At 51.7% G+C, this 57671-nt stretch carries 53 protein-coding genes, 1 other RNA gene and 1 pseudogene (2 of these 55 only partly in view); 14 read left to right on the top strand and 41 right to left on the bottom strand.

The genetic code is table 11. The annotated features are described in order from the left end of the window. From AC0YOA_RS07215 to AC0YOA_RS07180, 8 genes and pseudogenes are all read right to left on the bottom strand, one after another. Window positions 1–746, bottom strand: the 5' portion of a protein-coding gene (locus AC0YOA_RS07215) for a TIM barrel protein (protein ID WP_475786028.1). It extends 22 nt beyond the left edge of the window; 746 of the gene's 768 nt are visible here — the first part of the coding sequence; the start codon lies at window positions 744–746; its stop codon lies beyond the left edge, outside the window. A 189-nt stretch (window positions 747–935) separates the two neighbouring features. Further along, entirely contained in the window at window positions 936–1385 is a 450-nt protein-coding gene (locus tag AC0YOA_RS07210; RefSeq protein WP_475786027.1) for a MarR family winged helix-turn-helix transcriptional regulator, read from the bottom strand. Between the two features lie 148 nt (window positions 1386–1533). Next, on the bottom strand, window positions 1534–2412 hold the full coding sequence (locus AC0YOA_RS07205; protein WP_475786026.1) for an urease accessory protein UreD: 879 nt from the start codon (window positions 2410–2412) through the stop codon (window positions 1534–1536). A 166-nt stretch (window positions 2413–2578) separates the two neighbouring features. Continuing rightward, window positions 2579–3250, bottom strand: a pseudogene (ureG, locus tag AC0YOA_RS07200) (urease accessory protein UreG); the annotation flags it as partial. A 64-nt stretch (window positions 3251–3314) separates the two neighbouring features. After that, the gene (locus AC0YOA_RS07195; RefSeq protein WP_475786025.1) at window positions 3315–4037 is read right to left on the bottom strand and encodes an urease accessory protein UreF; all 723 of its coding nucleotides are present in this window, start codon (window positions 4035–4037) and stop codon (window positions 3315–3317) included. Window positions 4038–4049: 12 nt separating this feature from the next. Further along, window positions 4050–5768, bottom strand: coding sequence for an urease subunit alpha (gene ureC, locus AC0YOA_RS07190; protein ID WP_475786024.1), 1719 nt, complete (start codon window positions 5766–5768; stop codon window positions 4050–4052). Continuing rightward, window positions 5765–6133 carry an urease subunit beta gene (locus tag AC0YOA_RS07185; protein WP_475786023.1) on the bottom strand — a complete coding sequence of 123 codons (369 nt, stop codon included), beginning with the start codon at window positions 6131–6133 and terminating at the stop codon, window positions 5765–5767. Before AC0YOA_RS07185 ends, ureC begins: the two co-directional genes overlap by 4 nt. A gap of 107 nt (window positions 6134–6240) precedes the next feature. Further along, window positions 6241–6549: an urease subunit gamma gene (locus tag AC0YOA_RS07180; protein ID WP_210038055.1), complete on the bottom strand. Its 309-nt coding sequence runs from the start codon at window positions 6547–6549 to the stop codon at window positions 6241–6243. A gap of 333 nt (window positions 6550–6882) precedes the next feature. Here AC0YOA_RS07180 and ilvD point away from each other — a divergent pair, with 333 nt between their 5' ends. Then, window positions 6883–8568 carry a dihydroxy-acid dehydratase gene (gene ilvD, locus AC0YOA_RS07175; RefSeq protein ID WP_210038056.1) on the top strand — a complete coding sequence of 562 codons (1686 nt, stop codon included), beginning with the start codon at window positions 6883–6885 and terminating at the stop codon, window positions 8566–8568. A gap of 134 nt (window positions 8569–8702) precedes the next feature. On the opposite strand, the gene AC0YOA_RS07170 is transcribed toward ilvD, so the two are convergent. Further along, a complete protein-coding gene (locus tag AC0YOA_RS07170) occupies window positions 8703–10118 on the bottom strand; it encodes a polysaccharide deacetylase family protein (protein WP_475786022.1) in 1416 nt (471 codons plus the stop codon). A gap of 227 nt (window positions 10119–10345) precedes the next feature. Here AC0YOA_RS07170 and ytvI point away from each other — a divergent pair, with 227 nt between their 5' ends. Next, window positions 10346–11464, top strand: a complete 1119-nt coding sequence (gene ytvI / locus AC0YOA_RS07165) for a sporulation integral membrane protein YtvI (RefSeq protein ID WP_210038058.1) — start codon at window positions 10346–10348, stop codon at window positions 11462–11464. Window positions 11465–11611: 147 nt separating this feature from the next. On the opposite strand, the gene AC0YOA_RS07160 is transcribed toward ytvI, so the two are convergent. The 9 genes from AC0YOA_RS07160 to AC0YOA_RS07120 form a co-directional block, all read right to left on the bottom strand. Beyond that, entirely contained in the window at window positions 11612–13207 is a 1596-nt protein-coding gene (locus AC0YOA_RS07160) for a methyl-accepting chemotaxis protein (RefSeq protein ID WP_475786021.1), read from the bottom strand. 46 nt (window positions 13208–13253) lie between these two features. Beyond that, window positions 13254–15281: a chemotaxis protein CheA gene (locus AC0YOA_RS07155; protein ID WP_475786020.1), complete on the bottom strand. Its 2028-nt coding sequence runs from the start codon at window positions 15279–15281 to the stop codon at window positions 13254–13256. 37 nt (window positions 15282–15318) lie between these two features. Continuing rightward, window positions 15319–15747, bottom strand: a complete 429-nt coding sequence (locus tag AC0YOA_RS07150; protein WP_475786019.1) for a chemotaxis protein CheW — start codon at window positions 15745–15747, stop codon at window positions 15319–15321. Between the two features lie 28 nt (window positions 15748–15775). Further along, complete coding sequence (locus tag AC0YOA_RS07145; protein ID WP_475786624.1) at window positions 15776–16858, bottom strand: protein-glutamate methylesterase/protein-glutamine glutaminase; 1083 nt, start codon at window positions 16856–16858, stop codon at window positions 15776–15778. Between the two features lie 17 nt (window positions 16859–16875). Next, window positions 16876–17508 (bottom strand): HD-GYP domain-containing protein, encoded by a 633-nt coding sequence (locus AC0YOA_RS07140; RefSeq protein ID WP_475786018.1) that lies wholly within the window; start codon window positions 17506–17508, stop codon window positions 16876–16878. A gap of 256 nt (window positions 17509–17764) precedes the next feature. Further along, window positions 17765–18730 (bottom strand): tyrosine-type recombinase/integrase, encoded by a 966-nt coding sequence (locus tag AC0YOA_RS07135; RefSeq protein WP_475786017.1) that lies wholly within the window; start codon window positions 18728–18730, stop codon window positions 17765–17767. Window positions 18731–19681: 951 nt separating this feature from the next. Beyond that, entirely contained in the window at window positions 19682–21502 is a 1821-nt protein-coding gene (locus AC0YOA_RS07130; RefSeq protein WP_475786016.1) for a peptidoglycan D,D-transpeptidase FtsI family protein, read from the bottom strand. A gap of 172 nt (window positions 21503–21674) precedes the next feature. Then, window positions 21675–22574 (bottom strand): glutamate biosynthesis transcriptional regulator GltC, encoded by a 900-nt coding sequence (gltC, locus tag AC0YOA_RS07125; protein ID WP_475786015.1) that lies wholly within the window; start codon window positions 22572–22574, stop codon window positions 21675–21677. A 35-nt stretch (window positions 22575–22609) separates the two neighbouring features. Beyond that, window positions 22610–23221 (bottom strand): rhomboid family intramembrane serine protease, encoded by a 612-nt coding sequence (locus AC0YOA_RS07120; RefSeq protein ID WP_475786014.1) that lies wholly within the window; start codon window positions 23219–23221, stop codon window positions 22610–22612. Window positions 23222–23321: 100 nt separating this feature from the next. Between AC0YOA_RS07120 and tpx the strand changes: the two genes are divergently transcribed. After that, window positions 23322–23840, top strand: a complete 519-nt coding sequence (gene tpx, locus AC0YOA_RS07115) for a thiol peroxidase (protein WP_475786013.1) — start codon at window positions 23322–23324, stop codon at window positions 23838–23840. Window positions 23841–23925: 85 nt separating this feature from the next. Here tpx and AC0YOA_RS07110 read toward each other — a convergent pair whose 3' ends face one another. The 4 genes from AC0YOA_RS07110 to cshA all read right to left on the bottom strand — a co-directional run bounded on the left by AC0YOA_RS07110 (window position 23926) and on the right by cshA (window position 27401). Next, a complete protein-coding gene (locus tag AC0YOA_RS07110) occupies window positions 23926–24318 on the bottom strand; it encodes a DUF1499 domain-containing protein (protein ID WP_210046931.1) in 393 nt (130 codons plus the stop codon). A gap of 199 nt (window positions 24319–24517) precedes the next feature. After that, a non-coding RNA gene (gene ssrS / locus AC0YOA_RS07105) (6S RNA) lies at window positions 24518–24701 on the bottom strand. A 67-nt stretch (window positions 24702–24768) separates the two neighbouring features. Next, window positions 24769–25536: a YesL family protein gene (locus AC0YOA_RS07100; protein WP_475786012.1), complete on the bottom strand. Its 768-nt coding sequence runs from the start codon at window positions 25534–25536 to the stop codon at window positions 24769–24771. A gap of 251 nt (window positions 25537–25787) precedes the next feature. Next, window positions 25788–27401, bottom strand: coding sequence for a degradosome RNA helicase CshA (gene cshA, locus AC0YOA_RS07095; RefSeq protein WP_210046929.1), 1614 nt, complete (start codon window positions 27399–27401; stop codon window positions 25788–25790). A gap of 179 nt (window positions 27402–27580) precedes the next feature. On the opposite strand from cshA, the gene AC0YOA_RS07090 reads away from it, so the two are divergent. From AC0YOA_RS07090 to AC0YOA_RS07080, 3 genes are all read left to right on the top strand, one after another. Next, a complete protein-coding gene (locus AC0YOA_RS07090; protein WP_210046928.1) occupies window positions 27581–28399 on the top strand; it encodes a YitT family protein in 819 nt (272 codons plus the stop codon). 166 nt (window positions 28400–28565) lie between these two features. Beyond that, window positions 28566–28760 (top strand): hypothetical protein, encoded by a 195-nt coding sequence (locus AC0YOA_RS07085; RefSeq protein WP_210046927.1) that lies wholly within the window; start codon window positions 28566–28568, stop codon window positions 28758–28760. A gap of 160 nt (window positions 28761–28920) precedes the next feature. Further along, window positions 28921–30144, top strand: coding sequence for a putative glycoside hydrolase (locus tag AC0YOA_RS07080; protein WP_475786011.1), 1224 nt, complete (start codon window positions 28921–28923; stop codon window positions 30142–30144). A 188-nt stretch (window positions 30145–30332) separates the two neighbouring features. Here the strand turns inward: AC0YOA_RS07080 and AC0YOA_RS07075 are convergent, their stop codons facing one another. Genes AC0YOA_RS07075 through AC0YOA_RS07060 form a run of 4 tightly spaced genes read right to left on the bottom strand, consistent with a single transcriptional unit; the run spans window position 30333 to window position 33334 of the window. After that, window positions 30333–30869: an NADPH-dependent FMN reductase gene (locus AC0YOA_RS07075; RefSeq protein WP_475786010.1), complete on the bottom strand. Its 537-nt coding sequence runs from the start codon at window positions 30867–30869 to the stop codon at window positions 30333–30335. 41 nt (window positions 30870–30910) lie between these two features. Next, window positions 30911–31879, bottom strand: coding sequence for a 6-phosphofructokinase (pfkA, locus tag AC0YOA_RS07070; RefSeq protein WP_475786009.1), 969 nt, complete (start codon window positions 31877–31879; stop codon window positions 30911–30913). 31 nt (window positions 31880–31910) lie between these two features. Beyond that, the gene (locus tag AC0YOA_RS07065) at window positions 31911–32990 is read right to left on the bottom strand and encodes a tetraprenyl-beta-curcumene synthase family protein (protein WP_475786008.1); all 1080 of its coding nucleotides are present in this window, start codon (window positions 32988–32990) and stop codon (window positions 31911–31913) included. A 26-nt stretch (window positions 32991–33016) separates the two neighbouring features. Further along, complete coding sequence (locus tag AC0YOA_RS07060) at window positions 33017–33334, bottom strand: hypothetical protein (RefSeq protein WP_475786007.1); 318 nt, start codon at window positions 33332–33334, stop codon at window positions 33017–33019. A gap of 213 nt (window positions 33335–33547) precedes the next feature. Here AC0YOA_RS07060 and AC0YOA_RS07055 point away from each other — a divergent pair, with 213 nt between their 5' ends. Both AC0YOA_RS07055 and AC0YOA_RS07050 read left to right on the top strand, forming a co-directional pair. Further along, window positions 33548–34876: a multi antimicrobial extrusion protein MatE gene (locus AC0YOA_RS07055; protein ID WP_475786006.1), complete on the top strand. Its 1329-nt coding sequence runs from the start codon at window positions 33548–33550 to the stop codon at window positions 34874–34876. Between the two features lie 10 nt (window positions 34877–34886). Further along, the gene (locus tag AC0YOA_RS07050; RefSeq protein WP_475786005.1) at window positions 34887–36080 is read left to right on the top strand and encodes an MFS transporter; all 1194 of its coding nucleotides are present in this window, start codon (window positions 34887–34889) and stop codon (window positions 36078–36080) included. A gap of 85 nt (window positions 36081–36165) precedes the next feature. Here the strand turns inward: AC0YOA_RS07050 and AC0YOA_RS07045 are convergent, their stop codons facing one another. The 4 genes from AC0YOA_RS07045 to AC0YOA_RS07030 all read right to left on the bottom strand — a co-directional run bounded on the left by AC0YOA_RS07045 (window position 36166) and on the right by AC0YOA_RS07030 (window position 38782). Next, the gene (locus tag AC0YOA_RS07045; RefSeq protein WP_475786004.1) at window positions 36166–36672 is read right to left on the bottom strand and encodes a hypothetical protein; all 507 of its coding nucleotides are present in this window, start codon (window positions 36670–36672) and stop codon (window positions 36166–36168) included. Between the two features lie 220 nt (window positions 36673–36892). Beyond that, the gene (locus tag AC0YOA_RS07040) at window positions 36893–37618 is read right to left on the bottom strand and encodes a YebC/PmpR family DNA-binding transcriptional regulator (protein WP_475786003.1); all 726 of its coding nucleotides are present in this window, start codon (window positions 37616–37618) and stop codon (window positions 36893–36895) included. A gap of 190 nt (window positions 37619–37808) precedes the next feature. Further along, window positions 37809–38006 (bottom strand): cold shock domain-containing protein, encoded by a 198-nt coding sequence (locus AC0YOA_RS07035; protein ID WP_188993153.1) that lies wholly within the window; start codon window positions 38004–38006, stop codon window positions 37809–37811. Window positions 38007–38080: 74 nt separating this feature from the next. Next, window positions 38081–38782, bottom strand: coding sequence for a class I SAM-dependent methyltransferase (locus AC0YOA_RS07030; protein ID WP_475786002.1), 702 nt, complete (start codon window positions 38780–38782; stop codon window positions 38081–38083). A gap of 193 nt (window positions 38783–38975) precedes the next feature. On the opposite strand from AC0YOA_RS07030, the gene AC0YOA_RS07025 reads away from it, so the two are divergent. The 3 genes from AC0YOA_RS07025 to pepF all read left to right on the top strand — a co-directional run bounded on the left by AC0YOA_RS07025 (window position 38976) and on the right by pepF (window position 41489). After that, entirely contained in the window at window positions 38976–39209 is a 234-nt protein-coding gene (locus AC0YOA_RS07025; RefSeq protein ID WP_210046917.1) for a hypothetical protein, read from the top strand. Between the two features lie 130 nt (window positions 39210–39339). Next, on the top strand, window positions 39340–39519 hold the full coding sequence (locus AC0YOA_RS07020; RefSeq protein ID WP_210046916.1) for a hypothetical protein: 180 nt from the start codon (window positions 39340–39342) through the stop codon (window positions 39517–39519). Window positions 39520–39698: 179 nt separating this feature from the next. Further along, complete coding sequence (gene pepF / locus AC0YOA_RS07015) at window positions 39699–41489, top strand: oligoendopeptidase F (RefSeq protein WP_475786623.1); 1791 nt, start codon at window positions 39699–39701, stop codon at window positions 41487–41489. Between the two features lie 122 nt (window positions 41490–41611). On the opposite strand, the gene AC0YOA_RS07010 is transcribed toward pepF, so the two are convergent. The 5 genes from AC0YOA_RS07010 to AC0YOA_RS06990 all read right to left on the bottom strand — a co-directional run bounded on the left by AC0YOA_RS07010 (window position 41612) and on the right by AC0YOA_RS06990 (window position 48208). Continuing rightward, window positions 41612–42493 (bottom strand): ABC transporter ATP-binding protein, encoded by an 882-nt coding sequence (locus tag AC0YOA_RS07010; RefSeq protein ID WP_475786001.1) that lies wholly within the window; start codon window positions 42491–42493, stop codon window positions 41612–41614. A gap of 4 nt (window positions 42494–42497) precedes the next feature. After that, the gene (locus tag AC0YOA_RS07005) at window positions 42498–45383 is read right to left on the bottom strand and encodes an ABC transporter permease (RefSeq protein ID WP_475786000.1); all 2886 of its coding nucleotides are present in this window, start codon (window positions 45381–45383) and stop codon (window positions 42498–42500) included. Between the two features lie 45 nt (window positions 45384–45428). Next, window positions 45429–46472 (bottom strand): efflux RND transporter periplasmic adaptor subunit, encoded by a 1044-nt coding sequence (locus tag AC0YOA_RS07000; RefSeq protein WP_475785999.1) that lies wholly within the window; start codon window positions 46470–46472, stop codon window positions 45429–45431. Then, entirely contained in the window at window positions 46450–47172 is a 723-nt protein-coding gene (locus AC0YOA_RS06995; protein ID WP_210046940.1) for an ABC transporter ATP-binding protein, read from the bottom strand. The genes AC0YOA_RS07000 and AC0YOA_RS06995 overlap by 23 nt, the downstream gene beginning before the upstream one ends. A gap of 187 nt (window positions 47173–47359) precedes the next feature. Further along, window positions 47360–48208, bottom strand: a complete 849-nt coding sequence (locus AC0YOA_RS06990; protein ID WP_475785998.1) for a DUF92 domain-containing protein — start codon at window positions 48206–48208, stop codon at window positions 47360–47362. Window positions 48209–48342: 134 nt separating this feature from the next. On the opposite strand from AC0YOA_RS06990, the gene AC0YOA_RS06985 reads away from it, so the two are divergent. After that, window positions 48343–49524 carry an HD domain-containing phosphohydrolase gene (locus AC0YOA_RS06985; protein ID WP_475785997.1) on the top strand — a complete coding sequence of 394 codons (1182 nt, stop codon included), beginning with the start codon at window positions 48343–48345 and terminating at the stop codon, window positions 49522–49524. A gap of 30 nt (window positions 49525–49554) precedes the next feature. On the opposite strand, the gene AC0YOA_RS06980 is transcribed toward AC0YOA_RS06985, so the two are convergent. The 5 genes from AC0YOA_RS06980 to fni all read right to left on the bottom strand — a co-directional run bounded on the left by AC0YOA_RS06980 (window position 49555) and on the right by fni (window position 55163). Continuing rightward, complete coding sequence (locus tag AC0YOA_RS06980; protein WP_475768938.1) at window positions 49555–50277, bottom strand: glycerophosphodiester phosphodiesterase; 723 nt, start codon at window positions 50275–50277, stop codon at window positions 49555–49557. A 5-nt stretch (window positions 50278–50282) separates the two neighbouring features. Further along, complete coding sequence (locus tag AC0YOA_RS06975; RefSeq protein ID WP_475785996.1) at window positions 50283–51872, bottom strand: CapA family protein; 1590 nt, start codon at window positions 51870–51872, stop codon at window positions 50283–50285. A 135-nt stretch (window positions 51873–52007) separates the two neighbouring features. Continuing rightward, window positions 52008–52991 carry an MBL fold metallo-hydrolase gene (locus AC0YOA_RS06970; RefSeq protein WP_475785995.1) on the bottom strand — a complete coding sequence of 328 codons (984 nt, stop codon included), beginning with the start codon at window positions 52989–52991 and terminating at the stop codon, window positions 52008–52010. Next, window positions 52988–53740: a class I SAM-dependent methyltransferase gene (locus tag AC0YOA_RS06965; protein WP_475785994.1), complete on the bottom strand. Its 753-nt coding sequence runs from the start codon at window positions 53738–53740 to the stop codon at window positions 52988–52990. Before AC0YOA_RS06965 ends, AC0YOA_RS06970 begins: the two co-directional genes overlap by 4 nt. A 343-nt stretch (window positions 53741–54083) precedes the next feature. After that, on the bottom strand, window positions 54084–55163 hold the full coding sequence (gene fni / locus AC0YOA_RS06960; RefSeq protein ID WP_475785993.1) for a type 2 isopentenyl-diphosphate Delta-isomerase: 1080 nt from the start codon (window positions 55161–55163) through the stop codon (window positions 54084–54086). Between the two features lie 246 nt (window positions 55164–55409). Here fni and nagB point away from each other — a divergent pair, with 246 nt between their 5' ends. Beyond that, entirely contained in the window at window positions 55410–56135 is a 726-nt protein-coding gene (nagB, locus tag AC0YOA_RS06955; RefSeq protein ID WP_475785992.1) for a glucosamine-6-phosphate deaminase, read from the top strand. Continuing rightward, complete coding sequence (nagA, locus tag AC0YOA_RS06950) at window positions 56135–57328, top strand: N-acetylglucosamine-6-phosphate deacetylase (RefSeq protein WP_475785991.1); 1194 nt, start codon at window positions 56135–56137, stop codon at window positions 57326–57328. Before nagB ends, nagA begins: the two co-directional genes overlap by 1 nt. Window positions 57329–57397: 69 nt before the next feature. Here nagA and AC0YOA_RS06945 read toward each other — a convergent pair whose 3' ends face one another. Beyond that, window positions 57398–57671, bottom strand: the end of a protein-coding gene (locus AC0YOA_RS06945; protein ID WP_475785990.1) for an NHL repeat-containing protein. The gene runs 650 nt beyond the window's last position; the window shows 274 of its 924 coding nt (coding positions 651–924); its start codon lies off the right edge, out of view — the gene reads right to left on this strand; the stop codon is at window positions 57398–57400.

Here is a 57671-nt window from a genome sequence, read left to right as displayed (position 1 = left end):
TCCCGCTTGAACTGCAGCAGCGCCTCATCCGTATCGATCGTATAGCCGCATTCCAGCCCCACGATGCCTTCATAGCCGGTATTCTGAATGGCCTGCAGAATATTAAGGTAGTTCAATTCGCCAGTGCCCGGCTGATTGCGTCCCGGATTGTCGGCAATATGATAGTGGTTGATACGATCCTTGTAGCGAGTCGCGTTGGCAATGACGTGACCTTCGGTAATCTGCTGATGATACACATCGAACACAAGCTTGACATATGGACTGTCCACTTGATCGATAATATCCGCAGCCTCGTATGAATATTGGACAAAATGCCCCTGATGGTTCACGATCCCGTTCAGCGGCTCCACCTCGAGCACAATTCCAGCCTGTTCACAAAGCGGCGCACACCGTTTCAAAGTCTCAACCATTGCTTTACGCTGATATTCACGCGGCAGGCCGTCTATGACCTGGCCGGTTTGCGTAATGATGGATTTGGTCCCCAGCGTATGACAGGCTTCAATGGTCTGCTTCAGATCCTCGATATAAACATCCCGCTTGCGGTCATCGACCAGATTAAATGATTTTGTGCAGGTCGCCGTTATGCCGGAGCCGATCCGTTGCTGCTCTTTCGCAACCGCTTTCAAATCTTCGATGTTCCACCAGGCATAACACTCCAGGCCGGCAAATCCATGCTCGCTTACTTTCTCCAAATGATAAATAAGATCTTTTCCCGGGTACGCTCCAATGCATAATGAAAATTTCATATCCAAGGTTCCCTCCAGCTCATATCAAAATCAGACTTACTAACGAGTATGCCATATTTCCGCCAAAAGTCCAGGCATTCCCTTCTATTCTCCTCTTTAACCCGGCAAAAATAAAACAGCCGCTATCGCCAAAGGCAATAACGGTCTGTAGACGATCCTCATTCAAGGCTTCAGATTGCACAAATATTGTTATTCCCGCTCTCTCGCCTTATCCATATTGGTAATAACCTGATTAAACAGGCGGGTCAGCTCACGCACATCATCCTGCGACAGACCTGTGAACATCATTTCCGAAATTTCCGCGCGCTTGTCCTTCAGCTTCTGAACGACATCCTTTCCTTTATCCGTTATCACGAGATAAACGACGCGGCGGTCCTCCAGATCGCGTACTCTCTCCAGATATTCCATATCGATGAGCTTATCGGCGATGCCCGTAATCGCACCCGCCGTAATCAGCAGCTGCTCGGCAAGCGCCGAAGCCTTCTGGGATCCATCTTCATCAAGTCTGATGAGGATACGGGCCTGCATCGCATTTAAGCCGAAATTGCTCGTCTTAGTCCATTCTGAATCCATGCGCCGCTTCATTTGAATAAACGCATTCTCTAATGAAAGAAAATCCTTTTGACGCTGCTCCTTCATGGTGGCCCACATCCTTTATTCATTCTTTTATTATTTTAGAACAATATATTTTAGTTGTAAAGTATTTATATCTAAAAGAGATACCCTTTCTTACTATACCATAAATAAAAGGATGAAAGATAATCCGCAGTGGATCATCCGTCATCCTTTAGTTGTGAAGCCGCAGCGGCCCAATCCCCAGGAGAGCAGCGCGCGTCGCCTCCCAGGCAGCTGCCAACGCTTCCTGAAGCGGCCATGCTGCCGTGCTCGCCGCCATCACGGCAAAACCATACTTATGTGTTTCCGTTACACCGGCAATGACCGGGTGCTTTTCTCTGACACTCAGACCTGATACGGCATCGCGGACTGCCTCCATGTGCTTGGCCGTGATTTGATCGGAGAAGGCATAAAATGCACCTGTATGCGTCAAGCCGCCGAAGCAGCCCGGAGCGCTCAGCATATCCGATGCCGGATCGATCAATTGATGCTGGGCGAAAATAAGCTCACCCTCATAGCTGACCTTCAATCGGTTGCGGTAAACACGATAAGCGAATGTCTCGCCTCTGAGCGTCCTGCCGGGGCACAATACCTCAGCTTGCATCCAGACAGAAGCCTGCGAAAGATTGACCACTGTTTCACTTGAGAAAGCGGCATCCCGATACAGCATGACCGGCTCCGGCAAATTTTCCAAGATAGCCCCGGGCGAAAGCGCAAAGGTCTGCCTCATGGAGGAGCCGCTGGCAAGGTCCGGGCATGGATGCACCTTGGTGAAGGATTGATTGGTCAAATAAACGTGAGCATCTTCATGGGCCGTCCAGTCAAATTCATACCGGTCACCGGCCAAGAGACCCGGCGAGACGTCCATAACCATAACCCCCACAGGTCCTCCCATAGGGAAGGTCTTCGCAATTTTCACAGGAGCGGTGTGGTATTTCGACTCCACCTGCGTTTGACCGCCCCGGCGCTTGAAGGCGGCCCGCAGATGGGATACCCTCGCTGCCTGCGTATGATTAAACGTGATTATGGGTGTGTACGGTGCCCGGTTCATGCTTAAGCTCAGCCGCCGGTTCTGAAGCTTTCACATGCGCGTGTTCGTGGGTGTGATGGTTATGATCATGGTCGTGAGCTGCATTATGATGATTATGGCCATGAGTTTCATTATGATTGTGTGCCTGCGGCTCATCTGCATGCAGATGATCATGATCCACGCCTTGGGCATGAGCGAGCTCATGCTCAAGCCAACCAACAATTTGTTCCACGCCAACGCTTCCGAACAGATTGGAGAACACATAAGGGCGGTCTCCCCTCATTCGTTTTGTGTCGTCTTCCATAACCTGCAGACTGGCGCCAACATACGGAGCAAGGTCAATCTTGTTGACCACGAGCAAATCGGACCGCATGATGCCGGGACCGCCTTTACGCGGGATTTTCTCGCCTTGAGCCACATCAATAATATAAATAAAACGATCGACAAGCTCCGGACTGAAGGCAGCTGCCAGATTATCGCCGCCGCTCTCGATAAAAATCAGATCAAGCCCTTCGAACCGGCTGGTCAGCTCATCCACGGCTTCGAAATTCATCGAAGCGTCTTCGCGGATCGCCGTATGCGGGCAGCCCCCTGTCTCCACGCCGATAATGCGCTCTTCTGGCAGTACGCCGGTAGCCGCCAGAATGCGGGCGTCCTCTTTTGTATAGATATCGTTGGTTATAACGGCAACGCTGTATTTATCTTTAAGCGCTCCTGCCATCCGCTCTACAAGCGCTGTCTTTCCCGACCCTACCGGCCCGCCGATACCGATCCGTATGGGACGGGAACGATCGATCGCCGGCTGTTCCCATCCATGATGATGATGATGATGATGACTCTGACCTTGTGTTTGACACATTACACATACCTCCCAAAATGATTAGTAAATCCTGTTTGACTAAGCGTTCCTTGAGCTTACCCTGTTAAGACATGAACAATCGGGAATAGAGCGTCTCATGCCTGATCATGGCAATTTCAGCCATCGGCATATTGGTGTAGGCGTCCTCCGGCTCCATTCCCGCTACGACAGACCAGGCACGGGCGGTATGCGGCGCAAGGCGCGCGATTAGCTTCTGCCCTTCCGTCTGTCCGATGGACATCAGCCGAAGCGCGCTGTTGATGCAGGTCACCACACAGGCATACAGATAGCCCTGTACGGACTGCTCCAGCGTTATCCCAAGCTTGCTGCAGGCGTAGCCGAAAACAAGCGGGTGCGTAGCCAGACAGCGGCCCCCTCGCAGGCCTTCAGTAAGCGGCGACCAATCCAGCTGCGGATAGACCTGGGCTGTGAGCTGCAGCAGCCTGCGGCCCATCTTTTGCACGCCTGTGCGGGTTTCCTGCGCGGCACGCTGCACATGTACAAGATGTTCAACCGCCCATAGAGGCTCCCAGTCACCGACAGGCGCATAGCGGTAAACCGCCTTAATCACCATAGCATCTGCCGTCGACCAGCTTTGGTACAGCATCGCGGTCGCATAAGCCTCCAGCTGCGCGCCCGTGATCAGCTGCCCCTCTTGTACGAGGGTTTCAAGACCGAATGAATGGGAGAAGCCGCCAATGGGCAGCGCCGAATCCAGCAGCTGCTGAAGCGCCAGCCAGGGCAGAATTCCAGAACCGCCCCCGATCCGAGCTTCCTCAATATTCATGCCCTCACCTCATCAAAATAAGAAATACCGCTGCGCCATCGGCAGAACCTCTGCAGGCTCGCAAGTTGCGGGAACACCGTCCACCTTCACCTCATACGTCTCGGGATCCACCTCGATTTTCGGCGTCGCATCGTTATGGATCATGTCTTTCTTCGTCACGCTGCGGCAGCCCCGTACAGGTTCCACCCGCTTGGACAGGCCAAGCTCACGGGCAATTCCGCGGTCATAAGCGGCCTGCGAAACAAATGTGATGGAGCTGTTCGAATTGGCTTTGCCGAAAGCGCCAAACATCATTCGTCCGAAAACCGGCTGAGGTGTCGGGATGGAAGCATTGGGATCGCCCATCTGGGCAAAAGCAATCGTTCCGCCCTTGAGCACCATATCCGGCTTAACGCCGAAGAACATGGGACTCCAAACCACCAGATCGGCGAACTTCCCCGGTTCGATGGAGCCCACCAAATGTGAAACGCCATGCGTGATCGCCGGATTGATCGTATATTTGGCAATATACCGTTTGATGCGGAAGTTGTCCGCCTCGGCTGTTGTATCCGGCGCCAAAGGTCCGCGCTGCCGCTTCATTTTATCCGCTGTCTGCCATGTCCGGATGATAACCTCGCCTACCCGCCCCATGGCCTGGGAATCGGAGCTGATCATGCTGAACACGCCAATATCATGCAAAATATCCTCCGCGGCGATCGTCTCCGGACGAATCCGCGAATCGGCGAAGGCCACGTCCTCGGGGATGCTGCTGTCCAGATGATGACATACCATAAGCATGTCCAAATGCTCTTCAATGGTGTTGATTGTAAAAGGACGGGTTGGATTCGTCGAGGACGGGAGCACATTCAGCTCTCCCGCAGCACGGATAATATCCGGAGCATGGCCTCCTCCGGCGCCCTCCGTATGATAGGTATGAATCGTCCTTCCTTTGAACGCTCCAAGCGTATCCTCCAGGAAACCCGCCTCATTGAGCGTATCCGTATGAATGGCGACCTGGATATCATACTGTTCGGCTGCCGCAAGACAGGTATCAATCGCCGCCGGAGTCGTTCCCCAATCCTCATGCAGCTTAAGCCCGATCGCGCCCGCTTCAATCTGCTCGATCAGCGGACCGGTGAAGGATGCATTTCCCTTTCCGGTAAATCCCAGATTCATGGGGAACGCTTCTGCCGCTTCCAGCATGCGCCGCATATGCCAGGCTCCCGGCGTGCAGGTGGTGGCATTCGTCCCCGTAGCCGGTCCCGTCCCGCCGCCGATCATCGTTGTCACGCCGGAGGAAAGCGCCGTCTCAATCTGCTGCGGGCAAATAAAATGGATATGCGAGTCAATCCCGCCCGCCGTAACAATTTTGCCTTCGCCGGCGATCACTTCCGTGCTGGCGCCGACGATCATGTTCGGCATCACACCGTCCATAATATCCGGATTGCCCGCTTTGCCTATTCCGACAATCAGACCGTCGCGAATGCCGATATCGCCTTTTACGATGCCCCAGTGGTCGATGATGACCGCATTGGTGATCAGGGTATCCAATACGCCATCATCGCGGAGCGCCCCGCTGGATTGTCCCATTCCGTCACGAATGACCTTGCCTCCGCCGAATTTGCATTCATCTCCATAGACCGTATAATCCTGTTCAATCTGCGCCCACAGCTCCGTGTCTGCAAGCCGTACGGCATCGCCGGTGGTAGGTCCGAACATTTGCGCATAGCTTCTGCGATCCATCTGGGTCATGACGGCTCTCCCTTCCATGCGGCCAGCCTTGCCCGAACCTCGTCCGGCATTTCTCCCCGAACAGCAGGTCCGTGCGTCAGACCATTCAAGCCAAACGAGCGTTTCAGCCCACCGAGTTCCGCCAGGTGCACCGGCTTTTCCTCGCCAGGCTCGAATCGGACAGCCGTTCCTGCCGGAATATCTAGCCGCATGCCAAACGCCGCCTCGCGGTCGAACTCCAGCCCGCGGTTCACCTCAAAAAAATGAAAATGCGATCCGACCTGCACCGGTCTGTCGCCTGTATTTACAACTATAAGCTCCGCTCTTGCCCTGCCTGCATTCAATTCAATTTCGCCAGGCAGAGTACGGTATTCTCCAGGTATCATGACATCACCCTTCCTAGCTTGAGGTTTGCCGGGCAAACAACTCATGTTCATATACGATTACAAATATTGCTCTGTTAAAATTAATCTCTTCAGAAAAGGGAATGACTTCATGGATGGGCAATGGGATGGTGAATCGTCACAAGCTTCGTGCCGTCAGGAAAGGTAGCTTCCACCTGCACCTCATGAATCATTTCAGCCACGCCGCTCATGACTTGCTCGTGAGATAGGATGCGGGTGCCTTGTTCCATCAACTGGGCCACAGTCAGCCCGTCGCGGGCGCCTTCCATGATCTCGGAGGTGATGAGCGCCACGCTCTCCGGATAATTCAGCTTGACCCCTCTCCCGAGACGTCTGCGCGCCAAATCAGCAGCGATAGTGATGAGCAATTTTTCCTTCTCGCGTTCAGTCAACTGCATGGGTTCACCTCATAAATGTAGTATCTCTTCCTCAATCCATCAACAAGCAGTTAGGCTTTCTTACATTATAACGGCCGAATGGCATCAAGTAAACATTCGATGTTAGATTTAATGACATTAACTAACGGTTTACCCCCATGTTCCATTCTCAAAATTACACAGCTATCATAGCTTCCCTCTTTTTGCTGAAGCCTTGCCAATACTAGTCATAGCGCTTGCATTGTGATAAACTTAAAGGCATTGATCTTGTGCAAATTGGCCTTTACGGAAGAAGCTTTTGCTGGCTGAAACAGCCGCTAAACCGGCACTTACTTACACATTGGAGGGACATGCATGGCGACACAAAAAATGCGTTCAGATATGATCAAAAAGGGGTTCGACCGCGCTCCTCACCGCAGCTTGCTGCGCGCTGCCGGGGTTAAGGAAGAAGATTTCAACAAACCGTTTATTGCAGTATGCAACTCGTATATTGATATTATTCCAGGTCATATGCATCTTCAGGAATTCGGCAAGCTGGTAAAAGAAGCGATCCGCGAAGCAGGCGGAGTGCCGTTTGAGTTCAACACGATCGGCGTCGACGACGGCATCGCTATGGGCCATATCGGTATGCGCTATTCATTGGCAAGCCGCGAGATTATCGCCGATTCCGTAGAAACGGTCGTTAATGCCCACTGGTTCGACGGCATGGTCTGTATTCCCAACTGCGACAAAATCACGCCAGGCATGATCATGGGCGCCCTGCGCGTCAATATCCCGACTATGCTCGTCAGCGGCGGACCGATGAAAGCCGGTAAAACGGCGGACGGCCGTTCGATTTCACTCTCCAGCGTTTTTGAAGGCGTAGGCGCGCACCAAGCGGGTAAAATCGACGATGCCGCTCTGCAGGAGCTTGAGCAATACGGCTGTCCTACCTGCGGATCCTGTTCGGGCATGTTCACAGCCAATTCCATGAACTGTCTGGCCGAGGGTCTGGGACTTGCTCTTCCAGGCAACGGAACGATTCTGGCGGTCTCCCCTGAACGTAAAGAATTCGTCAAGCAAGCTGCCCGTCAGTTGATGAATCTTATCGAGCTTGATATCAAGCCGCGCGATATCGTAACCATCGAATCCATCGATAACGCTTTTGCGCTGGATATGGCGATGGGCGGATCCACCAATACCGTTCTCCATACTCTGGCTATCGCCCATGAAGCCGGAATCGAATATCCGATCGAACGTATCAACGAAGTGGCAAGCCGGGTTCCCCATCTGGCCAAGGTTGCTCCCGCATCCGATTACCATATTGAAGATGTGCATAATGCCGGCGGCGTAAGCGCCATTATCAACGAGCTGTTCAAGAAAGAAGGCGCCCTTACTGGCGACGTTATCACCGTTACCGGCAAAACCCTTCGCGAGAATGTAGCCGGAGCCGAGATTCTGGACAAGGACGTCATCCGCACCCTGGACAACCCGCATAGCGAACGCGGCGGACTGGCCGTTCTGTTCGGCAATCTTGCGCCAGGCGGCGCGATTATCAAAGTAGGAGCAGTCGACAAATCGGTTGGCGGTTATCTGAAGGGACCAGCCATCTGCTTTGATTCCCAGGACGAAGCACTCGCGGGCATTGCGGGCGGCAAAGTCAAGGAAGGCCATGTAGTCGTGATCCGTTATGAAGGTCCTAAAGGCGGACCGGGCATGCCTGAGATGCTGGCTCCAACCTCGCAAATCGTCGGTATGGGACTTGGCGCCAAAGTAGGTCTCGTAACGGACGGACGCTTCTCCGGCGCCTCGCGCGGCATCAGTATCGGCCATGTGTCACCGGAAGCTGCCGAAGGCGGCCCGATTGCTTTCGTCAACGACGGTGATCTCATTGAGCTGGATATGAACAACCGTACGATGAATCTGCTTATCAGCGATGAAGAGTTTGAGCAGCGCAAAGCCAACTGGAAAGGCTTCGAGCAAAAAATCAAAAGAGGTTACCTGGCCCGGTATTCCTACCTTGTAACCAATGCCAGCACCGGCGGCGTCATGAAAATGTAGCTTGCGCGCAGGAAGGCTCCAAAGCTTCCTCGCTATTGAAAAAACGCTTTGCCTCCGGCATTTAAATGCCGGAAGCAAAGCGTTTTTTTGTGCATACATGACTCTCTTGGCAGCAAAAACAAAAAGAAATGCCGTCAAGGAGTATATTCCCTGGCGGCATTTCCATTATCATAGACGGCATGCGATACTGCTGGCCGACCCGGCGTTTGCAGCTTGTCATCGAAGTCCGCTGCAGCAGTCCACTTGGGAGTAAAGTCATCCCCCTTGCCGTATCGATGCCAGAACTCCTCCATCGACATGGCAATAATTCGTGGTGTCAGCTTGCTGCCTTGCTCTTTAATTCTGCGTTTCCCTGAAGGATGCAGCACCCTCAGAAGAAGCTTTAAGTATATCCGTGTCATTTTATCGAATAAGCCCTTGGGCAGATCCAGGACGCTAAACCCGAACTGCTCTGCGCCCCGGTTAATCATGCTGATTCCATACAAGCCCTGAACATGCTCAAATTCCTGTCGTCCCGCAATTTGAGCGGCAAGCTTGGGCATTCCCTTCTCCACTTCACGGATAAGCCGAATGGCAACATGCATCATGGAGCGGGCTTCGGTCATCAATTGAAACAGCTTGTTGTTGTCAAAATGCAGCTCGATTACCTCATCCTTATCCTTGATGACCTGACCATCTGAAAGCATAAGCGGCTCTCCGCGGTAAGGAACAACCCGGATATGAAAGATGGAGTCTGCCCCGCCGGATTTTACCCGGAAAAGAAAATGGAAAATTTTCTCCCAGCCCATCCAGCAGGCAATGGAAGAACGCTTCAGCCATCCAAGAGCGCGGCGGCTTGTTTTGTGCCGGTCCGTAATGGCGATCATTTCGTTAATGGCCACGAACCTATAGCCCCGGTTCACGCCCTCTTCGAGATAAGTCTCCAAAGCCTCCAGCATATTGGCCGGAGCCTCAAGATCCGCGCCGAATGTTGCGCCGCAGTCATGCAGCAAGATGATCTCGCCAGGGCGGAGTTTTTTCATCAGCCGCTTCTTCAAGCGTCTGACACCAACTCTTTTGCGCCAATCGCCAAACAGGGATGACCATAATATAATCTGCAAATGTCCCATATTGGAGAAATCAAATAAATTCACGATTCCCCATGGAGGCCGATAATACGCGGAAGGAGCTCCCGTTGCCTGTTTGATCAGCTCCGACGTGCGGTGAATTTGTCTTGTAACCGTTCTTGGACGCATGAACCAGTTGGACTTATGAACATAATTATGAATTCCGATAATGTGACCTTCATCATGCATGCGTTTGAGCAGTTCTGGATGCTTCTCCGCATGAATGCCGACAACAAAAAATGTGGCTTTTGCATTGTAACGCTTTAACAAGTCAAGCAGTAAAGGGGTATATTTTGGATCCGGTCCATCATCGAATGTAAGAGCAATTTCATGACTGGCAAGTCCTTTCTTAAACACTCGAAAGCCGAAGGTTCGGCTTATAATACCCGGAAGAAAAGCATAAAACGTCAAAATATAAAAGCCCCATAGCAGGAAGTTTTCCATATCTCTATCCCCACCACCCTAGTTTATATCCCTGCTAATACTGGTAGACGGAGCACTAATGTTCCCTCGTTTCATTGTAACATAATGCTGACGAAAACGGCTATGGTTTGATGTTAAGCCTTTGTTTTTTCCTTGTGACTAATTGAAAGAAATATTGGGAAACTCTAGAAAATTAGTGTACAATCATGAGGGATATTCAAGCATCATATGTGTAAAGGAGTAAAAAAATGATTTCCTTCTACCAAAAATATTGGCGCACCGCTTTTGATATTGCGCTGATCGTGCTCACCGTATACCTGATCATGCTGGCCTTCAGTTATGTGTACCGCATTGCCACTCCGATATTCCTCTGCTTCGTTATCTTTATGTTTATTGAACCGCCAACCAGATGGATGACCAGAATCGGTATTCGAAGATCAATTGCAGCCGCCATATCCGTGCTTATTTTCACGCTTATTATTCTTGGAGCATTTGTAGGGGCAGGATTCATTATGACATCCCAAATTACCGGACTTGCTGAAAAGCTTCCTTATTATCAGCAATTATTCACGGATCAATTCCAGAAAAATTCGGCATTTTTTGCAGACAAAATGCAGGCGCTTCCGCCTGGCTTAACGGATAAAGCAACCGAGGTTGTAGGGTACATCACAAACTGGGGCCAAAAAATCGCCACTACTTTTCTGCTTTCCCTGGGCGGTTATCTGAAATCCGTCTCCACCTTCATTTTAAATTTTGCCATCGGCATCATTCTGGCTTATTTTCTCAGCCTCGAAATTGCCGATTGGAAAAAAATGGCCAGCGAGAAAACACCCCGAACGTTCAAAACCGCCTATTATTTTTTACGCAATAATGTATTTGCCGGAATAAGCGGTTATCTCAAGGCGCAGGGCAAGCTGATTTCCATCACCTTTTGCGTAATATTCGTTTGTCTCCTGCTGCTTGGCGTGGACAATGCGTTTTCTATCTCTTTGCTTTCCGCCGTGTTTGATGTTCTCCCTCTTCTCGGCGTGGGTACGGTCTTCATTCCCTGGATCATCTATTTGTTCATCGTTGGCCAAACGACTTTGGCCATATGGCTTACAGTATTATTCCTTGTCGTTGTGCTGACCAGACAGATCCTTGAGCCGAAAATCACCGGAGATACGCTTGGTGTTTCCGCCTTTACTATGCTCGCGTTCATGATCATTTCGCTCTCTTTGTTCGGCATTGCGGGCGTGATCCTGTCGCCGATTTTAATGATTTTAATCAAGGCCTTATACGATCAGGGATATTTTCACCGGTGGATTCATTTGCCCAAGGGAGAATATGATCAGACGTCTCAAGAACCGCCCCAAACGATGCCTTGACGAAAAACGTGCATAAGCAAAGGCCATGTCTCCTTCAAGATTGAAAGGGACATGGCCTTTGCTGTGAGGGCGAAGATTCATTGCAAAACGATTCAGATGCTTATAGCTCTGAACTTTATATCCGGCAGAGTTCATTCACATCCGCTATTATCTGCCATCCCATCGAAAGACTTCGACGGCTGCTTGCAATTCTTCAGCCAGCTGGGCGAGCGATTGAGCGGTAGCGGACGTTTCTTCGCTGCTTGCCGCCGCTTCCTCTGCTGCCGACGAGATGTTCTCCACAGCCGATAGCACCGTTGATGCCTGTGCCGCCTGTTCTTCGCTCGCCGCTGCAATCTCTGTTACCTTCTGTCCGGCTTGGTCCACCATTGCCGCGATTTTCCGGAAAGATTCTCCTGTCTGACGCGACAGGTCGGAGCTGGCCTGAACGGCCGTAACGCTTCGTTTCGTATTATCCTGCATGCCTTTTATGATACCCGCAATCTGTTTGGTCGCCTCTCCGCTGCGCTCCGCGAGCTTGCGGACTTCATCGGCAACCACCGCAAAGCCCCGTCCCTGCTCACCCGCGCGGGCAGCCTCGATAGCGGCATTAAGGGCAAGCAGATTCGTCTGATCCGCAATATCCTCAATGACCTCGATGATCTCGCCGATCTTCTGTGAATCATCCTCCAGCCGGGACATCTGGGAGCTGACAGCCTGCATGCTTTCGATGGAGGACGTGATCACTTCTCCTCCCTCTCTGGCAATATCGATGGTTTGATCCGAAAGCTCGGAGGCTTCTTCCGTATTCCGTGCGACCGAATGAATGGCCGCTGAAAGCTCGATAAACAATTCATTGATAGTCTGTGCAGCGGTCGCCTGATTAGTCGTTCCACCGGCAATTTCTTCAGTGCTGGCCGATATTTGCTGGGCTGCCGCCGCAACACTATGAGAGGAGGAGGTGATGCTTCTCACAATATTCCGCAAATTATCCACCATATTATTGACCGCCGCTGCAAGTCTGCCCACCTCATCCTTTGTTTGGATGTTATTCTTCTCGCGCAAATCGCCGACCGCCACCTTATCAACCAGCTGAACCAGCTTGTTTAATGGCCTTGAAATAATTTGCGCGATATAATATCCAAAGGCAATACAAAGCAGGATGGAAGCAATAATGATGCCGATTGTCAGATTACGCGACTGATTGAACATTTCGACGTTCTGATTGTTGGACTGGTCCGCATGGGCGATATTCAAATCGTTCAGCCTGTCCAATATCGCGCCAAGTGCTGTGCTTGATTCCAATAGCACTCCTTCTGTAAATTCAAGCATCTCATCATTCCGATCGGCGTCGGCAAGCTCAATCAGATGCGCGAATTTGTTTTGATAAGCGGCCCACGCACTTTCAAACGGGGCAAGCGCCGTCCTGGACTCATCGCTCATCATCGTATTTTTGAATAATTCCATTCGATCGGTAACCCTATCCTTGATGGCTTCGTAGCTATCCTGGTTTTGTTTCCGGTCGGCTGCAGTCTCATCGATGTACAAATCACGGGCAAGCTTGCGAATTTCCATCACATCCACCTCGGTTTGCGCCAAATAATTGACGGGCAGTAAATTATCCGAATACATGGCCTGGAGATTCGTGTTGAAGATGCCCAGATTGCTTAATCCATAAAGCCCTACAAAAGCGAGAATACACGCAATGACCAGAAATGAGGAGATCAGCTTTATGCTGGTTTTTAAGTTATAGAACCATTTCATACATGTCCACCCCGATGATTTTAATGGTTTCCGCTATTGATGTACGTCACGCGCTTCTTGTCACCAGCTTGATAATTCCGCCAATCTCCAGGATCAGGCCCACTCTGCCGTCCCCCAGAATCGTCCCGCCCGAAATCCCCTCAATATTCCCCATATAACGGCCCAGTGACTTGATGACTATCTCCTGGTTGCCGATCAATTCATCAACCGCCAGCGCGATCCTCTTGTCTCCGCGCCCAACAATAACAATTGGAATTTGCCTGCTTCGATGGTCCCTGCGCTCATAGTGAAAGTAATCATGCAACCAGCTGACAGGGATGACCTGATTGCGGATCGTCACTACGGGCATTCCTCCGACCGTACTGATATGCTCTGGGGCAATACGTACAATCTCCGATACACTGCTTATCGGAATAATGAAAATCCGGTCGCCGATATCGACCAGAAGGCCTGTAATGATAGCCAGCGTTAGCGGCAGCCGGATCCGGAACAATGTCCCCTTGCCGATATTCGTCTCAATCTGGATTAGTCCGTTCATTCGCTCAATTTCCGTCCGCACAATATCCATACCGACGCCGCGGCCCGATACATCGCTTATCTGTTGAGCGGTTGAAAATCCCGGATGAAAGATGAGATGTACCGCATCCTGATCCTTCAGCAGAGCTGCTTCCGCAGCCTGAATGATTCCTTTTGCCACAGCTGATTGCCGGATGCGTTCCGGATCAATGCCCGCTCCGTCATCCTGTATGGTTATGAGCACCTGATTATCCTCATGAGAAGCGCTGATCCGCAGCGTTCCCTTCGCCTGCTTGCCGGCGTCAAGACGCTTGTCTGGCTCCTCGATACCATGATCAATGGCATTGCGGATCAGGTGGATAAGCGGATCTCCAATATCTTCGATCAAGGTGCGGTCAAGCTCTGTTTCCTTTCCCTCAATGACGAGCTCCACTTCTTTATGCAGGATATGAGCCAAGTCCCGCACCATCCGGGGGAAGCGGTTGAACAGCTGCTCGATGGGAAGCATGCGGACCTTCATTACGCTTTCCTGCAGCTCGCCGATAGTCCTGGTCAGATGATCGGATAAATGCCCCAGCTCCTCCACTGCCTCATCAGGACCAAATTTCTGATAGAAGGCTTTCTCCATCTGCTGGATGCGCGTCTGTGCGATGACAAGCTCCCCTACCAGGTTCATCATATTTTCCAGCCGCTCCACATTGACGCGGATCGTCTGTCCCTTGGCTTTCTCAAAATGCCCCGGCGGAGCAATGCTTTCGGACTCGGCCCCGACCTGCTCGTCCTGCTCGTCTTGCTCGTCCAGTGATGCCGCCGCTTGCAGTTCTGTCCAATCGCAAGCATCAACGAGCACCTCATCCACATCCGTCATTTCTCCGATTATGTCCCCCAGCTCATCAAGCGGCAGCGCTGTGGACAGCAGCCATCGGTTCTGAATCACGTTTTCTTCCATATCGCGGCCTTTGAATGCCGTATCCGACCAATAGACGTTTTCGGTTTCCCGCAATCTGCAGTCGATCAGACTGAGCCTGGCCAGCTTCATTTCACAGCTCTGGCAGATGGTGACGCTCACCCATGCCGGTACGCGCCCAAGTTCAGCCTGCTCCTGTAAGGATTGCAATACCTCATGCGTAAAGATTGCAATTTGAGGCTGTACCCCGGATGCCTCCGCTGGATGGGATATGCCGCCGAACGACTGCAGCTCCCGAATCAGATGCTCCATATTCGAGCGCTCGCTATTCGTGTTTATAATTTCGGCCTGCAGCCTCTTCATGCCATCCGAGCATTTGAAGAACAAATTAGTCATCGCCTTATTAACGGCAAGCTTGCGGTTCCTCACATCATCCAGCAAATGCTCCATCTCATGCGTCAATATTTTCATTTTTTCATAGCCCATCGCCGCTGATGAACCTTTCAGAGTATGAGCTGCGCGGAACAACCGGCTGATCGCAGCATCGGATTGTCCTTCCTTCTCGAGGCGCAGCACCTCTTCGTCCATACACTGGAGCTGTTCCTCGAGCTCTTCCAAATAAACGGCCCGAAATTCTGACAAATCGTCCATCGCCGCTCCTCCTCAGGGGTTTTCCATTTCGGGAGCCTTAACTATCCTGGATCAATACCTCATCCATTTTCAGAATGCCGACCAAGCCTGCAGTTGAAATGCCGATACCGGCAAAATAACTGCCGTTGATTCCCCCTATCCGCTCGGGAGGAGGTTGAATGTCGGTGAAGGTGGTCACCTGATTGACCCGATCCACAATAAGGCCTATATACTCCAGCGTGTGATTGACGACCACAATTCGGGTTGATTTCCTTGCCGGCGTTTCCTGAAGCTCGAACAACCGGCTTAAATGGATAATCGGAACGATTTTCCCCCTTAAATTGATTACGCCTTTCACATAAGTGCGGCCGTTCGGGATTTCTGTAATATCCTGCATACGAATAATTTCATGAATAGCTGAGATTGGAATCGCATAATTCTCTTGGCCCAGCTCAAATTCGACAAACTGCTCATCTGAAACTCGCATCGCATAGCTCCGATCCGTAGGATGTGGGTTATTCTCTTGATAACGATAAAGATGGCAGTCCTGTCACCTCCCTCAGCTTCGCTGCGATATCTTCCAGGTCTACGATGTAATCCACCGCCCCCGTTTCAATTGCTGCTCGCGGCATCCCGAATACAACCGAGGATTCTTTCGATTGGGCAATCGTTGTGGCTGCTCCTGCCGCCTTGCCCTCAGCCAATGCTTCAGCTCCGTCGCTCCCCATCCCCGTCAGCATGACCAAATGCCGTTTCAGACCCTGCAGCGCCGAGACCGAAGTGAATAATTCATGCACGGACGGCATATGCAGCCCTTTGCTTGGCCGCTGGTGAAGCTTAATCCGGCAGACACCTCCCGTTTCCGCAATATTCATATGCCGGTCGCCCGGGGCAATATAGACACACCCGCCCTCCAGCCTGGCATCATGCTCCGCTTCCCTTACCGTGAGGGAACAGTTGTGATTCAAACGCTCCGCCAGCGACGCTGTGAACGGCGACGGCATATGTTGGACAATGACAATGGCATGGGGGAAATCGGGAGACAAGCCCTGGAGTACCGTTAATAAAGCCTGCGGACCGCCGGTGGATGCACCAATTGCAATAAGATGCCTGGGCGGCAAACCTCGTTTAGAAGGCGGGATCTGGTTTTTGGGGAGGGGGGAGTACTTAAGCTTAAGCAAATTCGGCAACGAAACCTGTGCGGCCGTTTTGATTTTTTCAGCCAATTCCTGCTTGACCTTGTACAGATCGATTGATAATGCGCCCGAGGGCTTATGTATAAAATCAACTGCCCCATACTGAAGCGCTCTGATGGTGGCCGCTGCTCCGGTCTCCGTCAGCGAGCTCAGCATGAGAACAGGTGTAGGCTTCTCCGCCATAATTCGTTTCAATGCGTCCAAACCATTTATAACCGGCATTTCGATATCAAGCGTGATGACATCCGGGGCAAGCTGCTTGGTCAGCTCAATCGCCTGCAGTCCATTCCGCGCGGTGCCGATGACTTCCAGCGCATTGTCTTCACTAATGTACCTGCTGACCATATTTCTCATAAAAGCGGAGTCATCCACGACCAATACTTTAATGGCCAATGCCAGCACCTCATCCATTCCAAGGTTTAACGTTTGCGAAAGAAATAATAGAGATCGGACATTTGTTCGGACAAGGACAGAAAAAGATCAACGATTTCTCCGTCAAACTGTTTATTTTTGTGCAAAATGAGTTCCGCCTTCGCCTCTTCAAAAGTGATCGGCTTACGGTAAGAACGGGTGGTCAGCATGCAGTCGAACGCATCAAGAATCGCACATACCCTGGCCTGAAAGGGGATTTCCTTGCCTTTTAACCCGCTTGGATAGCCGTTGCCGTCCCACCGCTCATGATGATGCTTCACCAGATCAACAATTCCCTGCTCCGTATATACCTGCTCCAGCAGCAATTCCGCTCCCAGCTCAGGATGCAGCTTTATGATCTTCCACTGCTGGTCCGACAAAGGCCCTTCCTGCTCAAGGATTCTCGATGGAACGAACAGTTTGCCTATATCATGCAGGAAACAGCCTCTGATCAGCATCTCCTTCTCACTGGTACCCAATTGCAGCGCCGGAGCGAACTTCTCTGCCAGAAAAGCTACCCTCACACCATGCTGATAAGTCCGAGGGCTTTTGATCTCAAGCGAATTCATCCAATGTATCGTTTCCGCTTTAATGCTAGGGCGGACATCCCACTCCATATCCGCCTCATATAGACGTTTCACGCTATGCACCATCCTTGTCTGCTGTCAGTAGAAACCATCGTATGAGGATTAGTATTCCGAATAGCTGCCTTTATAAAAAAATAAGACTTTAGGAGGATATTATTATTGCAAATATAACCGATGTCGTACAATAGTAGTTATGCGACATAATTCACTCAAATTCGCCAATATTCGACGACTGCTTTCAAATAGAATTATAGGATATTAATCCCATTAAAACAAGCGAAAATAAATCATGCCTATTACAAAAGGACTATTATTCTGGGATATAATCATGCAGATAATCCATTACAAAGTCAGGCGCGGCTTTTTTTAATTGCTCTACAGTATGCAAATAACGTTGGGTTGTATTCATATGGGCATGCCCCAGCGTTTCCTGTACTTGCTGGAGTGAGGCTCCATTCAATAAGGCCAATGTAGCATAGGTGTGCCGAAGCCAATGCGGAGTAAGTTTCTTATTGGTGACGCATCGGTCACCGGTATCGCGTATAATACGTTCGATTTGTCTCGTTGTCACAGGAAATAACACAAGCTCCGGCGCTGGTAAGCCAGGAGCAGAAATGGCTTCCACATAGCGAATGCTCAGTGACCACAAACGATTAGGGACTTTAACCTCGCGGGATTTTCCGCCTTTTGCCTTGTTGATTGTAAGCCAAATGGAGGTTTCAGAAGAATCCGCATAGAAGTCCTTCCACTTAATCCCCGTTAATTCCGACACCCTCAATCCGAGCAGGACCAAATATAACCCGATCAGATAATTTCTCATGTTTTGCCGCTTCAAGGCATTCAGCAGCTTTCCAACTTCACTTTTGGTCAAGAAATGCTTGCGGCTGTTCATGGGAACCGCGGGTAAACGAATGGATGTGGTCGGATTATGCACAAACAGATCTATATTGGAATCGCTTCCCCATTTATACATGGACTTCAGCGGTGCAATAAAGGCAGCCACACTGGCTGGCGCCAAAGGCTTTCCGGTTGCTCCCCATTTCCCTTCAATTAACCCTGTCTTAAAAGCCTCTACTTCCTGCCAGGTCACATTCTTTAGCGACTTGTACGAAATAAATTGCCGGAACCGTTCAATCGCCCGGCTGTAGTTTCTCTTCGTATTCTGGGATCTTACACAGGCGACCAGAAACATATTTATAATTTGGTCATCGCTGTAGCCGGAACTATAGGGTAAAACCACTAATTCGGTTGCTTTTTCCTCTGAGACTTTCCTCATGCTGATGCAAGCTCCTCCTCTTCATGTCGCATAACTACTATTGTACGACATCGAATACAACATGAAATATATGTCTTAATTATTATACTGCATTCTTTTATTTGAAACTTCTACAGGTTAAAACTGGAAAGTCGGTCACTGGTTATTGATGATCAGTTGCCGGCTTTTTGTTTATTACGTCCTCCCTAAATCCCTCCAGAGGAGGGACCCCAAAGGGCCGCCGGCTCTCTGGACACCTGGGTCCGATAACGTCGGAGTTACACAGAAACGCTCTCTCGCCGCTGCCTGCTTGGCCCGTTTACGTCCCTTGCGGGACACACTTTCTTTCGTCCATTCCCTCCCTAAATCCCTCCAGAGGAGGGACCCCAAAGGGCCGCCGGCCCTCTGGACACCCGGATCCGATAACGTCAGAGTTACACAGAAACGCTCTCTCGTTACTGCCTGCTTGGCCCGTTTACGTCCCTTGCGGGACACACTTTCTTTCGTCCATTCCCTCCCTAAATCCTTCCAGAGGAGGGACCCCAAGGGCCGCCGGCCCTCTGGACACCTGGATCCGATAACGTCAGAGTTACACAGAAATGCTCTCTCGTTACTGCCTGCTTGGCTCGTTTTTCGTCCCTTGCGGGACACACTTTCTTTCGTCCATTCCCTCCCTAAATCCCTCCAGAGGAGGGACCCCAAGGGCCGCCGGCCCTCTGGACACCCGGATCCGATAACGTCGGAGTTACACAGAAACGCTTTCTCGCCGCTGCCTGCTTGGCTCGTTTTTCGTCCCTTGCGGGACACACTTTCTTTCGCGCACCTGGGGTGCCTGGTGGACTCCGTCCCATAATAACGTTGGCGGGACACAGATTGTGGTTTTCTGAGACAATTGTTTGGAGTTTACTTAGACCCCATTTTTCTCCTACGGAACACGTCGGGAGAGGATTGCATTAGAATAGTGATTGAATGTTACCCCTCGGCGAGGATATCCATTACACCGCGAAATAAGGCCGTCGCCTTATTTGATGAATCGGGAGAACGATTCTCGGCTAATACTGCTACCGTGTAACGCGGGGCTTTCAGAGGCCCATACCCTGCAAACCACTGGTTGTTCCGCTTGATGCCCTCTCTGAGGGTCTCAGCAGTGCCTGATTTGCCCGCGACCTGCCATATGCCTCTATTGATTGACCGGCCTGTTCCGTTAGTGACAACGGCTTCCATGCCTCTTAAAAGCGCATGTGCTGTCTTGGTCGTTATACGGCCATAACGGGAAGAGGAATTCATGCGAGGCAGCACCGCCATTCGCTGTCCATTTGCATAACGAATCTCACTTACAAGACGTGGTTCCATCACTTGTCCACCATGAAGCAGCGTCAATACCAGATTAGCCGCCTGCAGAGGCGACATGGTGACATCGCGCTGACCGATTCCTGTTTGCGCCAGCTGCCCGCCATCCCGATGATCGGGGAACGCTGCGAACAACGCCCCCGCTTCTTCCTCCTGCAGCAGCCGCAGCGGCTTTCCAAGCGGCGAGAAGGGCCGGGGATCATACCAGCCAATCTTGCGGCCAATCCCCAGCTTGTCCGCTGTCACAGCCAACTGGGCAGGCGTCAACCGTTCGGCTATTGTCGCAAAGGCAATATTGCAGGATTGGGCAAGGGCTTCACGCAGTGTAAGTCGGCTATGTCCCCCCTCCTTCCAGCAGTGGAGGCCATAATGACCGTAATCCCCATCACATTCGAACACTTCCCGCTCCTCCGTCAGATCTGCTTCCAATGCAGCTGCGGCGGTAACCAGCTTGAAAATGGATCCAGGCGTTGTTACTCTGACCGCGTGGTTAGCCATGTCGGTTCCTGTTTTTTTCAAAGAATCCGGCGCAAGCAGCGGCCGCGAAACCATGCTGACAATATCGCCCGTATGGGCATCCAGCACGACGACCGCCCCTTCACGGAGACCATGCGCATCGGCATATGCCTCAATCTTGTTTTGCAGCGGCAAATCCAGAGTCGTAACAACCTTAAGGGGATAATAGGGATTATCCGGACTGGTTAATCGCATATCCAATCCATTAAGTGGCTTGTCCGAACCATCGGTGAAAAAAGAGACTGAAGTTGCACCGGTCCCCCGGAGCAAGCTGTCCAGTGACCTTTCCAGGCCTGCTCCGCCCACCTGATCGGTCAGCTTCATTTTACGCTTGCTAAGTTCACGCTCGTATCGGGTTTGAAGCAGCTCGGGATGCTGACTGATGTAGCCGATCGCGTGCTTGGCATCGAACCCGGAGGGATAACGGTTCCGGTAAGGCAAAATACGGACGCCGTCCAGCCTCAAGCCGCTAATGGTATCCAGCTGCTGCTTACTGAGCTTATGCGGTGCAGACTCGCCCGCCACCTGCCAGAATGACGGCGCCTTCAAGCCTTCCATCCATACCTGGAGCTTTCCGGCACTGACATCCAGTGCGGCTGCCAGCTTCTCAATTTCGCTCCGCTGCTGCCCGTGATTCCGAATTTCCTTCTGCACAGGAAATACCGCCAGTCCTTGATACGACTCACCAGTCAATGCCAGCCCGCTGCGGTCCACAAAATCTCCCCGCCCGCTGTCAAGCAGCAGCCCCCGCTCCCGCTGTGCGACCGCCTCCCGCTTCCAATTCACACTGCGGCTGGTAGCCGGAGCGGCTGGCATCAGCTGCAGCCAGGCAAGCCGCAGCACAAATATCCCAAGCACAGCGCTCATACCAAGCAGAACGATAAAAACACGCCGATTCCTCCTTATCCGGCGTTCCCTTCCGTTCATCGATTTTCCTCCTCATGCATGACGCTGAACTGCCCGTTACAGGGCAGAATTCGACAATACCTCCTATTATCTCCTATTCCAGCCGTTTCATCCTATGCCTGACAAAGAACCTCCAATGCCAAGATCGAGGCAAAAATAAAGAGCCCGCCATTCAGCGGGCCCATCGTCATTGTTATTTAATACCCTTGCAGCTGAAATAATCAAGCAGAAAGCTTTGAAACACTTTGGCTACAAGCGGCAGCTTTTCGTTGGAACGATAGATCAGACCGATCGTTCTCGTCACAGTAGGGGATTTCACCCTGACTTTGACGGGCTGCAAAGGCCCTGAGGGGTACAACGCCATTTCCGGAAGCAGGCTGACTCCCATCCCGGCAGCGACCAGACCGCGAATCGTATCGGTCTCTTCCCCCTCAAACCCGATATGGGGCGTGAAGCCCGCTTCCCTGCAGGCATCCCATACAATCGGACGCAGAGAATACCCCTGGCTGAACAGCACAAAATTATCATCCTTCAGCTGAATCAAATCGATAATATCTTCTCCGGCCAAATGATGGTTGGGCGGGAGGATGGCGAACAATTCTTCCGTCAGTACCGTCTCTCCTGTAACATGACCATGCTGCTCGGGAAACGGCGATACGAAAGATAAATCAACTTCGCCCTTAACCACGTCCCGGATCAGTGAAGGATACATCCCCTGCTTAAAGCGGAAGGTGACATTGGGATGCAGCTTCCGGAACGTCGAGACGATTTCGGGAATGAGAGAAAACCCGAGACTATGCGGAAAGCCCAGCCTGATCTCCCCTTTCTCGGGGTCAAGAAATTCATGCACATCCGAAACAGCCCGTTCCAAATCAGCCAAAATCACTTCGGCTCGTTTCAAGAAAAGCGCCCCCACCGGAGTCAGCTGCAAATTGCGTCCCTTTTGCAGAAACAGCTTTGCACCAAGCTCCTGCTCCAGCTGATGGATTTGGCGACTTACCGCCGATTGTGCGACATGCAGCTCTTCAGCCGCCTGCGTCACATGTTCCTTTTTGGCTACTTTAACAAAATAATGCAGCTGTCGAAGCTCCATGAATTCCCTCTTCTCCTTCGTTCCCGTCCGTACGTTTAGTAACGTTTTCTTTTGTTGATGGTATACCAGTCAAATCCATAAGCCAGAACAAACCCGGCAAACAAACCGCCTATATGAGCCCAAATACCAATTCCCGGTACAAAAACGGAGTATATAAGACCAAAAATCAAGATCACATAGACCGTTTTGCGGGATGCCTCATCCAGTGATTTCTTCATCAGGGCCAGATAAAGATAGGCGCCATAGATGCCGTAAATCGCTCCGGAAGCACCTGCTCCTGCCGTCTGAGCCTCCGCTATGGCGCTGAACAGATTGCCGACAATTCCGCTGATCAGATAGAACAGCGAGTAATGGATATGCCCAAGCATCTTCTCCAGCGGAGGAGCAAAAATCAGAATGGCAAACATATTAAAGAACAAATGCTGAAAACCAAGATGAAGAAACACCGCCGTCACATAACGCCAAGGTTCTTCCAAGGAGAAATAATTCTCATAGGGATCGCTGTAAAATATGCCCCGTTCGAGCAGCGCATGGTTGCCGCTGAGCTCATCGACCAGAAATACGAGCAAATTCAGGGCAATAATAATCGCTGTGACCGGATACATCCGCAGATAGCCGCGAAAGCTTTCATATCGTAGAAAGATCATCCTTTTCCTTCTTTCTCATATATTGGACAACAGCAATTCATTATGATTATAATAAATTTGTTATGAAACATACAATTATTTAGAAGGAGGACGTTTTCCAATGGCACAAGAACGCACAGGCGTGGCTACCATCAAAGGAAACCCGCTTACACTGATTGGTCCCGAACTGAAAAAAGGTGATGCAGCACCAGATTTTCAACTGAACAAATCATTGGTGGATGTCGTCTCATTAAAAGATTTCGCTGGCAAGGTTAAACTCGTTAGCGTTGTTCCCTCCATCGATACCGGCGTATGCGACGCTCAAACCCGCCGTTTCAACGAAGAGGCTGGCAAGCTCGGTGATCAAGTGGTCGTACTTACCGTCAGCGTCGACCTTCCGTTTGCCCAAGCGCGCTGGTGTGGAGCTGCAGGCGTTGAGAATGTGGTTATGCTGTCCGACTACAAAAACAACAACTTCGGTGAAGCTTATGGCGTACTGATTAAAGAACTTCGCCTGGACTTCCGCAGCATCTTCGTTATTGACAGCAATGATACCATTCAATACGTTGAAGTGCTGGGCGAAATGACCGAGCATCCAAACTATGAGAACGCGATTGAAGCGGTAAAAGCGCTCGTATAAATTACATACGGGTGAACAGGTGCGATGGTTGCGCGCCAATTCACAACAAAAGCGAGAGAAGGATTTTTCCTTCCTCGCTTTTTGTTTATATACCAGATGTTTTATAAGCAGCAAGCTTCTTGTCAATCGTTCGGTAAATATCAAGAATCGTACGATAATTGGAACCTAGATCGCCGAGTGAACCCCGTGAAGCCGAATAGATATCAATAGCGGATGTAACCGGATTCACACCAATCACCGACACTGTAATGTCCATGGTGCGACCCGTCATAGTACGTTTTTCGAGAACAATTTCTCCAACGGAAACGACCTCATGCAGTACTTTGTAGCCCTGCATTTTCTTCAATAAGGAGACAACTTCCTCCCACGCCTTATCCTTCGACAACTTGTAAAAATGGGATTTTAGCAATGGATCTTTCGCTTTATCGCCAGTCAGTTCATGACTGCGCAGCAACCCTATCAGGGTTCGCTTCAACAAAGGTGATCTCCCCCTCTAACGTCTATGTATGCTAACCAATATCATAGCATAATTCACACATTAAAAAAAAGGGGCTGCCCCCTTTTCTTGAAATATCAGCAAGGACCAGACAAGGCGTCATTCCTACCTGATATCTTTATTGGGAAGAAAGCAACTATGTCATATCAGGACGCTTCAGCCGCTTCTTCTTAATTTTGAAAAAAAACCCGCTAATGCCGTCCGACCCGCTTGCTTCTGAACCCGCTCTCGCAGGTGGGTGTCCGCAGGAACGTTTTTGAGGTCCCCTTTCGAGGGCATGTCAGCCGCGTTCCGATCTAGGTCTCCCGGGAAACAGCCATTGGTTCAAAACAACGTAAAGCCGTAACGAGCAAAAGCAGGATGTACTCATTATTATAGAGGTTTTTGAATCAAAAGTAAACGTAAAGCAGCTGCTAATTTAGGGAGCAATCGCTAGCTGTCCTTTTTCACTTCTTCATTGAGATTCATCAATTCAGCCTCAGCTTCGGCTTCAGCGGCTTTCTCCGCCTGCAGCTGCAGCTTCGTATAAATCTGATAAAAACCCCAGAACGAAATGGCCGCAACGATACTGCCTGTGAAGAAAGGCACCAGGAACATCAACTTAGGCGAGCTGAAGCTGATATAAACGACTACGCCGCACATGATGGCGGTGGACAATGAGCGGAAAGGACGGCCGATAGTCAGGAGCACTGCATTCTTGAGCAGTTGAAACGTCTTCATATGGTAATGGACGACCATAGAGAAGAAGTTAAACAAGGAAACGGCAAGCAAGGCCATGATTGCAATGAATAAATAAGAAACCAGCTGAAGATACTTCAATTCTTTCAAGTATACCTGGAAATCAACAATCAGAATGGCGAACAAAATAACATACAAAATGCCGCCTATCATGCTTTGCAGATAGCTCTCCTTGTAATTCCGGAAAAATGTACGCAGAAGCGGGGCATCCACTTCCCCCATCACCCACTTACGGGCAACTCCGAACATAGCCGCCGTCGCCGGAAACAACGTAAAAGGCGCTATGATACTCGACAAGACAACACTGCTCAAAAATTGATCGGTGTTCTGAGCCATAATGACTGGAAAGATCAAGAAAATATACGGTATAGAACATAAAATCCACAATACATTCGTAACCGATAATCTCATGATCCACTCCGAGATCTTGTACAGCCCGCCCATTAAGCCTCTCATTTCCATGATTGCCTGAATCCCCCTAAAGGCGTTTTTCGCAAGAAAACGCTGCATCGTAAGTATGAGCCTTGGCGTTTCCGTAAGAAACGTGTACAGCAAGCGATTTCATTATTCTATATAACTATATAATAGGTTGCCCTTAATCGCCAACTCTTCATTCGTTCAACCCTTATACGAATCCATATTTTCCATTTAAATCAAGAAAAATGGGGCCACCCGCCCGATTGCTCGGCTATACGGATAGCCCCGGTTAACCATTAGTTGCGGTTGAAGTCCTCTGAAGATTGACGCGAACGGCGAGTATCGCTGCTGCTGCTGCGTCCCTGTGAGGAGCCTCTGCTTCCGCCTTGGCCATCACGGTCGCTGCGGTTGTAGCTGCTTCCGCTGCTGCTTCCGCCACTGCGGCTGCCGCCGTAGCCGCCGCGGCTATCGCTGCTGCGACCGCTGCTGCTTCCGCCGCGGGGACCGCTGCCAGTGCGGTTGCCGCCGCCAAAAGGTCCGCCGGAGAAACGACGGCCGCTCGAACGGACATCCGGTCTGCGTTTTTTAGCACGGATAGGATCTTCCGGTGTCAGCTCGATGCTGACATCCTTCTTCTCACCCGTGATCAGCTTGATGGCTGCTGCAAGCAGGTTGACGGAATCATATTGCTCCAGCAACTGGATCGTGATCGCTTTGAATTCATTGATCGAATCGCTCTCAACAAATTCAAGAATCCGTTCAGCCGTCAGGCGCTGTTTGCCTTCAATCGCTTCCGCAATGCTCGGCAGCGGCTTCTTGGCAATTTTGTGGCGCGTGACTTTCTCAATGAAATGCATGTGGTCAATTTCACGCGGAGTGACGAATGACCATGCCGTTCCTTCTTTGCCCGCGCGGCCTGTACGGCCGATCCGGTGAACATAGCTCTCCGGATCCTGCGGCAAGTCGAAGTTGATGACATGCGTTACGCCCGAAACATCAAGACCGCGCGCAGCCACATCCGTTGCAACGAGTACATCGATGCTGCCGTCACGGAATTTGCGCATGACGTTGTCACGTTGATTCTGTGACAAGTCGCCGTGAAGTCCGTCAGCGGAATATCCGCGTTTTTGCAGGGCTTCGCTAAGCTCATCTACCCGGCGCTTGGTGCGTCCGAAAATGATCGCCAATTCAGGTGATTCCATATCAAGCAAGCGGCTCAGTGCGTCAAACTTCTGACGTTCATGAACTTCAATGTAAGCCTGCTCGATCAGAGGCGCACTGATCTGGGTCGGAACGACGGAGACATGTTCCGGATTTTTCAGAAATTGCTGTGCCAGCCTCTGGATGTTAGCAGGCATCGTAGCTGAGAACAGCATGGTGTGGCGATTCTCAGGTACAAGAGAGAGGATTGTGGTAATGTCCTCCATAAAGCCCATGTCGAGCATTTCATCCGCTTCATCCAATACGACAGTTTGTACATCGTCAAGTCGAATGGTTTTGCGGTTAATATGATCAAGCAACCGTCCGGGTGTTCCGATAATGATTTGCGGCTTCTTTTTCAAGGAGCGAATTTGTCTTCCGATCTCTTGTCCGCCATATATCGGCAGCGAACGAAGACCTTTGTAACGGGTAAGCTTTCCGATCTCTTCCGAAACTTGAATGGCAAGCTCGCGGGTCGGGGTCATGATTAATGCGACGATACGCTCTTCGGTTACCGGAATCTTGTTAACGAGCGGGATTCCGAAGGCGGCCGTTTTGCCCGTTCCTGTCTGAGCTTGACCGATCAAATCGGTACCGGTCAGCGCAATTGGAATGGCTTTTGATTGGATGGGAGTGGATTCTTCAAACCCTAGCTCCGTGATGGCTTGCAAAACTTTAGGTTCCAAGCCGAATTCAGCAAATGTTTTCAAACTTTTTCAATCTCCTTCTATCTGCACTCTACAGAAAATATACAGTTCATTATAGCACAACATCTTGCATGAATACCAGTAAGTCGAAAGTACGCATACTATTTACACACACAATCCCCGCGGCATCAGCGAAAGGACTTGATGTCAAGCGCATGCAAATAAGAGGTGAATCACAACAGATGAAGAGACTCCGCACGGCGATTGTCATGCTTCTGAGCTCGGCCCTGATCGCCTTTGGCTTCAACCAGCTCCTTATTCCGCTGAAGATGATCAGCGGAGGCGTATCAGGAATAACCATGATTATCGGCTATGCCACGGGCTTCAATATCAGCTGGCTTTATTTTGTGCTCAATATCCCTGTTTTGATCTGGGGCTGGAAGATTCTTGGCCTTCGTTTTGTCGGCTGGAGCATCTTCTCTGTCGTTACGACTACTATTGCCATCCAGCTTATTCCAACTGAGGCGGTCGTGAATGATCTCACGCTTGGAGCTGTCTTCGGAGGCGTTGTGGTGGGCTTCGGCAGCGGGTTGTCGCTTCGCGAAGGCGCTTCAACCGGAGGCTTCGATATTGTTGCGACCATTTTGACCCGTAAACGGGATTTATCGATCGGCATGCTTATTTTTGTCATGAACGGGAGCATCATTATTGCGCTTGGTTTGTTGACTGGCGACTGGGATGCCGCCCTCTATTCGCTGCTTTCCATCTTTACAACCGGCAAAGTCATTGACCTGATCCACATCCGCTATGTCAAGATTACCGCCTTCATCATCACCAACTGCGCCCAGGAGCTGCGCAAGGAGCTGCTGCCTCTGCAGCGCGGCATTACCGTTATCCGAACCCGCGGCGGATACACGGATGCGGAGAGGGACATGCTTATGACTGTAACAACCCGCTTCGAGCTGCCGGAACTAAAAAGAATTATCCAAAAAACGGATCCGGCCGCTTTCGTGAATATCGTCGAAACCTTGGGTATCATGGGGGATTTCCGCAGAACCTAACCTAAGATAGCGTTGTTTGTCTCCTGCTGCAGAAAGCGCGGCAAATATGGAATTTTCCGTATACCCCTAGGTTTTTCGCTTCGCTGCTGTTATAATAATGCTACCCCGCAGATTTGGTTCTTGCCATACGTTTTTGCCCTCCATTACGATGAAAGGGTGATGCTTGATGGATATGGAAACGGTCAAACTGTTGATGATTGTGGAAAAGCTGGTTCCAGAGCTAGTGCCTTTTCTTACGGAGCGGGAATTGAACCTAAATATTGTGCTTCGGGACGGACTGTCATTACTGGAACCGGGAGATGCGATGGAAATCGTGCAGCACAGTATTGTTGAGCATCAAAAAGCAGTGTACTTGCATTAAAATAAAGGCGGCGGGAACGTAATTATACGTTCCCGCCTTTTTTTTTGCCCGGCGCGATTAGATCTTCTCCGATTGCTTTAATATCCTACAAAATACCTCTGTGCCTCTTTCTATAACTGAATTATAATTAAATGTACAGAGCCAAATGGGAGAGAACACAATGGATGCCATTATTTCAATTATGCTGTTATTGTTTCATGTTTTATCCGGAGGAACGGCTCAGAGCGGGCAAGAGAGTGCTTCCACTTCCCAACTGCTAACCACTTTATTTGCCGGTCACGGTCCCGCGCAAACGGGTCAGGGTGTACAACCCGGAACTGGTGCTTCAATCGGGGCAGGCACTTCGGATTCCTCCACCGGTTCGATTCTGGCGAAGAAAGACCCTCAGCCGGATGCTCCCAAGGTAAAAGGCGTCTATGTGACGGCCTACAGTGCCGGCGGCGAGCGGATGGAAACGCTGCTCAAGCTGCTCGACAGTACCGATTTGAACAGTATGGTTATCGATTTGAAGGATGATCTGGGCAATATTACATACCCCACGGACAATCCGGAGCTTCTGAGGCTGGGCTCGCCCAAGAAGTATATCCGCGATATCTCCGCAATGATGGATCGTTTGAAACAGCATAATGTCTATCCTATCGGCCGGATCGTTGTTTTCAAGGATACGGTGCTCGCCACCAAGCATCCGGAGCTTTCCTTTCGCCAAAAGGACGGGAACATCTGGAAGAACGGCAACGGGGACAGCTTCGTTAATCCTTATATGAAGGAAGTTTGGGATTACAATATCGAAGCCGCTAAGGAAGCCGTCAAGCTCGGCTTCAAGGAGATTCAATTTGATTATGTGCGTTTCCCCGAGGGCTTTGAGAATAAAGCGGATTCCCTCGTATTCCAGCACACAAAAGAAAGCCGCGTCGATACCATCGCCGCATTCGTCAAATATGCCAAGTCACAGCTCGAACCGCTTGGCGTCCGCGTATCCGTGGACATTTTCGGCTATGCCGCCTCGGTTCCGGCAGCCGAAGGAATCGGTCAGGATTTTGTTAAAATTTCCAAGCATGTCGATGTGATCTGCCCGATGGTGTATCCCAGTCATTACAGCACAGGCTGGTTTGACGTGAAGGACCCCGACAAGGATCCATATGCAACCATTAAAGGCTCCATGGCCGATACACATAAGAAGCTGGATCCGATCGGTTCCTACAAGCCGGTTATCCGGCCGTGGATTCAGGATTTCACCGCCAGCTGGCTGGGCAAAGGCCACTACATCCAATACGGCAAGGAACAGGTGCAGGCGCAGATTAAAGCGCTGCATGATTCCGGAATCGATGAATTTCTGCTCTGGAACGCAGGCAACAAATATACGGCTGGTGTAGATTATAAATAAGAAAAACGGCTCAGCTGCCAAAGGGCAGCTGAGCCGTTTTTTACATCTGATACATAAGCAAGGTTTGGCATTCCTGTGCTTATTCGATAAGAATGCCCCGCACAGCCGGCAGCGGTAAAAAATGAAATTTCACAGGCTGCCAGGCTTTTTGCAGGGCTTTTTTAACTATAAGGGCTGTCTCTAATCTGTTAATCCTTGAGAAGCTTCTGCGCCAGCTCCAGAAAATACTTAACGGCGTGATGAATGCGAAGCTGAACACCTTCAGAAGCAGGTGCGCCGTCAGCGCCAAACTCACGCTGCGCTCCGCCCACCGAGATCCATTCCGGGCAGTTGATTCCGTGCACATTGCGGACAATCGTCTGCAGATGCTGCAGCGAATTGACTCCTACCGCACCGCCTGCCGAGCTGATGGACAAGACGAGTTTGCTGTCAAATTGCTCTGCGCTGAGAAAATCAAGAGCATTCTTCAGCGCGCCGGAAATACTGCCGTGATACTCAGGCGTACTAAGCACAATTGCATGAGCCTCAAGTACAGCCTGGCGCAAGGATATTACCTCTGGAACCTGGACAGCATCATCCGAGCAATAAATCGGAAGACGGTGCTGATGCAGATCCACCATATTAACCTCGTGACCCTGTTCTTCCATCAATCCAGCCGCATATCGGGCCGCTTTTGTACTTGAAGCTCCAGCCCTGGTGCTTCCCGCAATAATAACAATTTTCATATAAGTATCTCCTTTGATTCAATGAAATCATTAAGGCTTGCTTATTGGGACAAGCGCAAAGCGAGATTATAAAGATCCATGTTAAAAGGCTTCTTCGTATTTACCACTTTATCGATATCGGTAACAGTCAGTTCTCCGCGTATGATGCCGCAGCCTTTGCCTGAATCGCCTTCCATGAGCATGCGTACCGCAAAGTCCCCCAGCTGACTGGCAAGAATTCGGTCATTATGCGTCGGGTTGCCGCCGCGCTGAACATGACCCAGAACGGTAACGCGCGGATCTACGTCGCAGCGCTCTCTTATCCCCTGGCCGATCTCTTCTCCGGTGCTGGCCCCCTCTGCAACGACAATAATACTGTGCCGCTTGCCTGACAGGAAATTTTCCTTCATCCGGTTTGCGACCTGATCGATGTCAAACGGCACTTCAGGCACGATGATCGTTTCCGCTCCGCTCGCAAGTCCGGCGAACAATGCGATGTCGCCGCAGCGCCGGCCCATAACCTCAACGACCGAAGAACGCTCATGCGAGGTCATTGTATCACGGAGCTTGTTAATGGCGTCAACCACGATGCTCACCGCAGTATCGAAGCCGATGGTGAAATCGGTGAACGGAATATCATTATCGATCGTTCCCGGCAGTCCCATCGTCTTGATGCCGAGCTTGCTCAATTTGTTCGCTCCTTGGTAGGAGCCATCGCCTCCGATTACAACAAGACCGTCAATCCCGCGGTCACGCAGCACTTCCGCTCCCCGCTGCTGACCTTCCGGGCTTAAAAATTCCTTGCATCTTGCCGTCTGCAGAATCGTTCCTCCGCGCTGAATAATATCTCCGACGCTGCGCAGATCCATTTGCCGCAAATCATTGTTTAACAGCCCCTGATATCCCCGCTGAACGCCATATACCTCAAGACCATGGTACAGCGCACTTCTTACCACGGCGCGCACCGCCGCATTCATGCCCTGCGAATCTCCGCCGCTTGTAAGTACGGCAATCGACTTGACTGCTGACATTTCAATCCACTCCCTGTCTCTTATCTATATCTTAAGTTTGCCGCAGTCTGATCCAGACGCTGTTCCCCCAAAAAAATAATCGTGTAAGAGGACTTCGTCTCATCAGATGTTTGGAAACGCGACGTACGTCCGGCTGTTCCCGTACCTTCGGATCCGACAGGTACAGGGCGAGCAGTCCTTCAATAATCATGGTATGAAACTGCCTGCATGGCAGCGCCTGCACATCCTTGCGCGCCTTTGCTGCAATCTCGCCGATTCTCTCTACAAGCTGCGGCTGATCTTCGTAATAATTGCAGAAGTTCAAATCCCCGCCGATACGGTCTTCTTCCTGGTCGATTAAATAGTCCAGCATAATGTGAAGTCCGCATACATGAGGAAAATAGGCGTTCCGGATCAACAGGGCATCCTGCTTTGTAAGCCCTTCCTCGGAGGCCGCAAGAAAAAGAACAAACATCCCGAGTGTAGACCCTGTTGCAGCAGCAAACTCGTTCCACTGCAAATGGGGGACCTTCTGGCTGTGCTTCTCCCACCACCCCAGCAGCTCGGGTTCACGGCGATTTTTGACAATATGCTTGTACACCTGTAAATCGCCATAGAGGCCGACCAGCTCGGAGACAAGCGACTGAACGCTGCTATAGGAAGGAAGCTGCCGTATGCAGCTCTGACAGGTCTGCACGAGCCCGTGCAAGTACCCCCCATCCTCCCGTTCATTGCGCAATGCGTAATAATCACGGAGGGGGGCTCCGGGATCAACCGCATCCAGCATCGCCTGATGCAGCAGCCGAAAATCGCCCTCGTCCTGCGATGTGCTGCGGTCGCACAGATTATCCAAATAATCGCTGATCGTCTGAAGCGCTACGATAAGCGGAACGAGAACATGCCGCTGCTGAAGATTGGCGGCGGCGTAGATTCCCCCACCCTCGCAATGAAATTGCTTGTCTCGCATACTGGCGAGCGCTTGTGTCCGCAGTTCGTCATCGGGTATCTGCCCGGCAATCATCTTCAGCCGTCCAAGCTCGGCCCTAACCTCGGGAAGTACATATTTATACACCCGGTACATAAGTGAAACGGGCGTTTTCGGTACATGACGAGCGTGCGCCAACATTTTCATTCAAGCGCCCTCCTTGAACCCTTCCTTCAGAAATGGCTCCGCGTCTCAATCTCCTGATTAATGCGATACCAAATATGCAGATCATTAATCCGGCTTGCAAGCTCCGCGATTTCTGAATTAATGCAGCAGGAAGTCTCGAAATCTTCTTCCTCGTATAATTCCGCCTGTTTCACATTTATTAACCGTTCATAAGCAAAGACACGATCCGGGATCGTGCCGCGAATAATTTCCCATTGCGTAACTATGGATGAGCGCACTTGTTCACTATAGCTTTCCCATTCCTGATTCAGTTCAGGCAGTGCGATACCGAGGCGTTCGTTCCATATAAAAATGTTATCCACCATAGAAAACCTCCAACCACTAATGTACCATTTCATAACGCACAAATCCAGCGCGAAAACATGTTCGTGCAGCCCGTTTCCACCACCCGGAACAAGGGGGAATCTTTGCAGGCCGCCCACAATTTTAATCGAACGGCAAGCTAGGAGCCTATACGCCCTGTTCATCCATGCTATACTGTTTACCATAATAAATAACATCAGGGAGACGAGTCAAAAATGATTCAACAGCCGGGCACAGTTACGATGGGACAGCTGTGGCGCTTTTTTTTACCGCTTGGCATTTCAGCAAGTCTCGTAACGTTGTCGCATGTCATCATTAACAGCACGTTATCGCGAGCGGACAACCCTGAACAAATTATTGCCAGCTATGCGATTGCCATGAGCCTGCTCATTATAACCGAACGTCCGGCCGTACTGCTGCGGCAGACAAGCTCTACGCTTGTAAGGGATAAACGTTCCTTCCGGTCCATGCTGCTTGTCGGACAAGCCGTGTTCGGAGCCATCATGGCGCTTGGCCTGCTCATCTGCTATACGCCGCTTGGCGTCTGGATCTTCCAGGGGGTGTTCGGGGCTGATGAGTCGCAGGTTCCCGACATCATAGATGTTTATCAAGTGCTGATGTTTGTAAGCTTGTTCTCGGGGATCCGCTGCTTGTATCAGGGCGTCATCATTTATAATCTGCGGACCAAATGGCTGACCATCGGGATGAGCGTACGCCTGCTGGGGATGTACGGGTTATCGTTGTATTTTATCCATACGGGGGTGAACAGCAGCTCGGTAGGGGCGGTTATTTTTCTGGTCGGCATGATCATGGAGGCCGCTATGAGTTACGCGGAAGGACGCCTGCTGGTCCGCCAGATGCCCGATGAAGCGGAAGGACACACCATTAAGTCGGGCAGGCATGTGTTCTCTTTCTATCGTCCGATGCTGTTCTCTACCTTTCTCGCTGTGTGGATCGGCCCTTCCATTAATGCATTTCTGGGCAAAACCTCGGATGCTGCGCTGGCCATAGCTTCCTTCGCGCTGGCGGCGAGTCTCGTGCAGCTGGTCACCAGCTTTTTCAGCTATTTTCATCAAATCGTCCTTAATTTCTATCGAATTGACCGGGATGCGGTCCGCCGCTTCACGCTGGCCTTCGGCTTTATTCCGCTAGCGCTTGTAAGCAGCATCGCCTTCCTGCCCTTAGGCGACTTTATCGTCGGCGATATCATGGGGGTGCAGGGAAAATTAAAGGAAGAGACGCTCCGGGCATTAAAGCCCTTCGCTCTGTTCGCCCTGGCCATGCCCTGGCTGGATATGTTCAACGGCATCATCATGGTACGCGGCCATACGCGGGTGATGCTGGGCTCGCAGGCCTCCAATCTGCTGTTCACCGTCACAACGATTGTTCTGCTGGTGTCGCTTGCGCCCGGCTGGAACGGAACAATCGGCGCCTGCGCGCAATCTGCCGGCCTCGCCGCTGAATGCGTTTTTGTTGCATTGGCGATCAGGCGAGGCCGCAAATCAAACCGGATTATAGCCGGAAAAGTATTGGATATGGAGTGACACACACATCATGAATTCATCAAACCCGGTTCTCACCGCAGCCGGCCGGTCGCAATCCGCAGCAAAAGAAACCCTTATGCTCCGCATGTTCAGTTTTGCCATGTTTATGACACAGGCCATTGTCGTATCTTATTTACCGCTTTATTTTCTGGATCATGGCTATAACGCCTCCCAGATCGGTATAATCTATTCCATCGGACCGTTTATTTCGATATTTTCTACTCTTCTGTTCGGAGCGGCCAGCGACAAATACCGTACGCTTAAAAAGATTATGACCGTCATCCTGTTTGGCCAGCTCGTGATGCTCTCGCTGCTGTTCACGACCCAAACCTTCACAATAGTCTGTGTCATTATGCTGATCTTCTATTTCTTCCAGACGCCGATGAACCCGCTGAGCGACAGCCTGATTTTGTTGTCCAGCCAATATACAGGCACCCCTTATGCGCTAGTCCGTATTTTCGGTTCGCTGGGCTTTGCCTTCATGGCGTTTTGTATGGGGCAATTGCTGAGATTTACGGGATCTTGGGCAAGTCTGCTGGTCGGCGTATGTACGATAACTGTCTCCTTCTTGCTTTCGCTGGGGCTGAAGGATTATCAGGGCTCGCTCAAAAAAATGGATTTTTCCGGTTTGTTCAAAATTCTGCGAAAACCCGATATCGTGATTTTTTTCGTGCTGATTCTCGTTATTTCCATTTCGCACCGGATGTATGAGGGGTTTCTGGCAGTGACGCTCAGGCAGATGGGAGCAAGCGATTCCCTCGTCGGCGTGGCCTGGCTCATATCAGCGGTCAGCGAAATTCCGGTTTTCTTCCTGCTCGGCAAATATGGCCACAAGTTCAAGGAGCTTCCGCTGCTCGCAATCGCAAGCCTCATGTACGCAATCCGCTTCTGGCTGGTCAGTGAGATCCAGTCGCCGATCTGGATTATCCCCGTGCAGGCGATGCACAGCATCACCTTTGGCATCTATTTTACGACGGCGCTCAGATATCTCTCCACGATCATTCCCGATGAGTACCGCTCTTCAGGACAAGCCGTATTTACCGTGGTATGGGCTGGCATCGCCGGCATTATCAGCGGCACGGTGGGCGGCCCGATCTTTGATCATTACGGAAAAGGCGCCTTTTTCCATATGGCGATGATACTGGCCTTGGTCGCGGCGGCAAGCTTTTTGGCCAAACATATTTTCTCCCGCTCCAGCGTTTAATGCCAAGCTGCTGCAAATTCAAATGAAACGACCCTGGTTCCTTGATGAACCGGGGTTATTTTCTGATTTACCCGCTGCACTAAAATCATTTTCTTGGGACGCGTTTCCCCCATGGTTTAAATACCGACAATATAAACAATGCCAGAAGAGACAACAGCTGCATGATGATGCCATTGATCAGAAATGCCCGATTCACCAGAAAGTCTGATTGGCCAAGAGCATTCAGTCCGTCTGCACCAGTGATTGTTGCAGCTTTAAGCGACCACATATATATGCCTGCCATGCCCAAACCGATTGAAGCCACCGTCAGCAACAGCTTGGCGATAATCCAGTAATATTTGAACAGCCCCCAATGAGTAAGCAGCGACAGCAGAACACCGGTGACAACAGCACCGATTGTAGAGGCCCGGATCGATGTCTCGGCCAGTAGCAGCATGCTGGCATAGCACGCCTTCAGCACCCCCTCATCGGAAGTGGAAGCCGCAACCAGACTCAAGATCAGGAAGGCTACCGTCACGCCAAGCATAATGGCGCTAAAAAGCAGATGGAGCGTCAGCAGCCACTTCTTTGTAACTCCCGAAATTCGATGCATGTCCTTATTCATCTCCTTCATTCCGCATGCTTCCCATTGTAGGATTCAGTTCTTGATTCCTTCTAAATAAGTTCTAAACAAAGTATAAAAAAAGCCCTTGCCGGCTGTTCGCGCAATCAAAAGCCGCGAAGCCGGAAGGGGCTGGTTTGAACTATAAAAGCAGTAACAAGACGAGCCGTATTTAAACAATCGGAACAATCAGAGTCGGTCCGGTGAGCTTCTATTCATCCTCATCGATTTCGAAGTTGGCAAAAACGTCCTGCACGTCTTCATTGTCTTCAAAAGCGTCCATCATCTTGAGCAGCTTCTCGGCATTCTCGCCTTCCGCTTTGATCGTGTTTTGAGGCAGCCATCGGACAGCGGCGCTGCTGAACCCGTAACCGTCATGCTCAAGCGCCCCTTTCACCCGCTCAAACTCCTGCGGGTCGGTGAGAATTTCATAGCTGTCGTCATTCACGATAACATCCTCCGCCCCGCCTTCGAGCGCCATCATAATCATCGCATCTTCATCGGTGTCATTCTGCTCCCGGTCAATGACGATCAGCCCTTTCTGATCAAACATATAGGCGACGCAGCCGGACTCCCCCATGTTGCCGCCCCGCTTGTTGAAGATGGAGCGGACATCCGCAGCCGTCCGGTTGCGGTTATCGGTCAAACAGCGCACCATAATGGCCACGCCGCCGGGGCCATAACCTTCGTACATGATTTCTTCGTAATCCACGCCATCTGTACTTCCTGCCGCCTTTTTGATGGCGCGCTCGATATTATCAACCGGCATCTGCTCGGCCCTTGCCGCGGTTATCGCCGTTTTGAGAGCAAAATTGGATTCCGGATTAGGTCCTCCCTTGCGGGCATGTACATAGATTTCGCGGGCGAGTTTGACAAATTTATTATTTTTAGCCTGGTCGGCCTTGCCTTTGCGGTCTTTAAACAACTTGAATTTCATTTTCAAATCGCTCCCCTTAAGGTGAATTCCAACCCTCATTTTATCATCATGCAAGCCTCGGGGTCAAAGCACTCGGGCATTGGCGCAAGTCAGCCTGCGAACATTCCAGACATTCCATAAGAAAAACCCGACAATAAATTGTCGGGTTTTATATACGTTGGGACATGTGTTTGTGCGATTGTGTCCGATCCTACAACTTCACGACGTTGGCAGCTTGTGCTCCGCGATTGCCTTCAGTGATATCAAATTCTACAGCCTGACCTTCATCCAACGACTTGAAGCCATCTCCTTGAATTGCAGAAAAATGTACGAATACATCTTCTCCGCCTTCGACTTGAATGAAACCATAGCCTTTCTCTGCGTTAAACCATTTTACTGTTCCTGTCAATTGAACAACCTCCTAAAATAACGTCATTAAATGACGTGTGTTTCCATTATACACCTAATATGGGGCAGTTGCAATTACATCCCGATAAACAATCCGCTCTCGGAGCCGGGAATAAAAGGAAGCCCGGTCCGGAACAATTCCGCCTTTCCGCCTTCGGCCTGAATCACTTCTAGAAGCGCATCCAGATGCGGGTATATCTCCCCGCTTAGAGACATCAGGGGATAGATGCGGATGCCTCCTCCTGGACGGCAAACCCTCATCATCTCCAGAACCGCTTGCCTATGGAAAGCAAAATCAAATTGTTCTTCATATAAAAACAGAAAGTGGCTGCACAGAACAAGGGAGAAACGCCAGTCCGCAAAGGGCAGTGCCGGAAGACTTCCAGCCGCATAACATCGCGCTCTTGCCTCGGGATCACCGTAATGGGCGGCAAACCGTCCAAGCGACTTCTCGCGCCCGGCTCTGTGATTGCTCATATTGCCGTAATAGGACATATCGAACTGATCTGTAAGACCCTCAAGCTTAGCCGTCGAGAGGGATATTTCCGCCTCGGCTTCGGTGAATAACACAGCCGGGTCAAGCGCATACCGCGGATCAACCGCCATCGCCTTGAAGCCCAAGCCGCCTGCATCCGCTGTGAAGGACGAACCGCCAGATGCAATGTCAAGAATTTCTCCTGCCTTGAGCTCATCCTCAGACAGATCAAACATCCTCACATATTCGTCAAATCCCCGGCATGTCACTGCAACGCCGACCTGTTCATACCTTTTCTTCATCGCTCTTCTCTCCTCTGCTCGGCTCATCTCAACTCAAAACCCGGCTAAATGCTCTCTTCCCACTTCAAAACCAGGAGTATCAAGTACTCCGCTAAAAAGGTGAACAAATTTTATCACGAAACTTATTTGATTTCTACCCCCTGTATTCGCTATGATTGATGGATACGCCACTATGCTGGAGGGAATGTACCGTATGTTTAAGAAAGTACAAATTTATAAAACGGACAAGTATAATATGCTGAACGTCGAGGTTCAGGGGAAAACGCTGATCGTCCGGGAAATTTCCGATCAATGGGGCGAGGAATGCCACACATTCGTCAGCCGCCCGGAAATGCTCCACTGGGCCGAGAACCGTTTTAAGCCCGAGAGCTTTGAAGGCCGCGAGGAAGAGCTTGCAGCGATTATGGAAGGCTTCCGCTCTGTCTAGTGCAGATGCCGGGGCATGTTTCTTCCTGAAGGATTGAAGGAAAATTCATCCTGCATATCGAAGACATACAAGAGCAGGTCATAGCCGGCCTGCCGGCTGAATAGGTTGTGCGGAGGGAGCTTGAAAGAAATTGGATACGACAGCTACGATTATTTTTATCGTCGCAGCTTTTTCGCTGGGCATCCTGATCATTATGCAGCGCAACAACATACCCGCGAGCCTGCGAAGAGGCCTCGCAATCGCCGCAATTGTATTTATCGCGTTTGCTTTTTTCTTGATTGTTTATAGTTTAACTACGATGGGGTCATAACGAGACTGTTCGCGGGCAAGACTAGGTGCAGACTGTACCTAGGAGCGTGAACCTCAATCATGAAGTGGCTTCCCATTGTATTGTCGTTGTCCCTGCTGCCCGCCAGCAGCGTGTCCTTGCACCTGCCCGCTTCTGTACCCGCAGTTCCGTCATCTATTAATCAACCGAGGGGGATTCCGATGAACCACGTACCCAAACGTTCCGAAACCGCGCCTGAGAATAGCTGGAAGCTGGAAGATTTGTTCGAAAGCCAGTCTGCATGGGACAAGGAATATTCGCACGCGAAGGAACTGATGAAGAAAGTCAATGCCTTCGAAGGAAAGCTTGCCGACCCCAAACAAGTGAAAAGCTGCTTTGAGCTTGAGGATGAGCTGTCGCAGCATGTGGAGCGGCTCTATGTGTATGCCAATTTGAAGCATCATGAAGACACGGCTGAGGCCGAATTCCAGGCTTTATCCGAGAAATCCAAGAAGCTCAGCGTCGAAACAGGAGAAGCGTTGTCCTTTATAACGCCTGAAATTCTGAGTCTCTCCGATGCCGATCTCGAAGCAATGATCAACAATTCCGATTTGGCCAAATACCGTCATACGCTGGAAGAAATGCGCCGGGAGAAAGCCCATATTCTATCCAAATCCGAGGAAGCTCTCCTCGCTGCGGTCGGGAATGTGAGCCAGGCGCCGGGCACGATTTTCAGCATGCTGAACAACGCAGATCTCAAGTTCCCCAAGGTCAAGGATGAGAATGGCGAAGAAGTGGAATTGACGCAGGGCCGTTACATACAGTTTCTGGAAAGCAAAAACCGTGAGGTTCGCAAGAATGGCTTTAAAGCTATGTACGACACCTACGGCAAGCTTAAAAACACGCTCGCTTCGACGCTCAGCGCGAATGTGACCAAGAACATTTTCTACTCGCGCGCCCGCAAATATCCGTCTACCCTGGAAATGTCCCTCTATGGCGACAACATTCCCAAAGAGGTGTACACCAACCTCATCGATGCCGTGCATAAGCATCTGCCGCTGATGCACCGCTACATGGAGCTGCGCAAGAAGCTGCTCAAGGTGGATGAGCTTCATATGTATGACCTGTTCGCTCCGCTTGTCGATGAATTCAAGATGGACATCAGCTTCGAGCAGGCCAAGGAAACGGTCAAAGAGAGTCTTGAACCGCTGGGCAAGGACTATTTGCAGGTGCTGGATAAAGGCTTCCAGGACAGATGGATCGACGTTTACGAGAATGAAGGCAAACGCAGCGGCGCCTACAGCTGGGGCGCTTACGGCACGCATCCCTATGTGCTGCTCAATCATAAAGATAATCTGAACAGCATGTTCACATTGACGCACGAGATGGGCCACGCGCTTCACTCTTATTATTCCGACGGCAATCAGGATTACCGCGATGCGCAGTATACCATCTTCCTGGCCGAAGTCGCTTCAACGCTCAACGAGGCGCTTCTAATGGATTATATGCTGAAGAAATCAACCGATCCGAAGGAAAAAATGTACCTGCTCACCTATTATGCGGATCAGTTCCGGACAACGGTTTTCCGTCAAACCATGTTCGCCGAATTCGAGAAAATCATTCACGAGAAAGCCGAGCAAGGCGAATCGCTGACCCCGGATCAGCTCAGCAAAATCTATTATGAGCTCAACAAGCAGTACTACGGCCCGAACATGGTCGTGGACAAGGATATCGAAATGGAATGGGCCCGTATCCCCCACTTCTACACGAGCTTCTATGTCTATAAATATGCGACAGGCTTCTCTGCAGCCACCAGCTTCTCGAAGCAAATTCTCGAGGAGGGCGCGCCTGCCGTTGAGCGTTATCTCGGCTTCCTGAAAAGCGGAGGCAGCGATTTCTCCATCAATATCCTCAAGAAGGCCGGCGTCGACATGTCCACGCCTGAGCCGATTGAGCAGGCGATGAGCGTGTTTGAAGAGCTTATCGCGCAGATGGAAGAATTGACGAAGTAAGAACGGCTCGCCGTGTTATCTAATATGTATTCATCAAAAAGAAGTCCCTCCGTTTAATGGTGGGACTTCTTTTTGATGGTGCTATGGTTTTTGAATTGACTCTTCAGTATGAACAGCAGGCCTTAGTCCTCCGGCGGATACAACACGATTCGCCCTTCCTCCATCTCCACCCGCACCTTGTTTTTCTCCTTGAACTCATCCGCCTGCAGGTAATTGGCAGGAATCTGCAGACGCCCTGCCTTGTCGATCACGGCATACTCGACATGGCTTGCTTCCTGCTTGAATAACCCGCCCCTCTCAAGCTCCGCAAGCTCCTCCGCATACGATTGGCGGCGGATGATCTCTGAAGAGGTCTTGCCGTCGCGGATCGCCACAACACGGTCAACCTTCCGGGCAAGCAGCGGGTCATGCGTGACAATAACGATTGTTATGCCGATCTTCCGGTTCAGCTCCCGGAACAGATCCAGAATCTGATCCGACATCCGCGTATCCAGCGAGCCCGTGGGCTCGTCGGCGAGCAGCAGCTTCGGTTCATTAGCCAGCGCTATGGCTATCGCCACCCGCTGCTGCTCGCCGCCTGAGAGCTCGCTCAGCCGGTTCTTGATCCGGTGGCTGAGTCCAACAGCATCAAGCAGCTCCAACGCGCGCAGGCGCTTGCGGCGGCCTTTGAGCAGGATGGGAAGCTCCACGTTCTCCAGCGCCGTCAGATAGGGAATCAGATTGCGGGCATTGCTCTGCCAGACGAATCCGACGGTTTCGCGCTTGTATTTGACCAGATCGCGTTCCGCGAATTTCAGCAGGTCCTGATCATTGACGAGCAGCGTACCGGCTGAGGGCCGGTCAAGGCCGCCCAGCATATTGAGCAGTGTCGATTTGCCGCTGCCGCTGTTGCCGATAATCGCCATCAGCTCGCCAGCCTGCACATGCAGGTCAAGCCCCTGCAGGGCGACAACTTCAAGATCGTCTGTCTTATAAATTTTGACAAGTCCATCGCAATGGATCATAAGCTTAATCCTCCCCAAGCTTAAGCGCCTGCGTAATTTTCATTCTGGAGACCCTTACTCCGATGACGATGAGCCCGATGAGCAGCATCACGCCAACCACGCTGTACAGCTGTACATAATCGCTGAGCTGATGAATAATCTCGAACGGCGGCACCTGCTCCGCGGCGCTGAAGGACAGCTGGAACAGCGGAACGAACAAGTCGCTCACCGTATTTCCAATCCACACGCCCATGAGAATGGCCGCTGCCGAGGTGAGCAGCTGCTCGCTGAGCAGCATGCCGATAATCTGCATGAACGAGATGCCCATTGCCCGCAAAATCCCGAATTGCAGCGTGCGTCCGGCCAACGTCAGCACCCAGAACAGCAGAAAGCCGAAGAAGCTGATCATCATCGATATGACAAAACCAAGCGTCATGACGCCATTGATGGCAAGCCGGAATGGATCATTTTTGGAGCGGATCAGCTGCTGATTGGCATCCACCAGCTCTTCGACAGGGATTTCCTTCTTTATCAGGTCATCATAAATCACTTTGCTGGTTGCATCTTCCTTAAGCTTGATCCACACCTCGTACGGCTCCAGAGCCAGATGGTTCTGGATGTAGGATAGGTGCCCGACAATCAGGTTTGGCAGCCGGACATTTTCATCATCCTGATCTTCGCTGACACCGCCAACGGGCAGCGGGTTCCAGCCCGGCCAATAATCAATGATGCCATACACGGTAAACCCGGCGTTGTCCAATCCGCTCCACTTGACGGATATGGGATCGCCCGGCTTCACCTGGTACTTGTCCGCGATTGATCTGGAGATCAGCACAGCCTTCGGATCGGAAGCAATCAGGTTCAGATAGCTGTTGATGTGATGATCAAGCAGCCCGCTGCGCATCCAGGCCACATTGCCAAAATCAAGGGTATCAATTCCGTATAGCGTAGTTGCGCTGTCCCCCCCGCTTGCACTGAAGCTGGCATCCGGTTTGCGGAATACGCGTGCCGCCTTGTCCACCCCAGCCAGCTCCGTCATCTGGATAAAGGAGGGCTCGGTGTAGGTTATGACTTTCGGCTTTGCGGCCGCATCCTCGGGGGACTCGGCGCCTCCTGGCCCGCCTGACATTGCGGGCGGGGGAGCATCGTTATCCCAGTGGATTTGCAGTTGAATATCCGATCCGGTCGTATAGTGAATCGCATCCTCCATGTTTCCGTTGATGGTCCTCGCGGCATTGGCGCTGAACAGTCCCATGGCAACGGTCATAATCAGAAACACCTTGATCGTCAAATACTGCGTGGACGAGCGGCTGATCTGCAGCAGGGTGGAATAGAGAGCGGGGGTCCACCACCTTCGCCCTATCCAATAAATCAGCTTAATCAACCAGGGATAAATACGCAGCAGCAGCAAGCCGCAGCCAAGCGCAAACAATGCCGGCATAAAGAACAGGAGCGGGTCGACCTGCAGCGCAGTAGGATCAAGCGCAAGCTGCTGCAGCTGATCCAACCGCTTATTGAAACCGACAAGCAGATAAATCGAAACCGCCAGCAGAATCAGGTCGATGCCTGTTTTATGCCAGAAGGACATTTTGCTGGAGCGGGCGAGCTGCTGTTTATGTCCGACAATCGAAATCCGCGTTGCCAGAAATGCCGGAACAAGAATCAGGATAATCGAACCGACCACAGCCGCAGCCGCAACCTTGTATGAGGCACTGTTTAAGGCTACATCGAGCGACGAACGCTGCACAAACTCCAGGAAGCCGTTGGAGGCTCCGAGAATCTTCGTGAAATACACGCCCACGAACGGTCCGACCAACAGGGCCAGCAGCCCCAGAATCACGCTCTCCACGGTGAACACCAGCATGATCTGCAGCCGGCTCGCTCCGCGGCTGCGGAGGACTGAGATCTCCGTCTTCTGCCGCTCGATGATGAGATTCGCCGCCATATACAGATAGAAAGCGAGCATGAACATCACCGGCGAGTACAGCGACCACAGCATGATGTCGAGCTTTTCCTTCTTTTCCGTGTACGACTGGATGGGATTCTTCGCCGGAATATCGACCGACGCAATGCCAAGACGCATCGTAAAATAATTGGTCATCGCCTGGCTTTGGCCCGTGAAATTTGCGATATCATCGATGTTCAGCTGCTCATAATCAAGCGAATACTGCCATGTAATGCTGGAGAGCTTGAGCACGTTTTCCTTCTGGACAAAATCCTGCTCGAAACGTTCGAACGGTATGTAGAACGATGAGTTATAACTCTCCACGTTGAATTGATCGTAGATATTCTGCGGACTGCTCTCAACCAGCCCCACCACCAGCACACGGATTTTCTCACCGGTGTCTTTGTTGGTATAAACAAACTCATGATCCAGATCCCGCTTCAGATCAATAATAAACTTCTGCGTGACGACAGCTTCATAAACCCCGTCGCTGCGGCCCGGATCGGGAAAACGCCCATCGATCAGGCGGACGCGCTTCTCCAGATCGGTCAGAGTCCGGAAGCTTCCGCTGACGTTCATTTCCTTCAGCTCGCGCTCAGAGCCATCCGCAGGAAACACGCGGAAGGACTGTGTGGACCTGGACACCAGGTAAGACTGGGCATCTAGTCTGAAACGCCTTGGCGCATTTTCCATATAACGGTCCGCCTGGGCAATCATGTTCCGGGTTTGATCGAAAGTCCTTTCACCCGGAGATACCGATGTAGCCGCGCGGATATAGCCGGGGTAAATATTCTGATCCTTTTGCAGCTGCTGCAGCTCCTTGGTGAGCGTACGCTGGAGTATGGCATGGGAGTATAAGGGCATAGAGCTGAACAATGCGACACAAATCGTCAAGCCGAACCACAAATTTAGCTGAAGCCAACGATTCTTCGCCATTTTGCGAAAAATCATCGTCCATAAGGCCATCGTCGTTTCACCTCTTCTTGTCCCTTAAGTCAGGCATCACGCGGACTAATTGTTCAGGATAACCTGCTCGCCGGGCTCGAGTCCCTTGACGATCTCCACTTCCGTCGCAGTCATGATTCCCGCCTCCACGTCAACCTCCTTGCGGCGGTCGCCGTCAAGCACCTGCACATAGGTTCGTCCCAAATAAGTGCGCAGACCGCTGCGCGGAAGCACGATAACATCGTCATGCTTCTCCAGCATGATGTGAAGCTGAACGGTTTCTCCCATAACGAGCTTGCTGCTTGGTTCGTTCAGTTCAATATAAAGCAGCTTGGCATTGCGCTCAGCCTGCTCCTTGTTATCGGTAAAAGGAGCGCTGGAAGGGGATTGAACCACCTTCCCCATGATCTTCGTATTGTCTACGGTCACTTCTACGTCCATGTGAAACTGGATCGGCGAGATCGTTTTGGGATCCTCCGCTTCGCATACCAGGTAAAGCTGCTTCGGATCAGAGACGCTCACCAGCGGTTTGTAGCCGGTTACACTATCGCCTGCCGCAATCGTATCCTTGTAAGTAACGATTCCATCAATCGGCGCGGTCAGCCTGGCCGCCTCGGCCTCCTGCTCCAGGGAATCCAGCGAAATCTGTTCGCGCTCCCTGTCGATTTCGCGAAGTCTGACTTCGCCCGCATCCGCCCCCGCCTGCTTCACCTTGGAAAATTCAAGCGTAGCCCGCTCAAGATTCAGCTTCTGCAGCTTGATGCGCAGATCCAGATCGCCCATATCGAGCTCGGCGAGGAGCTGGCCGGCTTTCACGACATCGTTCTGGTTGACATGAATTTCCTTCAATCTTCCGTTATCTTTATAAAATAGCGGTATGCTGTGTTTGGAAGACACTACTGCGGTTCCTGAGAAGAAACGTTCAATGGTCCCTTTCTTCACTTCAACGGAATCGAACTTCTCCTGCGCCGGCTTGATAAGCGGGGGTGCAAGCGTTTCTTCTCCCCCGGGCAGCAGGGAACAGCCCGATAATAATGAGGCTGCGAGCAGCAGCAGCGTCGATTGCTTCAGCAGCCGTTTGCGGCGGCTATGAATTAGGTTCAGCGACAATCTCCCCATCCTCCAATGCAATGACATGGTCGACGATCTCCATAATGCCGGGATCGTGGGTCGTCATAACTACGGTCATGCCGCGACGCTCCACCAGATCGCGGAATACCTTGATTACCTGAAGCCCCATCCGGCTGTCCAGCTCCGCCGTCGGCTCATCGGCCAGCAGCAGCAAGGGCTCGTGCGCAATCGCTCTTGCAATGGCCACACGCTGCTGCTCCCCGCCCGACAATTCGGGAGGACGATGCTTCATGCGCGACTTCATGCCCACCCACTCCAGCGCAGTCTCGGCACGCTCCTTGTTGAGCTTCTTATCGGTTCCGGCGATACGCAGGGCGAATTCAACATTCTCATAAGCGGACATCAGAGGTATTAATCCGAATGCCTGAAAAACAAGTCCCAGCTGGGAGCGTCTCCAGACGCTGCGCTGCTTCTCCGGCAGTCTGGACAGCTCCTGTCCGTTAAACAGCACATAACCTTCTGTCGGCTGATCCAGCGCGGCCAGCAAATTAAGCAGCGTCGTCTTGCCTGAGCCCGAGCGGCCCTTGAGCGCAACCATAGAACCTGCAGCAATATCCAAATGAATATTCTTAACGGCTGTAACCGCCGTCTCGCCCCGGCCAAATACTTTCTTCACATTAACCGCCCGCAGAATCGGTTCTTGTTGCTGCTGCCTCGCAAGCAGCGCAGACGTTTCCATGTTCAATTGCGGTCAAGCTCCTCTCTGATGGATTGACTGGCTTTCAAACTTTTACAATTCATCCATTTTGAAGCTTAAGCTTATGTCAGAGTTAGAATACTCGTTGCGTGAATGCGCTGTCAACCCAATATTATACAGGATAAAGAGCTGATTGCACTTAAATTTGTGACGGAATGCCTGACTGCCGTTAGGCAATCAGGATGCCGATCACTCCGGCCAGCACAGCGGCGGCTGCGGATGAGAACAAATTGACCGCGTCATTGGTCATCCAGCCATACCCGCTGATCCGGTTCGCCGCAGCACCGCAATGCTCGGCACGCTCGGTCTGCACACCGCAGACGGGGCAGCGGTACATCGCCTGCACCGTCGCTCCGAGAAGTGAATCGGCGAAGGCGCCCGCCGTTCCAGCGAGACAGCCTACGGCGACAAGTACGCCCGGCAGCACCTCTCCAGGCCCGCCGGTAACCCAAGGCGATACAAGAAGAGCAGCAGCAGCTCCGATCACGGCTGCCCCGGCCAGGGCAGCCATACTGCCAAGCGGCGTAACCGCGCCGCTTGTTCCCACTGGAACGCGCGCGCCGCCGAGTATGGCCCGCGGGGCCACCCGGCTGAGCGCTCCAAGCTCGGTAGCCCAGGTGTCCGCATTGACGGATGCCATAACGCCCACGAACGCGTAAAGCCATAACGGGTCCGGCCATATGGCATGCGCGGCGCACAAAATCAGGCCCAGACCGCCATTTGCCCAGACCTGCCCGGCATCGCGCCGGCTTCCTTTGGCATAATTCGCTTCGGCGTCCTGTTTCGCCCGGTGCCGCCGTTTGAATTTGGATAGAGCCGTGGAGGTTACAAAGAACACCATTAACGCGCCGAACCACAGCGGGCCGCCAAGCGTTACATAGCTTGTCCCCATAATAATGGCCGCCAAAGCACCAGATCCTGATAAAGAGCGCACCCTGTAGGCAGCCAGCGCAATGATCCCGCTGCCCAGCAAGCCAAGCGCAAGACGAAGCCACCAAGCGTCAACCCATCCGACCATGCCAAAAAGCCTCCTCTAAGCTTTGTTTCTATATACTAATTCTCAATCCTGTGCCCGGCCAAAGCAGGATTCACCCGAGGCTGCGTAGAAATGGTCACGTTGAGTGATCCACTATTCACAAGGAGTGTCCACCTTTGAACAAAGACCCTAACGATGCGGATGCGCAGGCACGTTCAACCTCTAATGAGCGAAGCCCCGAGGAACTGCTTCGTATCATATTCGATTATACCGCAAAAATCGGCAGTGAGCGCAGCCTGAGCAGCGTCCTTCTGCTGATGGCGAACATGGGTCGTGAAATGATATTGGCCGACAGATGCACCGTATGGCTGATCGATTATGCCAATCAGGAATTATTCACCACGGTTGCGCATGGAGTGAACGAAATCCGGGTTCCCCTGGGCTCCGGAATCGTCGGACATTCCATCGCCATAGGCGAATCTCTGCTGATTGAGGATGCTTACCGCGATCCAAGACATAATGCCGAGAATGACAGGCGGACAGGGTACCGGACCCAATCGGTCATTACGGTGCCTTTTGTCGGCAATGACGGCAGTATCATCGGCGCCTATCAAGCCATCAACAAGCTTACCGCGAGCGGCGTTTTCACCGGACAAGACCTGGAGCAGCTGAAGCTGGCCGCAGCCTATGCGGGCAAATCTCTGGAATCCGTTATGCTGCAGGAAGAGATCGAGGCCACCCAGCGGGAAATTATCTATACGATGGGCCAGATCGGCGAGAGCCGCTCCAAGGAAACCGGCTATCATGTCAAACGAGTATCTGAATATTCCTATGTCTTGGCTCTTGCTTGCGGGTTGTCTGTGGAAGAAGCGGAGCAGCTCAAGATCGTGTCGCCCATGCACGATATCGGGAAAGTCGCCATCCCCGACGCCATTTTGCAAAAGCCGGGCAAGCTCACCGCAGAAGAATACGAGTTGATGAAGCGGCATACCGACATCGGCTACCAGCTGCTCAAAGCCTCAGGCCGCCAGCTGCTCAAAACGGCTGCCATCATCGCTTATGAGCATCATGAGAAATGGGACGGCTCCGGCTATCCAAGAGGCATCAGCGGCGAGGCTATTCATCTGTACGGACGCATTACCGCCATTGCCGATGTATTCGACGCTCTGGGCAGCAAGCGGGTCTATAAGAGCGCTTGGGAGCTCGGCCGCATTCTTGAGCTGATCCGGGAAGAAAGCGGACGCCATTTTGACCCGCAGCTTGTCCGGATCTTCATGGATCAGCTGCCCAAGCTGCTGGAAATACGCGAGCGGTACCGCGATGAGCATGATCAAACCAATGAAACCGGCCACCTGTAGGTGAGCCGGTTTCATTGGTTACAGCTGCTCTTACAATAATTCGGCGAAACGGTCCGGGTAATTCGTGCAGATCATCAGCTCGGGATCAATGGCAGCCAGACGCTTCATGGCTGACACATCGTTGACGGTCCAGGCCATCACGGTTATTCCCTTGCTGCGCATCTCTTTCATCAGCTCCGGCGTTACCCGTTTATAGCCGATGGAGAGAAAGGAAGCTCCCAGGGCACGCAGATCACCCGCCAGGGAAGGCGGAGCAACCTCCGTGATCAGCCCTGTCCGCACCTCGGCGGTCAGTTCTCTTACCGTCCGCAGCGCCTGCTGGTCGAAGGAAGTGATGACCGTGTCAAACTGCAGTTCCTTCTCATAAAGCAGTTCCACGACACGGCGCTCCATTCCCGGATAGCGGCCGCCGTGGGTCTTCAGCTCAATATTCAATCTGCATCTGCCTACCGTCGCATCCAGAACCTCCTCCAGCAGCGGCACCCGTTCTCCGGCGAAGGATTTGGAGAACCATTTCCCCGCATCCATGCGCGACAGCTGAGTGGTCGTAAAATCCCCCACCGGACCGGCGCCGCTTGTTGTCCGGTTCAAAGTAGAATCATGAATAACAATCGGCGTTCCTCCCCGTGACAGCTGGACATCAAGCTCAATCCACTGTATGAAAGGAAAAGACATCGCTTTTTGGAACGCAGCCATTGTATTTTCCGGCGCAAGGCCGGAAGCTCCCCGATGGGCTACACATGGATTAAGCAAAGCACTCACTTGGCGCTCACATACCCTTCTGAATTAATTGAGGCATTCAAGGAAATACCCGACAGACGTTTAAGCAGGGCTTGCGCCTCTTCTCCCTCAAGCGGCGTTGGCTGGGAAGCGACGGCACGCATGGGATTGAACTTGAGGGTGCAGTCTCCGCTGCCGGTGCAGACTGCGTTCAGCACACCGGTGTCCTTGGTTTTATCCGTCGTTGTCATATTGAAAATATAATTGCCCAAGCTGTAGGAAATCCATTTGCCTTTGTAGGTCTCGAAGCCCTGCAGAACATGAGGATGACTGCCGATCACCAGATCCGCACCGGCATCAATATACGTATGGGCCAGTAGCTTCTGGTCCGCGTTGGGATTATCCGAACGCTCAATTCCCCAGTGAACCATAACAACAACCAGATCCGCATTTTTTTTCGCTTCCTGAATCGCTTTTACACCGCGTGTGGAGTCATAGGTTTCCGCAAGGCCCGCGTGATCGCTTGTCGCTTTCCAGGATGCCTCCGGAACAACTCTGGTCAGACCGATATAAGCTACGCTGATTCCGCCGGCTTCCAGATAGACCGGCGCATAGGCTTCCGTCTCGTTATTCCCTGCGCCGATATTCGGCATCCCGGCTTCCTCCAGATGGCCGATGGTGTCAAGCAAACCTTCTTTCCCTTGGTCAAGCGTATGATTGTTGGCCAGGTTTACCAGATCGAATCCCGCCTCCTTCAATGCCGGTAGCGATTTCGGGGACCCTTTGAACACGTACTGCTTATCTTCAGCCGGAACTCCGCGCGTCGTGATGGGGGTTTCGAGATTGCCCGCCATCAGATCAGGCTCCGTCAGGAAAGACAGCGACTTGGCATACGGATAATCGTAGCCGCTGCTCTGCATCAGCTTATCCACTGAGCCGGCAAGCAAAATATCGCCTACAAAACCAAGCGTGATTGTACGCCCCTCATCCGCGCTTCCTCCTCCAGATTGGTCCGGAGCATCGTTTCCGGTAGACGAACCCGTTCCTGACGGATTCTGGGAGCCGCTTCCCGTTGATGAATCCGTACCGGATGGACCGGATGATCCGCTTCCCATTGACGAATCCGTACCGGATGGACCGGAAGATCCGCTTCCCATTGACGAATCCGTACCGGATGAACCGGAGGATCCGCTTCCTGCTGACGAACCTTCGTCAGCTTGACCGGGAGAACCGTTACCGGTTGATGAACCTGCCGGTTTTCCCGCTGGCGGATCCGCAGGCGGTTCTTCAACAGCCCCGGAAGGGGTAGTGCCGGAGCCTGCCGATTCTGTTCCACCGGATGAACCGGCAGCAGCATCAGAGCCCACGGCTGAATCGCCGCTTGATGCAGAATTATCGCTTCCTGCACCGGCCGCAGCTTCATCCGGGTCAGCAGAGCCGCTCCTGCCGTTTCCGGCGTCATTCTCCTTCCCGGGAGTCTCTGTATTCTGATTCGTCGGCTCCTTGCCCCCACTGCCGGAAGCGCCTTCAAGCCTGGGTTGTTTACCATGGTTGACCATGAGATACACGCCGATAATGATGCCGATCGCAACCAGCATCGACAGATTGAGCAGCAAGAGCCTTCGCATTCGCCGGGTTTTTCGTTTTTTAATGTGCTGGTGTGATTCTGAACGGGATATATGCATACAAAAATAAGCTCCTTTGGGCAAATGAATGGGATAAATCCAAGTATACGCCGGGCTGGTTAATTGCGGCTTCTGCCGTCAGGAAGTGAAAATGATCATCCCATTGTGACTTCTGCTGTGGATTTGTCCCCGATTCTCCAAATGAAACAAATGGGCAAGCGTCTCAGACATCGCAAAACGCAAATTATGCGTATTTCCCGAGATTCGTGCGCCGAACAGCCTTTGGCACATATCGTAACCACTGCAGGGTTCTGCTTCCAGGAGGCTCGAGATCTGCGTCAATCTCCGCTCATGGTGAAGCAGCAATTCGGCAGCACGGTCATCGAAGCGGGTAAACGGATCCCGGTGGCCCGGAAAAGCCAGCTCCACCTCATAGCTCCGCAGATGGACAAGACTGTCCAGAAACTGCTGCAGGGGATCTCCGTCTTCCCCGGGCACTACGCTCACATTGGGCGTAATATCCGGGAGCACCTGATCGCCGCAAAACATCCGCCGCTCTGCGGAATCATATAGACACAGCTGGCCTCGTGCATGTCCCGGCGCATCGATGGCAAGCCAGCTCCTGCTTCCCATCTGGAGCATATCTCCAGCAGAAATATAAGTAATTTCCGGCTGTGGGGATACCCTCTCGCGGAAAGCCGCCAGATGGGGAGCAATATCGTTCAATACCTCTGCGGGCATCCCGTGACGGGCATATAGATCTGTCAGTTCCAACGAGAATGAATCATCATTTCCCCAAAGTCGCACCGCATAAGCATGGGATTGTTCCGACATCAGCACGGTAGCCGCTGTACGCTGTTGAAACCAGCCTGCCAGCCCGTAATGGTCGGGATGCTGATGAGTCAGCATAATGGTGTGGATCTGTTCATACGCGATCTCATGAGCTTTCAGAGCCGCATTCCATGCCAGGACGGCATCCGGTGTATGCAGGCCCGGGTCGATTAACGTATATCCTTGCTGTCCAGGCACTAGATAGCTGTTCACCCATTTTAGAGAGAACGGCAGCGGCACCTTGACCTGAATGATGCCTTCAGGCCAGACCGCAGTTGCTGCTTGGGTCAAGAGGACACCCTCCCTGTCATAATCATCCGCGGAGATTCCATTTTATCATATGTATTTCCCTCATAATCGCCGTATACGCGCCCCATGGCCAATCCTGCCTCCGCAAGTGCATGCTCAAACCATTCCAAAGACAATAGACAGACGCGCTCTTCATATATGCGAGCAGCTTTACTGACGGATTCGGGTTGGATGGTAATTTGCTTCCTGACACAATTATTCATAATCTTCCTGACTTCATCGATCAGCAGTCCCGTTGGCCCGTCTACACGCCGGGAATGGGGAACAAGATGTTTTCTGACATAATCCGGGTTAAGAAAATCAATGAGAAACTGGCCATTCTCCGTCAGAACCCTGCGAATTTCCTTCAACACCCGATGGTTGTCAGCTTCATCTTCAAAGTAGCCAAAGGAAGTAAATAAATTGACTGTCGCCCGGAAACTGCCATCCTGTATGGGGAGACGGCGCATATCGCCGTGGATAAGTGCTTCAATTTGCCCTTCCTTATCATGCTCTCGCGCTTGCTCCAGCAGTACTTCTGAGAGATCGACACCGGTCACGCAGTAACCCAGACTCGCAAGCGCCAGAGAATGTCTGCCCGTTCCGCAGCCAATATCCAGAATTTTCGCAGCCCCGGGAAGCGACAGCCAGCTGCTCATACGTTCAACTTCTCTGACGGCCTGTTCCCAATTACGATGACGGTACACAATCATATAATCAGAACCGAAGCTCTTTTCATACCAAGCAGTCATTCCTCATTCCTCCCCATCGATGCGATAACCCGCAAGAAGAGCCGGCTGCCGCCGTTCTTTGTCGGCTAAGCCAAGTTCCTCCCTCTGAAATATAAGCAAAGTATGAGCCAATTTTACACTTCATTTATCTTATGAATGCACCCTGATGAGACTTTCGTCAAGCTGCTTTTAGGCAATATTGTATCCACTCTTCTTCGTGGCAGCAACTGCATCCATTAGATTAATACCAGGCTGACGGGAAATCATAACAGAGAAAGAATAGACCTTTATCCGGCAATATGGGCCCAGCCCGCTGCACCTGCCCTGGTCAGCGCATGACTGCAGATGAGGGATTTACTCAAATTCAGGCCAGCTTTACGAGACGGTCCGTTGTCCGCAAAAACTGAAGCGAAGACGCCCCTATCCCAAACATCGCGGCGCGAAGCTCGAACTCGATCCGCTCCAATTGATGATAGACCGCCTCCGGCTTAAGGATTGAGGATTCGGAGCCTGCAGCTCCAGCCAGAAGCGTACGGCCGAATCCGGCCAAATCTGCGCCAAGCGCAATTGCTTTGGCCGCGTCCACGCCTGTATGCAATCCACCACTGGCGATAAGGCAGGTATGGGGGAGACGCTCTCGGACTTCACGCACGCATTCAGCGGTAGGAATCCCCCAATCGGCAAAAGCGGCCGCTGCGTCTGCCCGCAGCGGATCGCGAACGCGATATTTTTCCACTTGGCTCCATGAGGTTCCGCCCGCTCCGGCAACGTCAATAAACGATACCCCGACATCAACCAATGCCCGGGCTGTATCAACGTCTATTCCCCAACCGACCTCTTTGACACCGACGGGAACGCCAATCTGCCTGCACACCTCGCCAATCCTGCCGAGCAGACCGCGGAAATCCGTATCTCCTTCAGGTTGAAATACCTCCTGCAGGCTGTTAAGATGCAGCACCAAAGCGCTGGCCTCCGCCAGTTCAACCGCTTGCCGGCATTGGTCGATGCCGTATCCGTAATTCAGCTGCACGGCGCCGAGGTTCGCAATAAGCGGGATGCTCGGCGCTTTCCGTCTGACACGAAACGTCTCGACAAGCTGCCCGTTCTCAATGGCAGCCCGCATGGACCCAAGTCCCATGGCCCACCCTCTGGCTTCAGCCGCCTCGGCGAGACGCAAATTAATCTGTCCGGCTTCACCGGTTCCTCCGGTCATGGAGCTGATCAGCAGAGGCACCTGCAGCTTCGTTCCCATAAATTCAGCGCTTAAATCCACATCCTGGAACGACAATTCCGGCAGCGCGCAGTGGCGCAGACGATACCGGGCAAAGCCAGCATCAATTCCAATACTCTGTACATCCTCCTCCAGACAAATACGGATATGCTCACCCTTGCGCCTAGCCGTCTGCTCATGACATTCTGTACCGCTATTGATATGCTCTGTCATACCCATTGCTCCTTAGCCGATCCATTCTATACGTCCATCATCACATAGGATCTGCCCTTTGATCAAGTTCAGAACCTTTACGAAGGCAAAATTAAGCTCGTTTATTAATAATTGATTAAATATTTCATTTTAATGATTTTTTTATTCATTTTCATTGTTAAATCAAGCGTGTTATTTTACAATAAGAAGAGACGATTTTCTATCATCGCCGCATTCATAAATTTCAGACAAACGGAGGCTATTCCATTGAATATTACTCAATTCAACAGTAAAGAAGAGCTTGATCAGCATGCAGCAGAGCTGTTCGCCGCTCTGCTCGCTCATAATCCGCAGGCTACGCTCGGCCTTGCCACAGGCTCGACACCAACAGGAATTTATGAAAAAATGATAAAGATGCATCAGGCCAGGCGGCTTTCCTTCAATGAAGCGGCAACCTTTAATCTGGATGAATACGTGGGTCTGCCTCCCGAGCATGATCAGAGCTACGCTTATTATATGAACAAGTATTTGTTCAATCACGTAGATGTTCGGCGTGAGCATATTCATTTGCTTGATGGAATGGCCGATGATCTGGCAGCGGAATGCTCGCGCTACGATCAGCTTCTGGCGGCCAAGCCAATCGATATCCAGCTGCTCGGTCTTGGCCACAACGGGCACATCGGCTTTAACGAGCCGGATCATTCTCTCCAGGGCGGTACTCATATCGTGGAGCTGAAGGCCGAGACGCGCGAAGCCAATGCAAGATTTTTCGAATCGGTGGACCAGGTCCCGGCCAAGGCGGTTACAATGGGCATCGGCTCCATCCTGAAGGCGGATACGATTCTATTGGTCGTCAAGGGCGCAGACAAGGCGGAAATTGTCAAAGAAGCTTTAACCGGACCGATTACGACGGAATGTCCGGCATCATTGCTGCAGACGCATGCGAAGGTAATTGTCCTACTTGACCGTGAAGCGGGGAGGCTGCTTGATTAATGACATCTGTCCATGCAAAATGGCGAATAGACCATGTAAGGATCGTGCTTGAAAATCGAATCTTGGAGGGCAGCGTCGTTGTGGAGGACGGTATTATTACCGCGATATACGAAACGAATGACGCTGAATCGCAAGCCGCTCATTCTGACGGGGAATTTCTGATCATCGATGGCGCTGGGGGCATGCTGCTTCCCGGATTTGTCGATGTTCATGTTCATGGCGGATTCGGGGCTGACTTCATGGAAGCGGATGCCACTGCCTATGATACAATTGCCCGCTTCCATGCATCCAAGGGTACGACCACGATGCTCGCCACCACCGTTACCGCATCATACGACGCAATTGCGGAAGTGCTCAGAGCCGCTTCCGCTTATATCAAAGACGGCGGCATGCCCTATGCGGCGCTTGCAGGCGTACATCTCGAAGGTCCGTTCATCAGTGAACTGTGGCCGGGTGCGCAAAATCCCTCCTACATCTCGCCTCCGCGCCTGGACTGGCTGCAGGAATGGCAAACCGCTTATCCGGGTCTGATTAAACAGCTTACTCTTGCCCCCGAGAAAGCAGGAGCTGTTGAGCTTGTCTCCTGGCTGGCTGAGCAGGGAATCGTGGCGGCATGCGGACATACGGATGCTTATTATGCCGATATCGTTAAGGCTGCCGATGCAGGGCTCACCCAGGCCGTTCATACCTTCAATGCCATGCGGGCTCTGCACCACCGCGAGCCGGGGACGGTCGGAGCCGTTCTGACCGATCCCCGTATCTACGCCGAGGTCATTGCCGATGGGCACCATGTCCATCCTGCAGCGATACGGCTGCTGACCCAATCCAAAGCCGCCGACAAGGTTATTCTTATCACGGATGCCATGTCCGCTGCCGGTCTGGGCGATGGCAGCTACGACCTTGGCGGCTTGGCCGTCGACGTTCATGACGGCGTCGCCAGGCTCCAAGAGGGAGGCAACCTCGCGGGCAGCACGCTGACGATGATCGATGCTTTCCGTTACATGGTAGAGAATACTCCGCTTGCCATCCCTCAGATCAGCCGGATGGCAAGCGCCAATCCCGCAGCCCAGCTCGGATTGCAGGAGCGTATTGGACTTATTGCGGTTGGCAGACAGGCGGACCTCGTCTGGACGGATGAATCCTTCAAGACCGTACATGGCACATGGGTCGGCGGCAGGCGGGTATTTCAATAATTTCAAGAAAAAGCAGGTATCCGCTTGAATGGCGAATACCTGCTTTTCTTTGTTTTTCGTTTGTCTGGCTCAACCGCGTTTGCGGACCAGCTTCGTTACACGTCCATGAACGGTCCACTCGGCAACGTAAACGTTACCTTCAGCATCCACACAAACACCATGAGGCGAGCTGAATTTGTCTGCTTCGAATAAATTCAAATCGATATTAGGCCAGCCTTCCCGTTTGGAGGCATTCTCATCATCGCCCAAATGGGTGATCAAACGATCATTTTTGTCGAAGATGGTAACCCGGCTTTGCAGATCCGGAAAATAAATTTCATCGCCATAATAATAAAAGCTGCAC

This window comes from Paenibacillus sp. JT22N12, from assembly GCF_056269365.1.
Note: the sequence above shows the minus strand (reverse complement) of the source record. Positions and strands in the feature narration are given on the sequence as shown.

What these genes read in the sequence shown, in the direction of transcription:
- AC0YOA_RS07210 (WP_475786027.1), bottom strand. Translation starts at nt 1,385, where the DNA reads ATGAAGGAGCAGCGTCAAAAGGATTTTCTTTCATTAGAGAATGCGTTT.
- AC0YOA_RS07205 (WP_475786026.1), bottom strand. Translation starts at nt 2,412, where the DNA reads ATGAACCGGGCACCGTACACACCCATAATCACGTTTAATCATACGCAG.
- AC0YOA_RS07195 (WP_475786025.1), bottom strand. Translation starts at nt 4,037, where the DNA reads ATGAATATTGAGGAAGCTCGGATCGGGGGCGGTTCTGGAATTCTGCCC.
- ureC (WP_475786024.1), bottom strand. Translation starts at nt 5,768, where the DNA reads ATGACCCAGATGGATCGCAGAAGCTATGCGCAAATGTTCGGACCTACC.
- AC0YOA_RS07185 (WP_475786023.1), bottom strand. Translation starts at nt 6,133, where the DNA reads ATGATACCTGGAGAATACCGTACTCTGCCTGGCGAAATTGAATTGAAT.
- AC0YOA_RS07180 (WP_210038055.1), bottom strand. Translation starts at nt 6,549, where the DNA reads ATGCAGTTGACTGAACGCGAGAAGGAAAAATTGCTCATCACTATCGCT.
- ilvD (WP_210038056.1), top strand. Translation starts at nt 6,883, where the DNA reads ATGGCGACACAAAAAATGCGTTCAGATATGATCAAAAAGGGGTTCGAC.
- AC0YOA_RS07170 (WP_475786022.1), bottom strand. Translation starts at nt 10,118, where the DNA reads ATGGAAAACTTCCTGCTATGGGGCTTTTATATTTTGACGTTTTATGCT.
- ytvI (WP_210038058.1), top strand. Translation starts at nt 10,346, where the DNA reads ATGATTTCCTTCTACCAAAAATATTGGCGCACCGCTTTTGATATTGCG.
- AC0YOA_RS07160 (WP_475786021.1), bottom strand. Translation starts at nt 13,207, where the DNA reads ATGAAATGGTTCTATAACTTAAAAACCAGCATAAAGCTGATCTCCTCA.
- AC0YOA_RS07155 (WP_475786020.1), bottom strand. Translation starts at nt 15,281, where the DNA reads ATGGACGATTTGTCAGAATTTCGGGCCGTTTATTTGGAAGAGCTCGAG.
- AC0YOA_RS07150 (WP_475786019.1), bottom strand. Translation starts at nt 15,747, where the DNA reads ATGCGAGTTTCAGATGAGCAGTTTGTCGAATTTGAGCTGGGCCAAGAG.
- AC0YOA_RS07135 (WP_475786017.1), bottom strand. Translation starts at nt 18,730, where the DNA reads ATGAGGAAAGTCTCAGAGGAAAAAGCAACCGAATTAGTGGTTTTACCC.
- AC0YOA_RS07130 (WP_475786016.1), bottom strand. Translation starts at nt 21,502, where the DNA reads ATGAACGGAAGGGAACGCCGGATAAGGAGGAATCGGCGTGTTTTTATC.
- gltC (WP_475786015.1), bottom strand. Translation starts at nt 22,574, where the DNA reads ATGGAGCTTCGACAGCTGCATTATTTTGTTAAAGTAGCCAAAAAGGAA.
- AC0YOA_RS07120 (WP_475786014.1), bottom strand. Translation starts at nt 23,221, where the DNA reads ATGATCTTTCTACGATATGAAAGCTTTCGCGGCTATCTGCGGATGTAT.
- tpx (WP_475786013.1), top strand. Translation starts at nt 23,322, where the DNA reads ATGGCACAAGAACGCACAGGCGTGGCTACCATCAAAGGAAACCCGCTT.
- AC0YOA_RS07100 (WP_475786012.1), bottom strand. Translation starts at nt 25,536, where the DNA reads ATGGAAATGAGAGGCTTAATGGGCGGGCTGTACAAGATCTCGGAGTGG.
- AC0YOA_RS07090 (WP_210046928.1), top strand. Translation starts at nt 27,581, where the DNA reads ATGAAGAGACTCCGCACGGCGATTGTCATGCTTCTGAGCTCGGCCCTG.
- AC0YOA_RS07085 (WP_210046927.1), top strand. Translation starts at nt 28,566, where the DNA reads ATGGATATGGAAACGGTCAAACTGTTGATGATTGTGGAAAAGCTGGTT.
- AC0YOA_RS07080 (WP_475786011.1), top strand. Translation starts at nt 28,921, where the DNA reads ATGGATGCCATTATTTCAATTATGCTGTTATTGTTTCATGTTTTATCC.
- AC0YOA_RS07075 (WP_475786010.1), bottom strand. Translation starts at nt 30,869, where the DNA reads ATGAAAATTGTTATTATTGCGGGAAGCACCAGGGCTGGAGCTTCAAGT.
- pfkA (WP_475786009.1), bottom strand. Translation starts at nt 31,879, where the DNA reads ATGTCAGCAGTCAAGTCGATTGCCGTACTTACAAGCGGCGGAGATTCG.
- AC0YOA_RS07065 (WP_475786008.1), bottom strand. Translation starts at nt 32,990, where the DNA reads ATGAAAATGTTGGCGCACGCTCGTCATGTACCGAAAACGCCCGTTTCA.
- AC0YOA_RS07060 (WP_475786007.1), bottom strand. Translation starts at nt 33,334, where the DNA reads ATGGTGGATAACATTTTTATATGGAACGAACGCCTCGGTATCGCACTG.
- AC0YOA_RS07055 (WP_475786006.1), top strand. Translation starts at nt 33,548, where the DNA reads ATGATTCAACAGCCGGGCACAGTTACGATGGGACAGCTGTGGCGCTTT.
- AC0YOA_RS07050 (WP_475786005.1), top strand. Translation starts at nt 34,887, where the DNA reads ATGAATTCATCAAACCCGGTTCTCACCGCAGCCGGCCGGTCGCAATCC.
- AC0YOA_RS07045 (WP_475786004.1), bottom strand. Translation starts at nt 36,672, where the DNA reads ATGCATCGAATTTCGGGAGTTACAAAGAAGTGGCTGCTGACGCTCCAT.
- AC0YOA_RS07040 (WP_475786003.1), bottom strand. Translation starts at nt 37,618, where the DNA reads ATGAAATTCAAGTTGTTTAAAGACCGCAAAGGCAAGGCCGACCAGGCT.
- AC0YOA_RS07030 (WP_475786002.1), bottom strand. Translation starts at nt 38,782, where the DNA reads ATGAAGAAAAGGTATGAACAGGTCGGCGTTGCAGTGACATGCCGGGGA.
- AC0YOA_RS07025 (WP_210046917.1), top strand. Translation starts at nt 38,976, where the DNA reads ATGTTTAAGAAAGTACAAATTTATAAAACGGACAAGTATAATATGCTG.
- pepF (WP_475786623.1), top strand. Translation starts at nt 39,699, where the DNA reads ATGAACCACGTACCCAAACGTTCCGAAACCGCGCCTGAGAATAGCTGG.
- AC0YOA_RS07010 (WP_475786001.1), bottom strand. Translation starts at nt 42,493, where the DNA reads ATGATCCATTGCGATGGACTTGTCAAAATTTATAAGACAGACGATCTT.
- AC0YOA_RS07005 (WP_475786000.1), bottom strand. Translation starts at nt 45,383, where the DNA reads ATGGCCTTATGGACGATGATTTTTCGCAAAATGGCGAAGAATCGTTGG.
- AC0YOA_RS06995 (WP_210046940.1), bottom strand. Translation starts at nt 47,172, where the DNA reads ATGGAAACGTCTGCGCTGCTTGCGAGGCAGCAGCAACAAGAACCGATT.
- AC0YOA_RS06990 (WP_475785998.1), bottom strand. Translation starts at nt 48,208, where the DNA reads ATGGTCGGATGGGTTGACGCTTGGTGGCTTCGTCTTGCGCTTGGCTTG.
- AC0YOA_RS06975 (WP_475785996.1), bottom strand. Translation starts at nt 51,872, where the DNA reads ATGCGAAGGCTCTTGCTGCTCAATCTGTCGATGCTGGTTGCGATCGGC.
- AC0YOA_RS06965 (WP_475785994.1), bottom strand. Translation starts at nt 53,740, where the DNA reads ATGACTGCTTGGTATGAAAAGAGCTTCGGTTCTGATTATATGATTGTG.
- fni (WP_475785993.1), bottom strand. Translation starts at nt 55,163, where the DNA reads ATGACAGAGCATATCAATAGCGGTACAGAATGTCATGAGCAGACGGCT.
- nagA (WP_475785991.1), top strand. Translation starts at nt 56,135, where the DNA reads ATGACATCTGTCCATGCAAAATGGCGAATAGACCATGTAAGGATCGTG.